Source organism: Nocardia sp. NPDC059236, from assembly GCF_042754085.1.
In the GTDB taxonomy this organism is placed as follows: domain Bacteria; phylum Actinomycetota; class Actinomycetes; order Mycobacteriales; family Mycobacteriaceae; genus Nocardia.
Genome location: NZ_JBHZAF010000009.1, coordinates 344,895 through 399,445, shown reverse-complemented (window position 1 = coordinate 399,445; position 54,551 = coordinate 344,895). Strand labels below are relative to the sequence as shown.

59 protein-coding genes and 1 riboswitch (1 of these 60 only partly in view) are annotated in these 54,551 nt (G+C 69.0%); of the genes, 23 read left to right on the top strand and 36 right to left on the bottom strand.

Annotated elements, in window-relative coordinates:
* Together cobJ and ACFXIV_RS25460 are read left to right on the top strand one after the other, a co-directional pair.
* Positions 1-1,518, top strand: partial view of a precorrin-3B C(17)-methyltransferase gene (gene cobJ / locus ACFXIV_RS25465; protein WP_379400065.1) — the 3' portion only. It extends 114 nt beyond the left edge of the window; 1,518 of the gene's 1,632 nt are visible here — the last part of the coding sequence; its start codon lies beyond the left edge, outside the window; the stop codon is at positions 1,516-1,518.
* A gap of 36 nt (positions 1,519-1,554) precedes the next feature.
* Positions 1,555-2,100, top strand: a complete 546-nt coding sequence (locus ACFXIV_RS25460) for a PadR family transcriptional regulator (RefSeq protein ID WP_379400066.1) — start codon at positions 1,555-1,557, stop codon at positions 2,098-2,100.
* Between the two features lie 12 nt (positions 2,101-2,112).
* Here the strand turns inward: ACFXIV_RS25460 and ACFXIV_RS25455 are convergent, their stop codons facing one another.
* The 5 genes from ACFXIV_RS25455 to cynR form a co-directional block, all read right to left on the bottom strand.
* A complete protein-coding gene (locus ACFXIV_RS25455) occupies positions 2,113-2,859 on the bottom strand; it encodes a cobalt-precorrin-6A reductase (protein WP_379400237.1) in 747 nt (248 codons plus the stop codon).
* On the bottom strand, positions 2,856-3,431 hold the full coding sequence (locus ACFXIV_RS25450; RefSeq protein WP_379400067.1) for a hypothetical protein: 576 nt from the start codon (positions 3,429-3,431) through the stop codon (positions 2,856-2,858). The genes ACFXIV_RS25455 and ACFXIV_RS25450 overlap by 4 nt, the downstream gene beginning before the upstream one ends.
* 198 nt (positions 3,432-3,629) lie before the next feature.
* On the bottom strand, positions 3,630-4,385 hold the full coding sequence (locus ACFXIV_RS25445) for an aspartate/glutamate racemase family protein (RefSeq protein ID WP_379400068.1): 756 nt from the start codon (positions 4,383-4,385) through the stop codon (positions 3,630-3,632).
* A 26-nt stretch (positions 4,386-4,411) separates the two neighbouring features.
* Positions 4,412-5,959, bottom strand: coding sequence for an NCS1 family nucleobase:cation symporter-1 (locus ACFXIV_RS25440; protein WP_379400069.1), 1,548 nt, complete (start codon positions 5,957-5,959; stop codon positions 4,412-4,414).
* Positions 5,960-6,148: 189 nt separating this feature from the next.
* Positions 6,149-7,036 (bottom strand): transcriptional regulator CynR, encoded by an 888-nt coding sequence (gene cynR / locus ACFXIV_RS25435; protein ID WP_379400070.1) that lies wholly within the window; start codon positions 7,034-7,036, stop codon positions 6,149-6,151.
* A gap of 209 nt (positions 7,037-7,245) precedes the next feature.
* On the opposite strand from cynR, the gene ACFXIV_RS25430 reads away from it, so the two are divergent.
* Positions 7,246-7,716 (top strand): nuclear transport factor 2 family protein, encoded by a 471-nt coding sequence (locus tag ACFXIV_RS25430; RefSeq protein ID WP_379400071.1) that lies wholly within the window; start codon positions 7,246-7,248, stop codon positions 7,714-7,716.
* Positions 7,717-7,785: 69 nt separating this feature from the next.
* On the opposite strand, the gene ACFXIV_RS25425 is transcribed toward ACFXIV_RS25430, so the two are convergent.
* Positions 7,786-8,574, bottom strand: coding sequence for an isocitrate lyase/phosphoenolpyruvate mutase family protein (locus ACFXIV_RS25425; RefSeq protein WP_379400072.1), 789 nt, complete (start codon positions 8,572-8,574; stop codon positions 7,786-7,788).
* Between the two features lie 41 nt (positions 8,575-8,615).
* Here ACFXIV_RS25425 and ACFXIV_RS25420 point away from each other — a divergent pair, with 41 nt between their 5' ends.
* Positions 8,616-9,041, top strand: a complete 426-nt coding sequence (locus ACFXIV_RS25420; RefSeq protein WP_379400073.1) for a zinc-binding dehydrogenase — start codon at positions 8,616-8,618, stop codon at positions 9,039-9,041.
* A 30-nt stretch (positions 9,042-9,071) separates the two neighbouring features.
* Here ACFXIV_RS25420 and ACFXIV_RS25415 read toward each other — a convergent pair whose 3' ends face one another.
* Positions 9,072-9,710 carry a maleylpyruvate isomerase family mycothiol-dependent enzyme gene (locus tag ACFXIV_RS25415; protein ID WP_379400074.1) on the bottom strand — a complete coding sequence of 213 codons (639 nt, stop codon included), beginning with the start codon at positions 9,708-9,710 and terminating at the stop codon, positions 9,072-9,074.
* Between the two features lie 425 nt (positions 9,711-10,135).
* On the opposite strand from ACFXIV_RS25415, the gene ACFXIV_RS25410 reads away from it, so the two are divergent.
* Entirely contained in the window at positions 10,136-10,285 is a 150-nt protein-coding gene (locus ACFXIV_RS25410; RefSeq protein WP_379400075.1) for a hypothetical protein, read from the top strand.
* A gap of 18 nt (positions 10,286-10,303) precedes the next feature.
* Here ACFXIV_RS25410 and ACFXIV_RS25405 read toward each other — a convergent pair whose 3' ends face one another.
* The 3 genes from ACFXIV_RS25405 to ACFXIV_RS25395 all read right to left on the bottom strand — a co-directional run bounded on the left by ACFXIV_RS25405 (position 10,304) and on the right by ACFXIV_RS25395 (position 13,976).
* Entirely contained in the window at positions 10,304-11,533 is a 1,230-nt protein-coding gene (locus tag ACFXIV_RS25405; protein WP_379400076.1) for a cytochrome P450, read from the bottom strand.
* 11 nt (positions 11,534-11,544) lie between these two features.
* Positions 11,545-12,774 (bottom strand): cytochrome P450, encoded by a 1,230-nt coding sequence (locus ACFXIV_RS25400; RefSeq protein WP_379400077.1) that lies wholly within the window; start codon positions 12,772-12,774, stop codon positions 11,545-11,547.
* Between the two features lie 143 nt (positions 12,775-12,917).
* Positions 12,918-13,976 (bottom strand): polyprenyl synthetase family protein, encoded by a 1,059-nt coding sequence (locus tag ACFXIV_RS25395; RefSeq protein WP_379400078.1) that lies wholly within the window; start codon positions 13,974-13,976, stop codon positions 12,918-12,920.
* A 315-nt stretch (positions 13,977-14,291) separates the two neighbouring features.
* Here ACFXIV_RS25395 and ACFXIV_RS25390 point away from each other — a divergent pair, with 315 nt between their 5' ends.
* Positions 14,292-14,915, top strand: a complete 624-nt coding sequence (locus ACFXIV_RS25390; protein ID WP_364609999.1) for a carbonic anhydrase — start codon at positions 14,292-14,294, stop codon at positions 14,913-14,915.
* A gap of 91 nt (positions 14,916-15,006) precedes the next feature.
* Here ACFXIV_RS25390 and ACFXIV_RS25385 read toward each other — a convergent pair whose 3' ends face one another.
* Complete coding sequence (locus ACFXIV_RS25385) at positions 15,007-15,792, bottom strand: hypothetical protein (RefSeq protein ID WP_379400079.1); 786 nt, start codon at positions 15,790-15,792, stop codon at positions 15,007-15,009.
* Positions 15,793-15,882: 90 nt separating this feature from the next.
* The gene (locus ACFXIV_RS25380; protein WP_354833141.1) at positions 15,883-16,068 is read right to left on the bottom strand and encodes a hypothetical protein; all 186 of its coding nucleotides are present in this window, start codon (positions 16,066-16,068) and stop codon (positions 15,883-15,885) included.
* Between the two features lie 231 nt (positions 16,069-16,299).
* Positions 16,300-16,469, bottom strand: a riboswitch (M-box (ykoK) riboswitch).
* Positions 16,470-16,881: 412 nt separating this feature from the next.
* Between ACFXIV_RS25380 and ACFXIV_RS25375 the strand changes: the two genes are divergently transcribed.
* Both ACFXIV_RS25375 and crcB read left to right on the top strand, forming a co-directional pair.
* Positions 16,882-17,400 carry a fluoride efflux transporter FluC gene (locus ACFXIV_RS25375; protein WP_379400081.1) on the top strand — a complete coding sequence of 173 codons (519 nt, stop codon included), beginning with the start codon at positions 16,882-16,884 and terminating at the stop codon, positions 17,398-17,400.
* Positions 17,397-17,756, top strand: coding sequence for a fluoride efflux transporter CrcB (gene crcB / locus ACFXIV_RS25370; protein ID WP_379400082.1), 360 nt, complete (start codon positions 17,397-17,399; stop codon positions 17,754-17,756). Before ACFXIV_RS25375 ends, crcB begins: the two co-directional genes overlap by 4 nt.
* A 105-nt stretch (positions 17,757-17,861) precedes the next feature.
* Here the strand turns inward: crcB and ACFXIV_RS25365 are convergent, their stop codons facing one another.
* Positions 17,862-18,671, bottom strand: coding sequence for an alpha/beta fold hydrolase (locus tag ACFXIV_RS25365; RefSeq protein ID WP_379400083.1), 810 nt, complete (start codon positions 18,669-18,671; stop codon positions 17,862-17,864).
* A gap of 639 nt (positions 18,672-19,310) precedes the next feature.
* On the opposite strand from ACFXIV_RS25365, the gene ACFXIV_RS25360 reads away from it, so the two are divergent.
* On the top strand, positions 19,311-19,835 hold the full coding sequence (locus ACFXIV_RS25360; protein WP_379400084.1) for a hypothetical protein: 525 nt from the start codon (positions 19,311-19,313) through the stop codon (positions 19,833-19,835).
* Here ACFXIV_RS25360 and cbiE read toward each other — a convergent pair.
* Both cbiE and ACFXIV_RS25350 read right to left on the bottom strand, forming a co-directional pair.
* On the bottom strand, positions 19,832-21,076 hold the full coding sequence (gene cbiE, locus ACFXIV_RS25355) for a precorrin-6y C5,15-methyltransferase (decarboxylating) subunit CbiE (RefSeq protein WP_379400085.1): 1,245 nt from the start codon (positions 21,074-21,076) through the stop codon (positions 19,832-19,834). The genes ACFXIV_RS25360 and cbiE overlap by 4 nt on opposite strands.
* Entirely contained in the window at positions 21,073-21,834 is a 762-nt protein-coding gene (locus tag ACFXIV_RS25350; protein WP_379400086.1) for an SDR family NAD(P)-dependent oxidoreductase, read from the bottom strand. The genes cbiE and ACFXIV_RS25350 overlap by 4 nt, the downstream gene beginning before the upstream one ends.
* Positions 21,835-21,901: 67 nt before the next feature.
* Here ACFXIV_RS25350 and ACFXIV_RS25345 point away from each other — a divergent pair, with 67 nt between their 5' ends.
* Together ACFXIV_RS25345 and ACFXIV_RS25340 are read left to right on the top strand one after the other, a co-directional pair.
* On the top strand, positions 21,902-22,324 hold the full coding sequence (locus ACFXIV_RS25345) for a PPOX class F420-dependent oxidoreductase (protein ID WP_379400087.1): 423 nt from the start codon (positions 21,902-21,904) through the stop codon (positions 22,322-22,324).
* A gap of 85 nt (positions 22,325-22,409) precedes the next feature.
* Positions 22,410-23,573: a serine hydrolase domain-containing protein gene (locus ACFXIV_RS25340; protein ID WP_379400088.1), complete on the top strand. Its 1,164-nt coding sequence runs from the start codon at positions 22,410-22,412 to the stop codon at positions 23,571-23,573.
* Positions 23,574-23,590: 17 nt separating this feature from the next.
* Here ACFXIV_RS25340 and ACFXIV_RS25335 read toward each other — a convergent pair whose 3' ends face one another.
* On the bottom strand, positions 23,591-24,718 hold the full coding sequence (locus ACFXIV_RS25335; protein WP_379400090.1) for a M24 family metallopeptidase: 1,128 nt from the start codon (positions 24,716-24,718) through the stop codon (positions 23,591-23,593).
* A 279-nt stretch (positions 24,719-24,997) separates the two neighbouring features.
* Here ACFXIV_RS25335 and ACFXIV_RS25330 point away from each other — a divergent pair, with 279 nt between their 5' ends.
* Entirely contained in the window at positions 24,998-25,966 is a 969-nt protein-coding gene (locus ACFXIV_RS25330) for a 5'-3' exonuclease H3TH domain-containing protein (RefSeq protein ID WP_379400092.1), read from the top strand.
* Here ACFXIV_RS25330 and ACFXIV_RS25325 read toward each other — a convergent pair whose 3' ends face one another.
* From ACFXIV_RS25325 to dop, 13 genes are all read right to left on the bottom strand, one after another.
* Positions 25,967-26,374, bottom strand: a complete 408-nt coding sequence (locus ACFXIV_RS25325) for a hypothetical protein (RefSeq protein ID WP_379400093.1) — start codon at positions 26,372-26,374, stop codon at positions 25,967-25,969. It abuts the gene before it with no gap.
* A 154-nt stretch (positions 26,375-26,528) separates the two neighbouring features.
* Entirely contained in the window at positions 26,529-27,257 is a 729-nt protein-coding gene (locus tag ACFXIV_RS25320; RefSeq protein WP_379400094.1) for a DUF4333 domain-containing protein, read from the bottom strand.
* Between the two features lie 112 nt (positions 27,258-27,369).
* Positions 27,370-30,066: a DEAD/DEAH box helicase gene (locus ACFXIV_RS25315; protein WP_379400095.1), complete on the bottom strand. Its 2,697-nt coding sequence runs from the start codon at positions 30,064-30,066 to the stop codon at positions 27,370-27,372.
* A 3-nt stretch (positions 30,067-30,069) separates the two neighbouring features.
* Positions 30,070-31,044 carry a twin-arginine translocase subunit TatC gene (gene tatC, locus ACFXIV_RS25310; RefSeq protein WP_379400096.1) on the bottom strand — a complete coding sequence of 325 codons (975 nt, stop codon included), beginning with the start codon at positions 31,042-31,044 and terminating at the stop codon, positions 30,070-30,072.
* Positions 31,045-31,178: 134 nt separating this feature from the next.
* Positions 31,179-31,448 (bottom strand): Sec-independent protein translocase subunit TatA, encoded by a 270-nt coding sequence (gene tatA / locus ACFXIV_RS25305; RefSeq protein ID WP_354832182.1) that lies wholly within the window; start codon positions 31,446-31,448, stop codon positions 31,179-31,181.
* A gap of 65 nt (positions 31,449-31,513) precedes the next feature.
* A complete protein-coding gene (locus tag ACFXIV_RS25300; RefSeq protein WP_379400097.1) occupies positions 31,514-32,545 on the bottom strand; it encodes a 2-dehydropantoate 2-reductase in 1,032 nt (343 codons plus the stop codon).
* Positions 32,542-33,645: a helix-turn-helix transcriptional regulator gene (locus tag ACFXIV_RS25295; RefSeq protein ID WP_379400098.1), complete on the bottom strand. Its 1,104-nt coding sequence runs from the start codon at positions 33,643-33,645 to the stop codon at positions 32,542-32,544. The genes ACFXIV_RS25300 and ACFXIV_RS25295 overlap by 4 nt, the downstream gene beginning before the upstream one ends.
* The gene (locus ACFXIV_RS25290) at positions 33,642-34,634 is read right to left on the bottom strand and encodes a helix-turn-helix transcriptional regulator (protein ID WP_379400099.1); all 993 of its coding nucleotides are present in this window, start codon (positions 34,632-34,634) and stop codon (positions 33,642-33,644) included. The genes ACFXIV_RS25295 and ACFXIV_RS25290 overlap by 4 nt, the downstream gene beginning before the upstream one ends.
* A 229-nt stretch (positions 34,635-34,863) precedes the next feature.
* Positions 34,864-36,222 (bottom strand): Pup--protein ligase, encoded by a 1,359-nt coding sequence (gene pafA / locus ACFXIV_RS25285; protein ID WP_354832174.1) that lies wholly within the window; start codon positions 36,220-36,222, stop codon positions 34,864-34,866.
* Between the two features lie 202 nt (positions 36,223-36,424).
* On the bottom strand, positions 36,425-37,195 hold the full coding sequence (prcA, locus tag ACFXIV_RS25280; RefSeq protein WP_379400100.1) for a proteasome subunit alpha: 771 nt from the start codon (positions 37,193-37,195) through the stop codon (positions 36,425-36,427).
* On the bottom strand, positions 37,192-37,968 hold the full coding sequence (gene prcB, locus ACFXIV_RS25275; RefSeq protein WP_379400101.1) for a proteasome subunit beta: 777 nt from the start codon (positions 37,966-37,968) through the stop codon (positions 37,192-37,194). The genes prcA and prcB overlap by 4 nt, the downstream gene beginning before the upstream one ends.
* An 80-nt stretch (positions 37,969-38,048) precedes the next feature.
* Complete coding sequence (locus ACFXIV_RS25270) at positions 38,049-38,243, bottom strand: ubiquitin-like protein Pup (RefSeq protein WP_033089305.1); 195 nt, start codon at positions 38,241-38,243, stop codon at positions 38,049-38,051.
* 192 nt (positions 38,244-38,435) lie between these two features.
* Positions 38,436-39,935 (bottom strand): depupylase/deamidase Dop, encoded by a 1,500-nt coding sequence (dop, locus tag ACFXIV_RS25265; protein ID WP_379400102.1) that lies wholly within the window; start codon positions 39,933-39,935, stop codon positions 38,436-38,438.
* A 132-nt stretch (positions 39,936-40,067) separates the two neighbouring features.
* Between dop and ACFXIV_RS25260 the strand changes: the two genes are divergently transcribed.
* Entirely contained in the window at positions 40,068-41,291 is a 1,224-nt protein-coding gene (locus ACFXIV_RS25260; RefSeq protein WP_379400103.1) for a DUF418 domain-containing protein, read from the top strand.
* An 11-nt stretch (positions 41,292-41,302) separates the two neighbouring features.
* Here ACFXIV_RS25260 and ACFXIV_RS25255 read toward each other — a convergent pair whose 3' ends face one another.
* Positions 41,303-42,034, bottom strand: a complete 732-nt coding sequence (locus ACFXIV_RS25255) for a TetR/AcrR family transcriptional regulator (protein ID WP_379400104.1) — start codon at positions 42,032-42,034, stop codon at positions 41,303-41,305.
* Between the two features lie 94 nt (positions 42,035-42,128).
* Between ACFXIV_RS25255 and ACFXIV_RS25250 the strand changes: the two genes are divergently transcribed.
* Positions 42,129-43,049, top strand: coding sequence for a diiron oxygenase (locus ACFXIV_RS25250; protein ID WP_379400105.1), 921 nt, complete (start codon positions 42,129-42,131; stop codon positions 43,047-43,049).
* Positions 43,046-43,396: a DUF4873 domain-containing protein gene (locus ACFXIV_RS25245; protein ID WP_379400106.1), complete on the top strand. Its 351-nt coding sequence runs from the start codon at positions 43,046-43,048 to the stop codon at positions 43,394-43,396. Before ACFXIV_RS25250 ends, ACFXIV_RS25245 begins: the two co-directional genes overlap by 4 nt.
* An 18-nt stretch (positions 43,397-43,414) precedes the next feature.
* Here ACFXIV_RS25245 and ACFXIV_RS25240 read toward each other — a convergent pair whose 3' ends face one another.
* The gene (locus ACFXIV_RS25240) at positions 43,415-44,104 is read right to left on the bottom strand and encodes a TetR/AcrR family transcriptional regulator (protein ID WP_379400107.1); all 690 of its coding nucleotides are present in this window, start codon (positions 44,102-44,104) and stop codon (positions 43,415-43,417) included.
* A 128-nt stretch (positions 44,105-44,232) separates the two neighbouring features.
* Between ACFXIV_RS25240 and ACFXIV_RS25235 the strand changes: the two genes are divergently transcribed.
* Positions 44,233-44,688, top strand: a complete 456-nt coding sequence (locus ACFXIV_RS25235; protein WP_379400108.1) for a nitroreductase family deazaflavin-dependent oxidoreductase — start codon at positions 44,233-44,235, stop codon at positions 44,686-44,688.
* A 3-nt stretch (positions 44,689-44,691) separates the two neighbouring features.
* On the opposite strand, the gene ACFXIV_RS25230 is transcribed toward ACFXIV_RS25235, so the two are convergent.
* The 5 genes from ACFXIV_RS25230 to ACFXIV_RS25210 all read right to left on the bottom strand — a co-directional run bounded on the left by ACFXIV_RS25230 (position 44,692) and on the right by ACFXIV_RS25210 (position 48,323).
* Positions 44,692-45,054 carry an ArsC/Spx/MgsR family protein gene (locus tag ACFXIV_RS25230; protein ID WP_379400109.1) on the bottom strand — a complete coding sequence of 121 codons (363 nt, stop codon included), beginning with the start codon at positions 45,052-45,054 and terminating at the stop codon, positions 44,692-44,694.
* 46 nt (positions 45,055-45,100) lie between these two features.
* Positions 45,101-46,474 carry a hypothetical protein gene (locus ACFXIV_RS25225; RefSeq protein ID WP_379400110.1) on the bottom strand — a complete coding sequence of 458 codons (1,374 nt, stop codon included), beginning with the start codon at positions 46,472-46,474 and terminating at the stop codon, positions 45,101-45,103.
* Positions 46,475-46,752: 278 nt separating this feature from the next.
* Positions 46,753-47,187, bottom strand: coding sequence for a DNA-binding protein (locus tag ACFXIV_RS25220; protein WP_379400111.1), 435 nt, complete (start codon positions 47,185-47,187; stop codon positions 46,753-46,755).
* Positions 47,169-47,453 (bottom strand): hypothetical protein, encoded by a 285-nt coding sequence (locus ACFXIV_RS25215; protein WP_379400112.1) that lies wholly within the window; start codon positions 47,451-47,453, stop codon positions 47,169-47,171. The genes ACFXIV_RS25220 and ACFXIV_RS25215 overlap by 19 nt, the downstream gene beginning before the upstream one ends.
* A 90-nt stretch (positions 47,454-47,543) precedes the next feature.
* Complete coding sequence (locus tag ACFXIV_RS25210) at positions 47,544-48,323, bottom strand: helix-turn-helix domain-containing protein (protein WP_379400113.1); 780 nt, start codon at positions 48,321-48,323, stop codon at positions 47,544-47,546.
* A 97-nt stretch (positions 48,324-48,420) separates the two neighbouring features.
* Here ACFXIV_RS25210 and ACFXIV_RS25205 point away from each other — a divergent pair, with 97 nt between their 5' ends.
* The 7 genes from ACFXIV_RS25205 to ACFXIV_RS25175 all read left to right on the top strand — a co-directional run bounded on the left by ACFXIV_RS25205 (position 48,421) and on the right by ACFXIV_RS25175 (position 54,076).
* Positions 48,421-48,831 carry a carboxymuconolactone decarboxylase family protein gene (locus ACFXIV_RS25205; RefSeq protein WP_379400114.1) on the top strand — a complete coding sequence of 137 codons (411 nt, stop codon included), beginning with the start codon at positions 48,421-48,423 and terminating at the stop codon, positions 48,829-48,831.
* Between the two features lie 10 nt (positions 48,832-48,841).
* Positions 48,842-49,237: a nuclear transport factor 2 family protein gene (locus tag ACFXIV_RS25200; protein WP_379400115.1), complete on the top strand. Its 396-nt coding sequence runs from the start codon at positions 48,842-48,844 to the stop codon at positions 49,235-49,237.
* A gap of 288 nt (positions 49,238-49,525) precedes the next feature.
* Entirely contained in the window at positions 49,526-51,697 is a 2,172-nt protein-coding gene (gene helR / locus ACFXIV_RS25195) for an RNA polymerase recycling motor ATPase HelR (protein WP_379400116.1), read from the top strand.
* Between the two features lie 128 nt (positions 51,698-51,825).
* Positions 51,826-52,065: a DUF6374 family protein gene (locus ACFXIV_RS25190; protein WP_379400117.1), complete on the top strand. Its 240-nt coding sequence runs from the start codon at positions 51,826-51,828 to the stop codon at positions 52,063-52,065.
* 107 nt (positions 52,066-52,172) lie between these two features.
* A complete protein-coding gene (locus ACFXIV_RS25185; RefSeq protein WP_379380462.1) occupies positions 52,173-52,658 on the top strand; it encodes an aminoacyl-tRNA deacylase in 486 nt (161 codons plus the stop codon).
* A 480-nt stretch (positions 52,659-53,138) separates the two neighbouring features.
* Positions 53,139-53,651 carry a hypothetical protein gene (locus ACFXIV_RS25180; protein WP_379400118.1) on the top strand — a complete coding sequence of 171 codons (513 nt, stop codon included), beginning with the start codon at positions 53,139-53,141 and terminating at the stop codon, positions 53,649-53,651.
* A gap of 98 nt (positions 53,652-53,749) precedes the next feature.
* Complete coding sequence (locus ACFXIV_RS25175; protein ID WP_379400119.1) at positions 53,750-54,076, top strand: DUF3467 domain-containing protein; 327 nt, start codon at positions 53,750-53,752, stop codon at positions 54,074-54,076.
* Positions 54,077-54,551: the final 475 nt, after the last annotated feature.

Sequence of the window (54,551 nt, the reverse complement as noted above, 5' to 3'; positions counted from 1 at the left end):
GGCCGCAGCATCTCCCGCGCCATCGCGGCCCCCTACATGCGTGCGGGTCAGCTCGAGGAGCACCTGGTCTACCCGGTGACCACCGAGACCACCGACCACCCGGGCGGCTATCAGGGCGCGATCGACGAGTTCTACGAGCGTGCGGCCGGGGTGCTGGCCGGCCATCTCGCCGCGGGCCGCACCGTCGCCCTGCTCGCGGCCGGTGACCCGCTGTTCTACAGCTCCTTCATGCATATGCACCGCCGGCTGGCCGACCGCTTCGACACCGAGATCATCCCCGGCGTCACCTCGGTCAGCGCCGCCTCCGCCGCCCTGGGTACCCCCCTGGTGGAAGGCGACCAGGTTCTCACCGTGCTGCCGGGCACCATGCCCACCGAGGAACTGACCCGCCGCCTGCGCGACACCGACGCGGCCGCCATCATGAAGCTGGGCCGGACCTACCCCGGTGTCCGCCAGGCTCTTTCCGACTCCGGCCGCCTCGACGGCGCCTTCTACGTCGAACGCGCCAGCTCGACCCGCCAGCGGGTGCTGCGCGCCGCGGAGGTCGACGAAGCGAGCGTCCCCTACTTCGCGATCACGATAGTGCCAGGCCCCGAACCCGCCACGCGGATCGCGCTCACGGCCGACGGCGTGCCCACGTCCTCCGAAACAACCGGTGCCACTACGGTTTCCGGTATCACCTCCGCGGCAAACGGCCGGCCGGGGACGACGGCCGCCTCCTCCCCCGTAGCGGCCGTCGCCGATGGCGAACCCCGCGCGGCGCAATCGGGACAGATCGGCGAGGTCGTCGTCGTGGGTCTCGGTCCGGGCGCGGAGGCGTGGACCACGCCGGAGGTTCGGCAGGCGCTGGCCGAGGCGACCGACATCGTCGGGTACACCACGTACGTGAACCGGGTGCCGGTGCGTCCGGGGCAGCGGCGGCACGCCAGTGACAATCGGGTCGAATCCGAGCGCGCCGGAATGGCTTTGGACATGGCCAAGCAGGGCGCGAAGGTCGTGGTCGTCTCCTCCGGCGATCCGGGCGTGTTCGCCATGGCGGCGGCGGTGATCGAGGAGTCGGCGGATCCGCAATGGCGGGAGGTGCCGGTGCGGGTGCTGCCCGGCGTGACCGCGGCCAGTGCGGTGGCCAGCCGGATGGGCGCGCCGCTGGGGCACGATTTCGCCATGATCTCGCTGTCGGATCGGCTCAAGCCGTGGGAGACGGTGGCGCAACGGATTTCGGCGGTGGCGTCGGCGGATATGGCGTTTGCCGTGTACAACCCGGCGTCGTCGCAGCGCACCTGGCAGGTGGCGGCCATGCGCGATCTCGTGCTCGAGCATCGCAAGCCGCAGACGCCGGTGGTGATCGGACGCGATGTGGGTGGCCCGGCCGAGTCGGTGCGGGTGGTGACGCTTGCGGAGCTGGATCCGGCCGAGGTGGACATGCGGACCCTGTTGATCATCGGCGCGTCGACCACCACGGTGTTCGACGCGGCCGGTGGACCCCGGGTGTTCACGTCACGCCGCTACGGAGACTAATATTCCACTGTAGAACGTAGGCTGGAAGGAGTGCCGGTGCCTGAAGACAATGCTCGACGCCCGCTCAACTCGACGGCCGCGTCCCTACTCGGATTCCTCCACCAGGGCGAACTGTCCGGGTGGGATCTGGTGGCGCTGGCCCAGGACCGCATCGGCGACTTCTGGACCATCACCCAGAGCCAGGTCTATCGCGAACTGGCCACCATGCACCAGAACGGACTGGTGGACAAGGGTGCGGCCGGCGCCCGCGACCGCACCCCCTACCGGATCACCGAGGACGGCCGGGAGGCCTTCGCCGAATGGATCGCTCGCGATCCCGGCGCGGAGACCATCCGGGTACCGCTGCTGCTGACCCTCTCCTTCGGCGAGTTCGTCGACCCCCAGCGGCTCGAACGCATCGTCGCCACCGGCCGCACCGTCCACGAGCAGCGCCTGTCCGGCTACCTGTCCGGCCACGACGAGCAACGCATGTCGCCCTACGAGCGGGCCACCCTGGATTTCGGCATCCGCTACGAGCGCGCGGTGCTGGAGTGGTTCGATCGGCTGCCGGAGCTGCTCGACCGCACCAGCCGCCTGTCCTGAGCCGCGGCCGGCCTAGCTTCCCGTTCCACGCCGGGCGTGCAGCCAATCCCAGGCTGCCGCAACGGTTTCCACCTGCTCCGCACCTGCGGGCAGCGGCGGCCGGTCGATCATCACGACCGGTATGCCGAGCTCGCGCGCGGCGGTGAGTTTGGCCTCGGTCAGCGCTCCCCCGCTGTCCTTGGTCACCATGACGTCGATGCGCTGTTCGGTCAGCAGCGCGATCTCGTCGGCGACACCGAAAGGCCCACGGGCGAGCAGCAATTCGTGATCGACCGGCATCGCCCCGTCGGGCGGGTCGATGGCCCGGATCAGGAACCACGCGTCCGAGTGCGCGAACGCGGCCACGCCCTGGCGGCCGATGGTGAGGAAGACTCGTTTCCCCAGGGCCGCGGCAGCCTCCGCGGCGAGCGCCAGGTCCGGAACGCGCATCCATCGATCCCCGGGCTGCTCGGTCCATCCCGGCCGCCGCACGTGCAGCACCGGTATCCCGAGACTCGCGGCCGCGGCCGCGGCATTGGCGGTGATGCCCCCGGCGAACGGGTGCGTGGCATCCACCACGACCTCGATTCCATTGCCGCGCAACCACTCCCGCAGCCCGGCGGCGCCCCCGAAGCCCCCTACGCGCACCTCGCCGACCGGCAGCACGGGGTCGCGCACGCGCCCGGCGAGCGAGGACACGATGTCGAATCCTCGCTCGCCCGACGCGATATCGGCGAGTTCCCGGGCTTCCCGGGTGCCGCCGAGAATCAGCGTTTTCAGGGCTGCCCGCTGAAATAGGCCGAGCCCGAGTCGATCAGCGGCTGGCCGCCGGCGATCAGCAGTCCGATGATCGCGCCGGGAATCGCGCCGATCCCGAACAGGAAGGCGCCCAGGACGCCGCCGATGATGCCGCCCAGCGCGGCGTGCTGCAGCTGACCGAAGAAGTCGGCCTGCGAGTCGATGTCCTTGGCGGTCGACACCGGCGCCGAGACCGGGGTCAGGGTCAGCTGGGTGCCCGCGGTGTCGATGGCGGCGGTGAGGCCGTACTGCTTGCCCGCCAGCGTGCCGTTCAGCGGCACCTGGGTCACCACATCGCCGGCCCGGTTCTTCAGGAACACGGTCTGACTGGCCGCATCCAGGCTGAACTGGCCGCCGGTCACCTGGGTGACGATGTCGTTCGCGTCGGTGAGCGCCACGCTGTAGTCGACGCCCTGCTGGGTGCCGTGCAGCGTCGACGGGGACTGCTCCACCGCCGGAGCGGGGTCGACGGGGACGGCGTAGCCGGTGCCCGCGGCGATACCGGTCGCGGCGGCGGCAATGAATGCGGTGGCCACGAACTTTGTGTACTTCATGGAAGTCATCGATCTCCAAATAGTCTGAATCGAACCCGATAACAATCGGGTCACGGGGATTCACACTACCGGTGAGTTACGCACGTTTCACTCTGAATGCCTCGCGCGCGGAGCCGCTTTCATGCCAATGACCCATTTGAGCAGCGCACGGACGCGTGCATTCCCCGCGATATCGCCGGGAACGATACCGCGCGAGCGTCAGGCGCGAAGGGTGGACAGCAGCTCGGCAGCGGACCCCGACAGCGGCCAGCCGGTGACCGTCTTCGGGCGCGGCGCCGCGAAGGTGCGCACCTTGGAGGTCGACAGGCCCAGCGCGACAAGCGATTCCGCGAGCTTGACTGCAGCGCTCACACCATCCACGACGGGCACGCCGCAGCGCTCGGCAATGCGGCGGTCCAGGCGCGCCATGCCGCCGCAGCCGAGGCAGATGACCTCCGCGCCATCCTCGCGGACCGCACGCTCGGCCTGGTCGACGACGGCGACCACGGCCGCCGCCGGATCCTCTTCGAGGGCCAGCACCGGCAGGCCGCTCGCGCGGACGGACGCGCAGCGTGCGTCCAGGCCGGCGAGTTTGAGCCGGTCGGCGATCATCGGCACGGCCCGGTCGAGGGTGGTCACGACCGAGTAGGCGTGGCCGAGCAGCATCGCCGTCATGGCGGCGGCCTCGGTGATGTCGACAACGGGGACGTCGAGCAGCTCCTGCAGGCCCTCGCGCCCGTGCTCGCCGTAACCGGCCTGCACGACCGCGTCGAACGGCTCCGGGTAGTTGACGACGGCGTCCATCACGCCGACCGCCGCGAGGTAGCTCTCGAAGTTGCCCTCGACCGACTCGGCGCCGAATCTCGGTGTGAGACCGACGATCTCGGTACCCTCGGCCGCGACCGCGCGGGCCTGGGCGGCGATGGCGTCGGTCATCGACGCGGTCGTGTTGACATTGACGACGAGAATCCGCATATCGGATTACCTCCCGGATAGTGGGTTCAGTGGGTGCACTCGACGGCGATCGGCTCGCCCGAGACGTCGTTGAACGCGGCCTTGCGGTCGGCGATCAGGAGATGGATCAGGGCCCCGGATCCGGCGCCGATGAACCACGCGAACGGTGACACCGCGTCGAGCGCGGGAATGAACGCGAAGAGCAGCGACACCGCGGCGGCCGGAACGAAGGCGCCCAGGGCGCGCGGGTTGACGCCGCCCCGATAGAAATACGCGCCCGCCGGATCCTCGCTGTAGAGCGCGGGGACGTCGATGCGGCCGCGGCGCAGCAGCCAGTAGTCGGCCATGATGATGCCGTACAGCGGGCCGAGCAGCGCGCCGAGCCCGCCGAGGAAGTACTCGATGACCGCCGGGCTGTTGTACAGATTCCACGGCAGGATGACCAGCCCGATGATGCCGCTGACCAGTCCGGCGCGGGCGAAGTTCAGCTTCCGGGGAAACAGGTTGGTCAGCGCGTAGATCGGTGCGACGAAGTTCGCCATCAGATTCACCGCCACGGTCAGGACCAGCAGCGCCAGCGACGCGAGCACCAGCAGAGCGGTATTCGGGATGGCGTGCACGATGTCGGCGGGGCTCGCGATCACCCGGCCATCGATCTTGAACTGGCCGCCGGCCATGACGACGACGATGGCACCGAAGAACAGCACATTGATCGGGATGCCCCAGAAGTTGCCCCGCACAATCGAACCGGGGCTTTTCGATGCCCGGGTGAAGTCACAGAAATTGAGCACGAAGGTCGCGTAGACCGCCACCCACAGCGCCGCCCCGGCGAAGATCTCGTGCCACATGGCGAATCCGGTCAGCGGGTGGTCGACCGACCAGGCGATCGAGCCGCCCGCCTTGGCGAAGACCCACACCGCGAGCGCGGCCATGGTGACGAGGATGACCGGTCCGGCGAACGCCTCGTACTTGCGGATCATTTCCAGTCCCCGCTGCGCGAGGAAAGTCTGTACGGCCCACAGGGATCCGAAGGCGATCCAGCCCAGTGTCGACAGCCCGAGGATCGAGTTGTGGTCCCAATCCGCTGCACCGGGCGCGAGCGCGATGATCAGCACGCGCAGCACCAGCGAGGCCAGGTAGGTCTGGATGCCGAACCACGCCACGGCGACACCACCGCGCAGCAGCGCCGGAATCTGCGCGCCCCGCACACCGAAGGCAATGCGGGTCATCACCGGGAACGGGACGCCGGTCCGGTAGCCCATGAACCCGGTGATGCTGAGCAGCACGAACAGCAATGCCGAACCCAGGCCCAGCGCCACCAGGATCTGCCAGCCGCCCAGGCCGAGCGCGAACAGCCCCAGCGCGAAGCCGTAATTGCCCAGGCTGTGCACGTCATTCGCCCACAGGGTGAAGATGCTGTAGCCCGACCAGCGCCGGCCGGCGCGTCGGGTGGGAGCCAGATCCCGGTTGTAGAGGCGGGTGCTCAGGCCGGGCGCGAAGGCGACGCCGGCCGCGTCCGCCGGGCGGGGATTCGCCGCGATCGCACTGTCACCCACCGGCGATACGAGCTTCGCGGTGTCGTCGGGAACCAGCATGGGTAGATCCTCGATTTCGCATGGCGGAAGGAGTTTTCCAGCACGGGCTGGCCTCCGAGTGTCTGTTGACACAACACCGATCGTCAATCGGCCCGCCCCGTCCCGTTCACCCTCGCCACTGCCGTGACCGGCGGGTATAGACCACGCCGATGCCGGCCATCGGCAGAACGTCTGACCGGCAGGCGGGATTCACACGGCCTGGCGGGCGCTCCAGTCCCGGGCGAGCCCGAAGAAGGCACGCGCGGCCGCGGTGCGATAGGCGTTCTCGCGGCAGAGCAGAACCGCGATCCGGGTCGGCAGCGGCGGATCCAGCGCCACGGCCGTCAGGCGCAGATGGTCGCGGGCGATGCCGTCGGGCAGGATGGTGGCGAGTTCGGTGAGCTGAACCGCCTCGATGACGGCGTGAATCGAGTTGGCCTCCACCAGGATTCGCGGGCTCACACCCTGCTCGCGAAAATAGGCGTCGATGTGCAGCCGGGTGACGAATTCCCGATTGAGCAGGGCGAGATCGTATTCGGCGAGCTTCGCCGCCTGCAGGCGCGAGCGCGCACTCCGCCGATCGGCGCCGACCAGGCTCAGCGTCTCGGTGAACAGGGTGGCGGCCTCGATGCCCGGCAGGTGCCCGCCCGCGAACCCGATCCCGACGTCGATATCGTCGGCCAGCAGCCCGGATTCGATCACGTCCTGATTGGTCTCGCGAATATCGAGAGTGATCCCGGGATGCCGGGCGCGCAATTCGGCGATGAGCGGCCCGATCAGATAGGCCGCGAAAGTCGGGGTGTACGCCAGCCGCAGATGCCCGCGCGACAGATCCTCGACATCGTGCACCGCCCGATCGGCGGCATCGAGTTCGGCCAGCGCGAGCCGAGCATGCCGGGCATACACCTCCCCCGCATCGGTGAGCCGGACAGCACGCCCGGTCCGATCCAGCAGCGGCGCACCCACCAGCCGCTCGAGCTGCCGAATCTGCTGCGAGAGCGTGGGCTGCGAAACATGCAAATCCTCCGCAGCGCGCGTGAAACTCCCATGCTCGGCCACGGCGAGCAGATACCGCAGATGGCGCAGCTCCGGGGTCATCCGCCGACTATAGACCAAGCCAATCGGCCCATCTCCAACTCCGCCACAGACGCTATAACCCCAGATCACCCTGTTGGTGTGCGCCCCTTCCGCTATTCCAAGGAAGGCAGCGTCGACCCGGCAGGCTCGAGGGTGTGACCGGTCCTACTCACCGGAACCGAACGGCGGAAGTGGTTGATTCGGTGAAAGGCGGGCTTAGTTTGAGCGGCATGAGGAATGCAGAGCTCGAGGCGATTCGGGCACTCAAATATCGGTATCTGCGCACGCTGGATCTCAAGCTGTGGGACGAATTCGGCGACACTCTGTGCGAAGACGTCACCGCCGCGTACGGGTCGCCGTCCGGTGAGATGCCTGCGGAGTTCAAGGGCCGTGAGCAGATTGTGGAGTACATGCGCGGTGCGCTGGGCGGCAATATCATCACGGTCCACGTCGCGCACCATCCGGAGATCACTGTCGACGGCGAATCCGCCACCGGCAGTTGGTGCCTGGAAGACACCGTGATCTTTCCCGAACACAGCAGCATCATTCGAGGCGCCGCCTACTACAACGACACCTATCGCTGCGAGGACGGCGTCTGGCGGATCGAACGAACCAGCTACGAACGCATCTACGAATCCACCATGTCCACGGAAGGACTGCCCGGATACGCCCTGACGGCGAATCGCTGGGCGCCTGCGTGACCCGGCCGGCACTCCGACCGGGTCATCACCGCGGCACAGTCGCCGATCGGGTTCCGGAATCCACGTTCGTCAGGTGAGGGGTGCGGTTCGATCCTCTTCCGGCGGAGTGGGTATCAGGGTGGCGATGTCTCCATAGGTTGTCGCCGGTTCGACTCGGCCGCCGTCGCGGACCGTGCGTGCGGCGGTCACGGCCGCGTCGAGAGCGGCGCGGTAGAGGAGGGAACCGGTGCTGACGCGTTTGACGCCGAGGCGTGCCAGGTCGGCGAGGGGGCGTTGGGCAAGGACGTTGAGCGGCACGGGAATTGATCGGACCAGAGCGGTGATGTCGTCGTCGCGGATGACGCCGGGGACGAAGATGCCATCGGCGCCGGCGTCGACGTAACGATGCGCGCGATCGAGGGTGGTGTCGTGGTCGCGGCCCAGCCAGTAGGTGTCGACGCGGGCATTGACGAACAGTCCGGGCGCGCCGTCCTTGAGTCCACGGACCAGGTCGGCGTGTGCGCGGGCATCGCCGGCCGCGTCCTCGACGTTCACCCCGGCGACGCCCAGGTCCCACAGTCGCGCCGCCATTTCGCGCGGGTCGGCGCCGAACCCGGATTCGATGTCGACGGTCACCGGGACCGGGAGCCGCACGAGTGCGCCTGCCAGCGCGAGGGTTTCGTGCAGCGTCGACCCGGCCTCGTCCGGCAGTCCGTGCGCCGCGGCCACGCCGAGGCTGGTGGTGCCGATCGCCGGGTACCCGTCCGCGACCAGCGCGGCCGCCGTGGCGAAATCCCAGACATTGGGCAGCAGCAGCGGCTCGTCCTGATAGTGCAGCTGGTGGAAGCGCGAAACCGGCGGTACCGGAAGATCCAACATGATCATCACGCTAGAGCCGGAAAGGTTCGGCAGGCACCGAAGTGTCGCGGGTCATCGGCCTGGCGAGCGAGAGCAACCACGAGTGGCTGCGCAGCCGCGGCGTGATCCCGATCCCATACGGCGACGACGTCGCGGACCGGATCAAGGCCGCCGCCCCCGGCGGTGTCGACGCCTTCATCGACACCTTCGGCAAAGGGTACGTCGAGGTGGCCCTCGCCCTCGGCGTCGCGACCGAGCGGATCGACACCATCGCCGATTACGCCGCAGCCGCGCAGTACGGGGTGAAGACCGACGGCGGAGCGGAGGCCGGGCCCGGCGGCGCGATACTCGCCGAGTTGGCCGGCCTGATCGCCGACGGACACCTCGAAGTCCCGATCGCGAACGTCTACCCGCTGGCACAGGTCCGCGAGGCCTACACCGAACTCGACCGCCGCCACACCCACGGCAAGATCGTCCTCAGGCCCTAGTCGTGGCGGAGGAGCCGGTCCGGGACAGTTTCAGAGACGACTGCGCAGCGTCGCCACGCCGGGTCCGGTGAGGTCGTCGCAGTAGGCGGCTCTCCCTGCCATCGCCATGGTCAAGGCGATCGTCGTTCCGCTGACCAGAGGGCCGGTTCCGATGGCGAAGGGTCCGTCGGTCGCTTCCAGCCGCAGATCTTCGATAGCGCTGCGGCTGCGGACGGTGAAGTCCCGGCTGGCGAAGAACCGGGCGACCTCGGTGACGGCCTCGATCGACGGCTCACGCGGCAGTCCCAGCGGACGGCGGATGTCCTGGCCGTGGACGACCACCTCACCGAGCCAGGCAGCCGTGTGGCCGAACGGCGCGGTGGTGCTGGTGATGATCGCCCGGAACCGGTCCAACGTCTCCGCGGGAGTCGCGCCGCGATGCTCGGCCAGCCGCCGGGCATTGTGTTTCTCGAAGTCGAAGCGGGCCCCGAAAGCGCTGACCAGCCACCGGATTCGGCCGGTACTCGCCGCCGCGGTGAGGTGGGCGACGACCTCTTCCACCGTCCACTCTCCGCACAGCGACCGCACCGCCCACTGCCGATCGGTCAGATCGGCGAGATCATCGGCCAGCGCCGCACGTTCGGCGTGAGCCATGGCCCACAACTCGTCACGAGAAATAGCGTTCGACACTCGAAATAACCTCCCGGCTCAGCGCAGCCTGCCGGTGAGAGCGCGGTGATGGCCCGGCCATCGATCCGTCACCTCACAGCGGCACGGCTGCGGTTCGTTGTTCCTCCCTACTGACCGCGCCACTCGCCCAAACTCATCGGCCCACGCTATCGCCGAACGCGCATCGCAAGATGTCGCCGGGCCCACGCACGAACCCGCGCCCGGGCAGGTGCCGTTGAAGGTCACCGCGGCGGGCGTGTATCACTCCGATGATTTCGTGATATCCGGCGACATGCAGGGGTTCGCGAAATCCGTTGGCGCGCACGAGGCGGTGCTGTCGGACGTCCGGGCGGCGGAGAACGTTCGCAAGATCGGCCGGCAGCGCCGGGGCGGGCCTGGCGCTGGATTTCGTCGGCTATCGGCCGACCGTCGACATCGCGAGGGCGGTGGCGGGGCTGGATTCCGAGGTGGCCCTCGTCGGCCTCGGCGACGGAACGTCCGCGGCGCGAGTCGGATTCGGCATCAGCCCGTACGAGGCAGCGTATCGGCGGCCGGCGGCGGGCACGATGCGCGGCCGCGCCGTCATCGTGCCCTGATACCGCCGCCTGCGCGGGCTACCGGTCGGCGGTGAGATGGACGGGCAGCGACGCGTGGCCGTTGGAGATGAAGCTGGGCAGCGCGGGGAGTTCGTCCACCGGGACGGCCAGGCGCAGGTCGGGGAAGCGGTGGAAGAGCTGTGGGAGTGCGATGTTCGCTTCCAGGCGGGCCAGGGGCGCGCCGAGGCAGTGGTGGACGCCGTGACCGAAAGCCATGTGGCTCTTGTTCTCCCGGGTGAGGTCGAATTCGGCGGCGGTGTCGCCGTGCACCTTCACGTCGCGGCCGGGGGCGGCGTAGCAGACGATGATGGGGTCGCCCTTGGCGATGTGGACGTCCTCGTAGTCGATGTCCTCGACGGCGAACCGCAGCGGGGCATGCACGGCCGCGGTCTCGAAACGCAGTGACTCCTCGACCAGTTCGGGCCAGGCGACCTCCCCCGCGCGCAGCGCCTTCAGCTGATCGGGGTGCCCGAGGGCTGCGGTGATGGCCTGGTCGAGCAGGTTGATGGTGGTCTCGTGGCCCGCGCTGATGACCAGCAGCAGGGTGTCGACCAGTTCCTGCTCGGTCAGCCGCGAACCGTCCTCGTCGTCGCGGGCGGCGATGAGCGCGCTGGTCAGGTCGTCGCCGGGCTCGGCCCGCTTGCGGGCGACGAGTTCGCCGAGCAGGCGGTAGAGCTCGAAGTAGTTGGCCGCCGCTTCCTCCGCGCCGAGGGTGGTGTCGAACAGCCCGTCGGCGCAGACCCGCAGGCCGGGCAGCATCTCGTCCGGGACGCCCATCAATTCGGAGATGACGCGGATGGGCAGCCGGTAGCAGAACGCCTCGCGCAGGTCGACCACCTCGCCGGCGGGCAGCGCGGCCAGAGTGTCGAGCAGTTCCGCGGTGATGGCCTCGATCTGCGGCTGCAGGGCGGCGCTGCGACGCGCGGTGAAGGAGGGCGCGACGAGCTTGCGCAGTCGCCGGTGGTCGGCGCCGTAGGCGGTGAACATATTGTTCACCGCCACCCACGCGAACAGCGGCCAGTCGGACTGCACCTCACCGTTGACGAACGCGGGCCAGTGCTGACGCGCGTCCTTGGACACGCGGGCGTCGGTGAGCAGCAGTTCGAGCAGGCGGGTATCGGTGACCGACCACGCGCGCACCCCACCGGGCAGCTCCACCAGGGTGGCGGGCCCGCGCTCGCGGAGCCGGGCGATCTCGCCGTGGGTGTCGACGCCGGTGGGGTCGAGGGTGATGGGTTCGGCGGTCATCGGTGTTCTCCTCAGTTCACGTGCATGGGCAGGGCCGGCGGGAAAACGACGGGGAGTGCGCTCAGCGCGCGATGGAAAGGCCCTGGCCGCCAGATCAATTCGGCATCGGGGACGGCGAGCCGCAGTTCCGGCAGCGCGTCGAGCAGCTGGTCGATGGCGTCCTGGGCGATGAGGTAGGCCGGTGACCGGGCCGGGCACGCGTGCGGTCCGACGCTCCACGCGAGATGCGCGCGGTTGTCGGTGAATTCGCGCGCGCCGACCGCGGGATCGTTGTTGCAGGCCGCCATGCTCACCACCACCGGCTGATGCGCGGGCAGCCACACGCCGTCGACGAGAATCGGATGCCGCGGATAGCTGACGCAGTAGTTGGCGCCGGGCGGGTCGGTGAACAGCACCTCGTCCAGGGCGCCGCGGGTGGACAGGCTGCCGCCCAGCAGGTTTCCCGCGAACCGGGTGTCGGTGAGCATGAGCCGCAGGGTGTTGACGATGAGGTTCTGCTCGGGTTCGATGCCCGCGCCGTAGAGGGTGACGATCTGGTGGATCATCTCCTCGTCGGTGAGCTCCGCCGGGTGCGCGACCAGCCTTGACACGACGTCGTCGCCGGGCTGGGCGCGTTTGAGCACGACCAGCTCCAGCACGGCCGAGGTGATCATCTGGTTCCCGGCCTCGGCGTCGACACCCTCCCAGATCGCCGCCTGACCGGCCGCGATGCGCTGCCCGATGGCCGGCGGGCAGCCCAGCAGTGCGTTGATCATGTGGAACGCGAGCGGAAACGCGTACTGCGACACCAGATCCGCGCTCCCGTCCGCGCAGAACGCGTTGATCAGCGGTACCGCGACCCGTTCCACGGTCGCGTGCAGGGCGTGCGGATCCACCGCATCGAGTGCGGCCACATTGACCGTCCGGTACCGCCGATGATCGGATCCGCTGCTGCGCAGCGCATTGGGCCGCCATTCGAGCATCGGCATGACCGGGCTGTCCGGCGGCGCGGTGCGCTGCCATACGCGCGGATCGGCGGGAAAATGCTCCGGGTCATTGAGGATTCGCAGTGCGGTCCGGTACCCGATCACCAGTGTGGCCGGCACGCCCGGCGCCAGCTCCACCGGCGCCAGCGATCCGAATCGCGCCCGCAGCTCACGATAGATACGATGTGGATCCGCCGCGAACTCGGCCGAGTACAGCGGCACGCGTGACTCTCCACCCACGGCCTGTGCCCCATCGGCAACGCCGCCATGCGTCATAACCAGTCAATTCTCTTGTGCTCCAGCCGATCCCGGGACCGGCCTTGGCCACCGTAACAGAGGAACCGGCCTACGCGACGGCAACGAGCCAGAACGCCGAACTCGCGCTCGGCGCGGGCCGCGAGGTGGCCGCCGGCGGCGCCTCAGCCGATGATCATGTCGGCGGCAGTGCGCAGTCCCGCCGCCGCGAATTCGGGGATCCGGGTGTCGTCGAGTGCGGTCCCGATCAGCATCCGGCGCTGCCCGATCATCCGCTCCACTTCGAAACGTGCTGTGACGGAAAGGATGTCGCGGCAGAGCGCGGCGCCGGACTCGTCCAGGCGCGCATTGCCCACGAGCCCGGTCAGGTGGTCGCGGCGCTCGGGGGTGGCATGGCGCAGGGCCAGGGCGAGCAGGACGGTGTGCCTGCCCTCGCGCAGATCCTGCAGGCCGGCGTGGCCGACCGGCTCGACGTCGTGGAAGACGTTGCGCAGCTCGTCCTGCAGCCGCGCGGCCTCGCCCAGCGGGCAGGCGTAGGCGGTCAGCGCCCCCATCATGTCCGCGTCCGCGTCGGCGAGCGCCGCGCCGACGTGCAGGGGCCGCTCCACCATGCATGCCACGGTGCGATAGCGCAGGATCTCCAGCGCCTGATCCAGATCCGAGGTCGGGCGGCCGCTGGTGACCAGTTCCAGATAGCGGCCGTAGTTCACCTCGGTGCGCAGAGTGTCGAGCACCGCCGCGGCCGCCGCGCTCTGCGCCGGGGAGAGTCCGGCGCCGTGCAGCAGCTCCTGGGCCCAGCCCAGGCCGCAGTCGCCGAGGACGATGGCGCTGCGCGCGCCGAACCGTTCGGCCGCGTGCCCGTCCCGGACCCGCCGGCTGCGGTCGGCGGCGATGCGATGCACGGTGGGCCGCCCGTCGCGGGTGTCGCGATCGTCGAGGAGGTCGTCGTGGATCAGCGTGGCGGTGTGCAGGAGTTCGACCGCGGCCGCGGTCCGCACCACCGCGTCCGGCAGTTCGATCCCGCCGCCCGCGTACCAGCCGAGGACACAGAACAGGGACCGGATCCGGTTCCCGCGGGCGAACAGGAAGGAGCGGACCGCGCCCACCACGTCCGCGGGCAGCCGGCAGGCCGCCGCCGATTCGGCCTTACGGTCGAGGAATTCGTGCAGGGCGGCATCGATCCGCACGCGAATCGCGCCATGGTCGAGGGGTGAATCGGTCACGGCCGACACCGTCATCACAGTCTCCAATCCCGCGCGCCGAAAACGTCGAACAACTCCACCGCGTCCGGCCGGGCCGAACGGGACCGAAACCAAAGAGATTGTAATGGATATCGCGGAGGTGGGTAAACCTGCACCGCGCCACGCCAGGCGACACACCGATCTCGGCACGTCACGAATCCCTTTGTTGCACAAACCAATAGACGCAATGATGGTCGTCCGACCGTCGAATCCCGCGCGTCATCGGACCAAGCGTCCGGAACACGAACGGACGGGGTGGGTCGGCACACCCGATCGCCGATGTGCAGAATCGGACATATGCCTCACTCAAATCCGATCAGCGCCTGGAAATCTCTTCGCGAAGGCAACGAGCGTTTCATGCGGGGCACCCAGGTCCACCCCAGCCAGGGCGCCGGTCACCGCGCCGAGCTGGTCGGCGGCCAGCACCCCACCGCCATCCTGTTCGGCTGCGGCGATTCCCGGGTCGCCGCCGAGATCATCTTCGACCAGGGCCTCGGCGACATGTTCGTGGTCCGCACGGCCGGGCACGTCATCGACAGCTCGGTGCTGGGTTCCATCGAATACGGCGTGCAGGTGCTCAATGTCCCGCTGATCGTGGTGCTCGGCCACGACAGCTGCGGCGCCGTGAAGGCCACCCTCGACGCGCTCGACGGCGGGGCGGTCCCCGGCGGGTTCATCCGCAGTCTCGTCGAACGCGTCACGCCGTCCATCCTGCTCGGCCGCCGCGAGGGCCTGAGCACCGTCGACGAGCTCGAGGCCCGGCACGTGGCCGAGACCAGCCGCGTGCTGATGGAGCGCTCGCAGATCATCTCGCACGCGGTCGACTCCGGCCGCTGCGCCATCGCGGGCGTCACCTACCAGCTCGAGGACGGCCGCGCCCACCTCAACCAGGTCATCGGCAATATCGGCGAACAGCCCTGAAACCTGCCGCGCGTCGACCTGAAACCTGCCGAGCGTCGATTCGACACCGTGGCAGGTTCCCGAACCCCCAGCGCTGCAGCCCTTCTCGACGTCACGGGTGCACGCCGACCGCCTGCACCCGGTCCTGACGGCGCGCGAGCACCGCGATGAGCACGACCATGGGAACCGCTGCGGCGAGGGTGACCCAGCCGGTGCCCAGGTTCAGGCCGTCGCTGCGGTCGGAGGCGAGCCAGTCGGTCACCGAGGCGCCCAGCGGGCGGGTGACCACGTAGGCGGCCCAGAAGGCGAGCACCGGATCGATCCCGCCCCAGCGCCAGGCCACCGCCGGCACCGCGATCGCGACGGCGAACAGCAGTGACGACACCAGGTAGCCCAAATGCAGTGTCGCGGCGGTGAAGTCGCCGGCGACGGTGCCGAGCGCGAAGGTCACCACGACCGTGGTCCAGTAGAAGCCTTCGCGCCGGCGGGTATCGATACTGTGCACGTCCAGGGTGCCCTCGACGCGGTACCAGAGCAGCAGCACGCCCGCGAGCAGGGCCAGGAACAGCACGGTCGAGATCCCCAGCGGAATGCCGACCACGAAATCCACGATGTCGGCGACCATGGTGCCGAAGATGGCCACCATGACCACGGCGATCCAATAGGTCCAGACGCGGTAGCGGGGTGCGCGGATCTGGGCGGCCAGGCTCACGGTGAAGAGCACCAGGGCACCACCGACCGCCAGCAGCGGCGGCAGGTGCTTGACGAGGAAGTCGGAGAAGGTCTCTCCCATTCCGGTGGAGAGCACCTTGATCAACCAGAACAGCGCGGTGATCTGCGGAACCTTGACGGGCAGCCCGGACCGGGCCGAATCAGGAAGTGTCACATGGTTTGTCACGCGAACACTGTGCCGTCCGGCCGCTGAGAAACCGCTGTGAAGACCACCCTCCCGCCGCGGCCGCGGGCGTCGGCCCGCGGCCCCGAGGGCCTACGCGTGGTAGGGGTGACCGCCCAGCGAGGCGGTGTAGACCGCGACCCGGGACCGGGCGATGCGCAGGTTGGCGCGCTCGGATTCGGTCAGGTGGTGGCGCGCGCGAACCCGCCGCGCCGAGTCGCCGAGCACCGACAGGACGGTCAGCGGGGTACGGGTACGCGGAAATGCGATGACGGCCATGAGAGAACTCCTTCGGAGGATCGGCCCGCCACGGAATTCCGAATGCTTCAGAAAGCGCTCAGTGCGCGGCAAGCCGGGAACGACAATGGTTTTCGAACCGGACTGGGATACGGACTAAAGCCGGAACTCATTCGCCCCTCACCTCCTTGCCGCCGGGACGCACGCGCGTCGACCACATCTACGGGTGTCGCACCGGGCGGAGGGGAAACAATGCCACGACCAGTGACATTGCGGGCACCCCTCTCGTCAGAGCTTCGGCACTGCACGACGTATCCCTTCGCGGGAAGCCACTTCGGATCACCCCTTAATCCGGGGAGATCTGTCCTAACCCTGGGCGTCTCTCGACGTCGTCGGATCAGTGGCCTGTGTTCGTACAGGAGCCTCGCCTAGCGAGGTGCTGACCGACCCATACTGAACCCGGCTACGCGACCGAGTCAAATCACTCGGCGCTCGAAGTCGTCGATTTCACCACCCGAAGCTGGGCCAGCCTCCCCGCGAAGCCATCGGATCCGTTCCATCTCAACGAAACTCGGCCAGGACCCCCGTTCCTTCCGCCGCGTCTTCCAGCGCTGGCACGGCTACCCACCGGCGACCCCGCGACCCCGGATGCAGCGTCCGCACCCGGAAGCGGCGACGGATGGGGGGTGATCTGACCCACATCGTCAGCGGAGACCCGCGTAGGCTCGTTATCCTGTTCGAGATGCGGCGGTGGGGCTCGCCGCTCCGAACTCACGGAACAACCGCGGCCACCAGCCGCCAACAGTCCCTACCCCACAATGACACCCTCGGGGTGCGCTGGAGTAGGAGACGTGTGTGAGCAGTGAGCTGGATTCGACCCGTAAGGTCGAGATCTTCGAACCGATCGACCCCGATGTCGATCTGCATCAACCCGGGCAACCACAGGAACTGTCGCGATCGCACGGTGCGATCCTGACCGTGATCTCGATCGGCGGGGCGCTCGGTGCGCTGGCCCGATACGGGCTCGCGCTGGAGTGGCCCACCCCGGTCGCCGGCTTCCCGTGGGCCACCTTCCTCACCAATGTGGCCGGCTGCTTCCTCATCGGCGTGCTGATGGTGATCGTCACCGAGACCATCACCGCCCATCCGCTGGTGCGCCCGTTCCTCGGCGTCGGCATCCTCGGCGGATTCACCACCTTCTCCACCTACGCCAACGAAACCCGCGGACTGCTGCAACCGGGCACGGTCGCAACGGCATTCACCTACATGGCCGCCACCCTGGTGTGCGCGCTGCTGGCGACCCTGGTCGCGGTCCGTCTCACCCGCGCGGCCGGCACCCACCAGATCGCCCGACGCCGGGAGGCCACCGCATGACCGCGCTGCTCGTCATTCTCGGCGCGATGGTCGGCGCCCCGGCGCGGTATCTCACCGACCGCGCCATCCAGACCCGCCACGACAGCGTCTTCCCCTGGGGCACACTGACGGTCAACCTCACCGGCTGCCTGATCCTGGGCTCGCTCACCGGCGCCGCGGTCTCGTCTCCCACCTACGCGCTCGTCGGCACCGGATTCTGTGGCGCACTGACCACGTACAGCACGTTCGGCTACGAGACCATCCGTCTCGCCGAGCAGCGCTCGTATCTGTACGCCACGCTCAATGTCGCCGTCAGCATCATCGCGGGGCTCGGCGCGGCGCTGCTCGGATACACCACCGCCCACGCACTGGGGTAGCGCGGCAACGCATCTCGATCGACACAGGGCGTAGCAGGACATGTCCACCCCTGCCGAACTCGTCGGCCTCTGACCTCGGCTGCACCGTTGCCCGACGCCCGCCGGTCACGGCGTGTTGCCGATTTCGAGGGAGGCGAGGATGTCGGCCGCACGGTCGACGAACAGCAGGTGGCCCGCGCCGGGCACGAGGTGCAGCCGGGCGTCCGGGAGCGCCGCGGCGAGCCGGCGGGCATCGTCGGCGGGGACATTGCCGTCGGCCTCCCCGTGCCAGACCTGCACCGGCACGGTCACGTCGGACAGCCGGAATCCCCATTCGCGGGTGAAGACCAGGCGAATGTCGGAAGCGAAACCACGGCTGCCCTGCTCGAAACTGCGCCGCAGATTGGCCTCCAGCTTGTCGGCCAGCTCGGGATCGCCCTCGACCCGCTTGCGATCCACGTCCGCCATCTGCGCGACCAATCCCGCGACCCCCTTCCGCCGGCGGATCACCAGCGACATCTCCATCGCCATCGGATACACCAGAAAAGGGGCCCGCCGCAGGACATTCAGCCCCCGCCGACGCCGGCGCGCCACCGGATCGAGGTCCGCGGCGTCGGCCTGTTCACCGAGCGGCGCGGGCGCGGAAATGAGCGCCACACCCGTTACCCGGCCGGGCAGCCCAGCCGCGACCGCCAGCGCAAAGGGCCCGCCGCCGCTCACCCCGATGACCCCGAATCGCCCCAGCCCCAGCCGATCCGCCAGCGCGGCCACCGTGCCGACCCAGTCCGCCACCCGCGCCCCCGCCGGCAGCGACGATTCCGCCATTCCGGGCCGATCGACCGCGATGACGCGAATTCCCGCCGCCACCCCGGCCGCATCGAAAGCCTCACCCTCCAAATGTGTTCCAGGTACGCCGTGGCAGTACAGAACCGGCATTCCCTCTCCCGCACCGTACTCGGCACAGCTCACCCGGCACTGCGGCAAAGCAATCGTTCGCGACCCAGCGGCACTCACGCCGAGCAGCCTAGGCCAAACCCGGCCCCCGCAGGTCGAGCAACCATGTTCCACACCTGCCGGGTCGCGACGACCTCACCTGGTTCGAGAAGGACAACCGGTATCACCCGCTGTCCCACGGTCGGGTGGACGGTGCGCCGCTGGGAGGCGCGCACTCCCCTGGGGCTCACCTTCGCCGAACTCGTGGCCCGGCGGCTTTGCAGGGATCCTTCGGGCCCTGCTGCGGCGGATCTTCCGCCCCGAGCGATCTCCCCGCTACAGATTCACGACGTCTGACCTGTGTTGTTGCCAGATCTGCGGAACGCCTGGACTATCGAAGGGACGGGCTCGACGTGGTCGAGAAGTGTTGGGGCAGGGTGGCCCACGAGTGCCATGTGGTGAAACTCAATGGGCTGGCCCGTGTGTCGCTCTTGTGCCACTGTGCCGGACCGGCCCACAGCGAGATGGTCGCCGCCGAATGAGCGAATACATGGCAATCGCTGTGTGGTGCCGTTGCACCGCCTCGCTCTGTGCCCGGCACCGAGCCCGGCAATGGAATTCGGCACGGAAGGATCGAAGGCGATGACCGACATGACGATCGACCCGGCGGCCGCGCGTACCCAGTTCGCCCGCCCCGGGGCGGCGGCGCCCGCACCGATACCGGCGCGCGGCGAAATCTCCGGCCCGGCCGCCGTCTGGCAGCAGGCGAAAACGGTGCTGGTGACCCGGACCACCGGCCCGCGCCGGCTGGTCACCGTGCCGCGGCTGGTGGTCCCCATCGGTGACAACGGTCTCGCCTTCCGGACCTCGTCGTTCTCCACCGAGGCCGAGCAACTCGCCGAGGACGGCCGGGTGCTGGTGCAGCCCGGCGACTGGCGCGGCAATCCCAAACTCGGTTCCCGCCAGCTCCAGGGCACGGCCCGCCTGCTGAGCACGGGCACCTTCGTGCCCCGGGTGCAGGCCGAGATCGAGGCCAAGTACGGGTGGCGCACCGCCCTCGCCCGGGCCGCGCACCGTCTCGCCAACGGGAACGCGCCCTACGGCAACCTCATCGTGCTGGTGACCGTGTTCGAACCCGGCCCGATCGCCCTGCCCCCGGTCGACTAGCCCGCTGCCGCACGGGGTTTCACGACCGACCACTGGGTCACCGGCAGCTGTGGCCGCCAGGCGGTGAAGCCGCCCAGCGGCTCGGCCCGATACACCTGGAAACGACGCAACGCACCGCCGTGCCGCTCGGCCAGGCTCAGTAGCAGCACATCGGATTCGGCGGTCACCGCGCTCGCGACCAGGCGGCCCCCCGGGCGCAGCCGCTCCCAGCAGGCGTCGAACATGTCGTCCTGGGTGAGCCCGCCGCCGATGAACAGCGCGTCCGGCGCGGGCAGGTCCGCGAACGACTCCGGGGCCGCGCCACGCACCTCGACACCTGGAACACCCAGGGCCGTGGCATTGGCCGCAATCTGCTTGCGGCGGCTCTCCATTCGCTCGAAGGCGACGGCGCGGCAGGCCGGGTTCGTGCGGCACCACTCGATGGCGATGGTGCCCGAACCACCCCCGACATCCCACAGCAGCTCGCCCGGCGCAGGCGCCAGCGCCGCGAGCGTGAGCACCCGCACCTCGGCCTTGGTGAGCTGGCCGTCCCCGCCGTACACCTCGTCGGGCAGGCCCGGCATCCGCGTCAGGCGCAACGAAACCCGGTCGGCGACACCGTCGATGGCCACGATGTTCAGCGCATCTCCGGCCGGGTGGTCCCACCGCGCTGCGGTGCCGCGCACGATCCGCTCGTCCGGCCCGCCGAGCTGTTCCAGCACCGTGAGCGCCGACCCGCCGAAGCCATTGCGCGCCAGCAGCTCCGCGACCTGCGCCGGAGTGTGCTGGTCGGAGCTCAGCACCAGCACCCGGCGCCCGCCGGACAACTCCGGGAGCACCGTCTCCACAGGCCGCCCGACCGCGCTCACCACCGGCGTCTCGTTGAGTGCCCAGCCCAGCCGTGCACATGCCAGCGACGCCGACGACGGCGACGGCAGCACCCGCAGGGCCTGCGCCCCAAGCAGTTTCGTCAAGGTCACGCCGATACCGAAGAACATGGGGTCGCCGCTGGCCAGCACACCGAGCCGCCGCCCCGCGTACCGGTCCAGCAGCCCCGGCAGCGCGGGCACCAGCGGCGAAGGCCACGGCACCCGCTCCGCCCGCGCCGCATCCGCGGAGATCAGCACCAATTGCCGAGCGGAGCCCAGCAATACCTCACATGCGGCGATCTCGCGCCGCGCCGCGCCGCCCAGACCGTCCCAGCCGTCAGCACCGATCCCGATCACCGGAATCGGCATCAACGGGCGTGAGGTTCCGGTCATCGCGGCATCCGCCGCCACACCGAGTGCGGCACATAGCGCATGGCCACGAACAACAGCCGAATCCGCCGCGGCACCGCCACATCCCGCACCCGCCGATACAGCCCCGCCACCACCGCGTCGGCCACCTGATCGGGTGTGCTCGACAGCGGCGCGGGCTCCATCCCGGCCGTCATCCGCCCGATGACGAATCCGGATCGCACCATGAGCAGGTGAACTCCGCTGCCGTGCAACGCCATCTGCAACCCGGACGCGAAGCCGTCCAGGCCGGTCTTCGCCGAGCCGTACACGTAGTTCCCGCGCCGCACCCGCACACCCGCGATGGAACTGAACACCACGATCTGACCGTCGCCCTGCTCCCGCAGCAGATTCGCCAGACTGGTGAGCACGCTCACCTGGGCGACGAAATCGGTCAGCACGATCTCGACCGCGTGCGCCGGATCCTCCTCGGCCCGAGCCTGATCCCCGAGAATCCCGAATGCCACCACCGCCACGCCGATGCGCCCGTGCTCGGCGATGATCTTCTCCAGCAGCGGCTGGTGCGACGCCATGTCGTCGGCGTCGAACTCGACGCAGTGCACCGCCGCCGCCTCGGCGATCAGCAATTCCTTCGTCTGTTCCTGTAGCTGGTCACTGCGGCGCGCCGCCAGAATGACCACCCGGCCGGGCGACAGCCGTCGCGCCACCTCCAGCCCGATCTCACTGCGCCCGCCGAGCACCAGCACGACGCCCTTGTCGACGTCCCGCGATCCGAAACCCATGGCCCACAGTTTGCCACCCGGGGACCACTGTCCGGTGCTCCCGAGGCCGGATTGCTAGCGTCGGATCATGACCAGCACCGCCGCACGCCCCGAACTGTCGCCCGCCGCCGCCGACTTCGTCGCCGAACGCCACCTCGCCACCCTCTCCACGCTGCGCGCCAACGGCACCCCGCATGTGGTCGCGGTCGGGTTCACCTGGGATCCGGAGGCCGGCATCGCGCGCATCATCACCAATGACGGGTCGGTCAAGGTCAACAATGTGCGGCGCTCGGGCTACGCGGTGGTGAGCCAGGTCGACGGCCCGCGCTGGATCACCCTCGAGGGTCCCGCCACCGTGCTCGACGACGCGGATTCGGTGGCCGACGCGGTCGAGCGCTACGCCGGGCGCTACCGGCAGCCACGGGTGAACCCGACCCGCGTCGTGATCGCCATCGATGTGCAGCGCGTGATGGCCAGCAGCGTCTTCAAGGGCGACGCCGCCGGGCACTGACACCGATCCCGGCTGGTGCGCGACCGATTACTTTGCGGCGCACGGCACGTCCAATCTCTCGAGTGCGCACCAGAGAGGGAGAGCCATGTCCACGCTCCGCGAAGTGTTGCAGGCACACGTCGACGACGGCGGTGTGCCCGGCGCGGTCGGCCTGATCGCGCGGGGCGACCGGGTGGAGACCGCCGCCGTCGGCCTGGCCCACGCGGGCGGCACCGTCCCGATGACCGCGGATTCGCTGTTCCGCTGGGCGTCGATCACCAAACCGCTGACCGCAGCGGCCGTGCTGATGCTCGTCGAGGACGGGGTGATCGGGCTGCACGACCCCATCGCCCCGTGGCTGCCCGAACTCACCCACCCGCGCGTGGTCCGCACCCCCGGCAGTCCCCTCGACGAGGTGGTGCCCGCCCATCGCCCGATCACCGTCTTCGACCTGCTCACCTCCCGAGCCGGCTACGGCTGGGCCTCCGATTTCGAGCTGCCCGCGGTCCAGGCGCTGTTCCCTGTACAGCGAGACGGCCGGGAACCGCAGAGCTACCCGTCCATGGACGAGTGGCTGGCCGAGCTGGCCGCACTGCCCATGCTGGCCCAACCGGGCACCGCATGGCTCTACGACACCTGCTCGGTCCTGCAGGGCGCACTCGTCGCCCGCGCCTCCGGCCGAACCTTCCCCGACTTCCTCGCCGAGCGGCTGTTCGAACCACTCGGCATGCGGGACACCGGTTTCACCGTCCCCGCCGCCCACCGCGACCGCTTCACCAGCTACTACCGCCGCGGCGACACCGGCCTCGAACTGGCCGACGCCCCCGATGGCCAGTGGAGCACGCCACAGTCCTTCCCGCTCGGTCACGGCGGCCTCGCGGGCACCGCCGGCGACTGGCTCCGCTTCGCGCGCCTGCTGCTCGCCGACGGCGTCACCCCGGAGGGCCGGAAACTGCTGTCCGCCAATGCGGTTCGCCTCATGACCACCGACCACACCACCCCGGCCCAGCGCGCCCACGGCGATCTGTTCCTGGAGGGCCAGGGCTGGGGCTGCGGCGGCACGGTCGACATCGCCCGGCTGGAACCGTGGAACGTGCCGGGCCGCTACGGCTGGGTCGGCGGCACCGGCACCTGCGCCCACATCATCCCGGCCAGCGGCACCGTCACCATCCTCCTGACCCAGGTCGGCGTCGACAGCCCGACCCCAGATACGACCATGCGCGACTTCTGGCGCTACGCCGCCACTTTCGACGCCGACGCTGCCCACTGACCCGGAATCGGGTGGGGTTATAGGCGGGTCAGTCCGTGGGGGCGGTTGTTCATCGACTCGCAGCCGTCCTCGGTGACGATCACGATGTCCTCGATGCGCGCGCCCCAGGCCCCCGGGAAGTAGATACCCGGCTCGATGCTGAAGGCCATGCCCGGTGCCATGACCAGATCGTTGCCGGCCACGATGTAGGGCTCCTCGTGCACCGACAGTCCGATGCCGTGGCCGGTGCGGTGCACGAAGTAGTCGGCCAGCCCGGCAGCGGCGAGCACATCGCGGGCGGCGGCGTCGATGGATTCGGCGGTGACGCCCGGGCGCACGGCGGCGACCGCGGCGGCCTGGGCGCGTTCCAGTTCGGCGAACTGCGCGGCCACCTCCTCGCTCGGCTCGCCCAGCACGTAGGTGCGGGTGGAATCCGAGAAGTAGCCGGGCTCGACCGGACCGCCGATATCGATCACCACCACGTCACCCGGGTCGATCACCCGGTCCGACACCAGGTGGTGCGGGTCCGCGCCGTGCGGGCCGCTGCCCACGATGACGAAATCGGCCTCGGTGTGGCCCTCCTCGACAATGGCGGCCGCGATATCCGCGCCCACCTCGGCCTCGGTGCGGCCGGGACGCAGGAACTCGGCCATGCGGGCGTGCACCCGGTCGATGGCCGCGCCGGCCCGGCGCAGGGCCTCGATCTCACTGGGGTCCTTCACCATTCGCAGCTCCCGCAGCAGCGGGGTGGCCGAAACCGGTAGCGAGCCAAGCCGATCGGCAATGGGCAGCAGGTGCAGGGCGGGCATGACATCGGTGACCGCCACCCGCGCACCGGCATTGAGCACGTTCCGCACAATGCGATACGGGTCCACCCCGTCCACCCAGTCCACGATCTGCAACCCCAGCTCACCGGCCGCCGATCCCTTCAGCGAGGCCAGCTCCAGCTTCGGGATCACCACCGAGGGCGTCTCCCCGCTGGCCGGGATCACCAGGCACGTCAGCCGCTCGAAGGACTGCGCCCGCGAACCCATCAGGAACCGCAGGTCCGGACCCGGTGTGACGAGCAGCGCGTCCAGATGCGCATTGCGCGCCAACCGCGCCGCCCGCTCCAACCGCGTCCCGTAGACCTCCGCCGCGAACCGTGACTCGTCATGAGAGCTCATGCCCATCGACGCTACTCCCCAACCCCCGCCACCCTCCAGCCACCGACGAACTTCGCACCCCACCACTCTGTCCCACCACCGGAACGCACCCCGACACCGCTGCGGCCCAGTACGTTTCGATCCTCCCGCGAATGCCATGGTGTTCCGGCCGCACCAGCACGCCACCACGCCGATTCCGATGAGCAATCCACCGGCTGGGGCGGGGCATGAATTCCACTGCCCCGACTCCTTCGCCGCGCTGCGCGGACCTGTCGGCCGGTCCCGGTAGGGTCGACCGCTATGAGCACCCCTGCCGCCGGTCCGCTGCTGCTGCTCGATGGGGCCAGTCTGTGGTTCCGGGCGTTCTATGCGATCCCGGAGAAGATCACCGCACCCGACGGGCGGCCGGTCAATGCGCTGCGCGGGTTCACCGACATGGTCGCCGCGCTGGTCAAGCAGCATGCGCCGAGCCGGTTGGTGGTGTGCCTGGACCTGGACTGGCGGCCGCGTTTCCGGGTGGACCTGCTGCCGTCGTACAAGGCCCATCGGGTGGCCGAGGATGCCGGCGAGCCGGTCGCCGGAGTCGTGGCCGAGGAAGTGCCGGACACCCTCACCCCGCAGGTCGACATGATCATGGAGGTGCTCGAGGCCGCCGGCATCGCGACCGCCGGGGCCGAGGGCCTGGAGGCCGATGACGTGATCGGCACCCTGGCCACCCGGGAGGGCACCGACGAGGTGATCGTCGTCAGCGGCGATCGAGACCTGCTGCAGCTGGTCCGCGACACCCCGGCACCCCCGGTGCGCGTCTTCTACGTCGGCCGCGGCCTGGCCAAGGCGGAGCTCTGGGGTCCGGCCGAGGTCTCCGCCAAATACGGTGTGCCGGAAGAGAATGCGGGCCCCGCCTACGCCGATATGGCCACCCTGCGCGGCGACGCCTCCGACGGCCTGCCCGGCGTCGCGGGCATCGGCGACAAGTCCGCCGCCCAGCTCATCTCCCGTTTCGGCTCGGTGGAGGCCCTGCGCGCCGCGGCCGCCGACCCGGACTCCGATCTCGCCAAGGGTGTGCGCGCGAAACTCGTTGCCGCCGACGACTATCTGAAGGCCGCGGCCCCCGTCGTCCGGGTCGTCCGGGATGCCGACGTCGCACACTCGGGCCCGGACCTGCTGCCCGTCACTCCGGCGGACCCGGATCGGCTCGCGGAACTGGCCACCGCCTACAACGCCGAGAACCCGGTCAAGCGGCTCATCACCGCCATGGCCAAGCGCTGATCAGTGTCGTAGCGGGCCCACGGGCCAGGTCTCGGGCTTGCCGTCGAGATCGGTGATGGCGGCCTCGGTGAAATAGCCGTCCTGCAGATTGCGCAGGGTGATGTGGGTGGTACCGGTGGCGGTGTTCCCAGCGGCGCAGCTCGGCTGACACACGCGCCGGTACTCGGTGCCGTCGCCCTCGGCGGTGCCGGGACCCCAACTGCTCCAGGTGATGTCGCGGACGCTGAGCCCGCCGTCGCCACACGCCAGCACCATGGCGGCCGGCTGCACATCGGCCTTGTTGGTAATGCAGTCGTTGACCACGGGACCGGTTGCCTTGGCGCCCGCGAACGGCGCGGACGCCAGCCCGGCGCTCGCCACGGCCACCACGGTCGCGGTCCAGCCCACGATACGAACAGTCGAATTCATCTTGCCCCCCGATCACGATCAACGAGAAGATTTCGGCCCACTGTACTCGTCAGCGACGATTAGCCAACCCCTGGCAAACGCGAGAGCCCGGCCGCGATCGTCCGATCACGCCCGGGCCCAACACAATTGCCCAGTTTCCCCCGCCCGGAAAAAATCAGCTGGGGCGGCCGACCTCGTAGGTGCCGTCATCCTTGGTGATCTTGATGGTCACCTTCTTGCTCTCGCCACCCACCTTGAGGGTGCAGTCGAAGGTCTTGTCGACCTCGACCTTCTGACCCGACGGGCAGCTCACGTCCTGGACGTCGTCGATGCCGTAGGAGTCCTTGAGCACCTTCTGCACCCCGGACTGCACGGCCTTGTTGTCCAGCTGGTCCTTGCTCAGCAACCAGGCCAGACCACCACCGGCCGCGGCCAGCACCACCACGACGGCGGCCACGATCCCGATGATCAGACCGGTCTTCTTCTTGCCCGCGGGCGGCTGCTGCGGCTGCGGCCACTGCTGGCCCGCCTGCTGGTTCCAGTCCTGCTGACCAGGCTGTCCGGGCTGACCCTGCTGCGGCCACTGCGGCTGCGACTGCCCCCACTGCTGCTCGCCCTGCGGCTGCTGCCACTGCGGCTGGCTCTGCCCCCACGGCTGCTGCACCGGCTGCTGCGGCTGCGACTGCCCCCACGGCTGCTGCGGCTGGCCCTGCCCCCACTGCTGGGCCGGCTGCTGCTGTTGCGACGGGTCGCCCCACTGCGTGGTCGGCTGCGCGGGCTGCTGGCCACCCCACTGCTGAGTCGGTCCGGCGCCGGGCGCGGGCTGCTGGCCGCCCCACTGCTGCGTCGGATCGTTGCCTCCCCCTTGACCAGGGGCGTCATTCGGTCCGTACGGGCCGCTCATCTGCTTGCCTCCAATAGCAATCCGTTGTACTCACGCTAGCCCCCCGAGCGGGAACACGCTCGTGTTCCCACTGCGGTCGGTACATCCAAGAATCAAAGCACAGTCGTATCTACTACGCCGCGTCCACGGCTACGACACCCCGGCGGATGGCCCGCACCGCCTTGCTCGCGGTGGCCGCCACCTCAAGGTCGTCGGCGGTGCTGTGAATCTGGTCCAGCAGATCGATGACCTGGCGGCACCAGCGTACGAAATCGCCCGCGGAGAGCGGGTTTCCGCGATCACCGCTGGCGAGCAGCGCATCGGCGAGATCGTCGCCGCGAGCCCAGGTGTAGACACCCGTGACGAAACCGAGGTCGGGTTCCCGGGTGGGCTGCACCCGGTGCCGGGACTCGTCGGCGCGCAACTCCGACCACACCCCGATGGTGGCGTCCACGGCCCGGCGAATCGGCGCGGTCGGGCCCGAAGCGCCCAGGTAACCGCCCTCCTGCCGGGATTCGTACACCAGGATGGACACCACCGCGGCCAGCTCGGCCGGGCCGAGCCCGCGCCACAGCCCCTGCCGAAGGCTTTCCGCCACAACCAGATCCGCCTCGGCATAGATGCGGGCCAGGCGGCGGCCGTCCTGGGTGACCTCGCCGTGCTCGACGTAGCCGCGCTCCTCGAGCAGCCCGAGGATGCGGTCGAAGGTGCGTGCCAGGGAGTTGGTGGTGGCCGCCACCTGCTGGCGCAGGTGCTCGGTCTCGCGCTCGACCCGGTTGTAGCGTTCGCCGATACGCGCCAGCTGTTCCCGGTCCGGCCGCGAGTGCGCCGGATGATTGCGCAATGCCCGCCGCAGCGTCTGCAGCTCGCGGTCGTCGGCGGCCTTGGACTTGCCGCCGCCCTGCCCCCCGCGCCGGGGCGCGGTGATGCCGGTGCTGCGCAGCGCGGACGCCAGGTCACGGCGCACCCGCGCGGTGCGGTGGTCGACATGCTTGGGCAGCCGCAGCCGGCCCAGCGATTCGGCCGGGGTCGGGAAGTCGGCGGCCGAGACCCGGCCCGCCCACTTGTCCTCGGTGAGTACCAGCGGACGCGGATCACCCGGTGTCGCATCGGGTTCCAGGATCACGGCCAGACCCTGGCGGCGTCCGGACGGAATCACCACCACGTCCCCGCGCCGCAGCGCGGTGAGCGCCGACACCGCGGCCTGCCGCCGGTCGGTGCGGCCCTGCCGTTCCAGGTGCCGCTCCCGGTCCCGGATGCGGTCGCGCAGCTGGACGTATTCGAAGAAGCTCTCGTCACCGAGCTGCGAGCGCAGCTTGCGGAGCTGGGCCTCGTTGCGTTCGATGCCCCGCACCAGGCCCACGACCGACCGGTCGGCCTGGAACTGGGCGAAGGACCGCTCCAGCAGCGCCCGCGACTCCACCGCGCCCATGCGATCGACCAGATTGATCGACATGTTGTAGCCCGGCCGGAACGACGACCGCAGCGGATAGGTCCGCGTCGAGGCCAGACCCGCCACCGCACTGGTGTCCACCTCCGGCTGCCACAGCACCACCGCATGGCCCTCGACATCGATCCCGCGCCGCCCGGCACGCCCGGTGAGCTGCGTGTACTCCCCCGGCGTCAGCTCGGCGTGGCTCTCGCCGTTGAACTTCACCAGCCGCTCGAGCACCACGGTCCGCGCCGGCATATTGATGCCGAGAGCCAGTGTCTCCGTGGCGAACACGGCCCGCACCAGCCCGTGCACGAACAGTTCCTCGACCGTGTGCCGGAAGGCAGGCAGCATGCCCGCGTGGTGCGCGGCGAAACCGCGGTGCAGCGCCTCGCGCCACTCCCAGTACCCGAGCACCTCGAGGTCACTGCGCGGCAGGTCACCGGTGTGCTTCTCGATGATGGCGTCGATCTCCTCGCGATCGTCCTCACGCGAGAGATCCAGCCGCGAGCGCACGCACTGTGCCAGTGCCCCATCGCATCCGGCGCGGCTGAAGATGAACGTGATCGCCGGCAGCAGCCCCTCGTCGTCGAGCCGGGCGATCACCTCCGGCCGCGGCATGGGCCGGAACGAGCGCCGCGGCCCGCCGCGACCCCGCCCCGGCACCGCCCAATTGTCCATCCGGTCAACGGCTTCGCGGTGCTTGATGTAGCGCTGCAGGTCCCCGTCCACGATCACCTTGGCGTCGCTGGACTTCGGGTCGAACAGGTCGAACATGCGCCTGCCGACCATGACGTGCTGCCACAGCGGCACCGGCCGGGTCTCGTCCACGATCACCGCGGTGTCACCGCGCACGGTCTCCATCCACGCGCCGAACTCCTCGGCATTGGAGACCGTCGCGGACAGGCTGACCAGGCGCACCTCCGGCGGCAGGTGCAGGATGACCTCCTCCCACACCGCGCCGCGGAAGCGATCGGCCAGGTAGTGCACCTCGTCCATGACGACGTACGAAAGCCCGCGCAGCGCATCGGAACTCGCGTACAGCATGTTGCGCAGCACCTCGGTGGTCATCACCACCACCGAAGCATTGGGGTTGATGGACTGGTCACCGGTCAGCAAGCCGACCTCGTCACGACCATAACGTTCGGTGAGATCGGCGAACTTCTGGTTCGAGAGCGCCTTGATGGGCGTGGTGTAGAAACACTTCCCGCCCGCGGCCAGTGCCAGATGCACCGCGAACTCGCCGACCACGGTTTTGCCGGCGCCGGTGGGCGCGCAGACGAGCACACTGTGCCCGCCCTCGAGCGCCTCACACGACTGCCGCTGGAACGGATCGAGCTCGAATTTCAGTTCGGCGGCGAATGCCGCCAGTTCGCCAGTAAGCGACCTTGATGTCACTTTTCAGAGAGTATCGGAGTAATCCGACACGCCTCGCGTTGTTTTCTCGAGCGGTGCGGCAACCACCGGTTCCGCGGTCGGCACCGGAGTCGGTGCGTCGACACCGCCGGGCGCGGTGTCCAGCGGGGACGCCTCGTCGTCGGCCAGCTTGTCCCAGGCCTCCGCATTGCGGGCCCGGCGCTTGTCGTTGAGGCGCGCGAACTGCACCGCGATCTCGAACAGCAGCGTCAGCGCGAGCGCCAGCGACAGCATGGAGATCGGGTCCTGCGGGGTCACGATGGCCGCGAACACGAACAGGCCGAAGATCAGTCCGCGCCGCCACTTGGTGAGCCGCTGATAGGTCAGCACCCCGAGGAAGTTCAAACCCACGATGAGCAAAGGGGTTTCGAAGCTGACGCCGAAGATGACCAGCAGCTTGATGATGAAGCTGAAGTACTGCGCACCGCTGAGCGCGGTGATCTGCACGTTGTTGCCGATGGTCATCAGGAAGCTGAGCGCGTGGGCGACCACCCAGTACGCCAGCACCGCACCGGTGACGAACAGCGCCGCGCCCGCCGCCACGAACGAGATCGCGTACTTGCGTTCCTTGGCGTACAGACCGGGCGTGATGAACGCCCACAGCTGATACAGCCAGAACGGGCTGGCCACCACCACACCCGCGGTGGTGCCGACCTTCAGGCGCAGCGTGAACTGCTCGAAGGGCGCGGTCGCCAGCAATCGGCAGGCGCCGTCGGTGCTCAGATTGGCCCGCGAGGAGGCGGGCAGATCACAGTAGGGACCGCGCAGGATCTCACCGAGACTCTCGATCCCGAAGATCGAATGCGAGTACCAGAAGAACCCGAACAGGGTGCCGATCGCGACCCACGCCAGCGCGATGAGCAAGCGCCTGCGGAGCTCCGAGAGGTGCTCCACCAAGGACATGGTGCCGTCGGGGTTCGTGCGGCGCTTGCTGCGCCGGGGATCGAACGGGATGCGCATGTGTGTGTGACTGCCTCCGCCTTGCGGCCAAAGAAGACGCGGGCGCGACTGCACGCCCCTGAAGATCCGGAGAAACCGGACCCGGACAACGCCTCATCCGGGATGAGCGGCGCTCATCCCGGCTGGTCGTGGCCTCAGGCCTTCTGCTGGTCGTTCGGCTGCGGCGTGGGCTGCACCGGCTGGGCGGGCGGCAGCTGGGCCGGCGGCTGCACCGGCTGGGCCTGGGCCTCGGGAGCGGCCTCGCCCGTCTTGCCCTCGTTCTGCATCTGGCTGACCTCGGTCTTGAAGATGCGCATCGAGCGACCCAGGCTACGGGCCGCGTCGGGCATGCGCTTCGAACCGAAGAACAGCAAGAAGATCAGCACGACGATCAGCAAGTGCCACGGGCTGATGGCGCCTGTCATTCCATTACCTCCAAAGACTCTGGTGAGTCCGATGCTACCGGACCCGCATATCGCGAAGCTTGTTGTCAACCCTTGTTCGCCGCGCCGTCACGCGCGGCGTCGGTGAGCTGTTCCAGCAATTCCGGGCCCGACCAGGTGCGCCGGTCGCCGTTCTCCGCAGCTGACACGAGTTCGATCAGCTTCTGGTTCACCGGCGTGGGTATTCCTACCATGGCCCCGAGACTCACGATTTCACCGCACAGCCAAGGGATTTCGGTTCTGCGCCCGGCGGCCAGGTCGTCGGCCATGGACGAGCGGGCCACCGGATCGACTGCCAGCACCTTTCCGGCAACCCGGCGGAAGACGCCATCGGGCACGGTCAGCAGCCGGGCCATGATCTCCGGCGGCAGCGGCGTGAGCCGGGCCGGGCGGATGCGGGCCGCCGCCATCACGTCCAGGGCCTCGCGCTGGGCCAGCGCCAGGCAGCGGCGGTAGTCGCGGGCACCGAGCTCCTCGCGCAGCGGGCGGCCCGACAGCGCGTTGATGGGGTTGTTCAGATTCAGCAGCAGCTTCGCCCACTGGATGGGCAGCAGATCGGCATACCGTTCGAAGCCCAGACCGGACTTGGCGAAGACCGGGGCGAACCGGTTGAGCACCGGGTCGTCGGCGACGTCGACCGTGCCCGCGGTGCCGCGGTGGAAGCGGCCCTGACCGTGATGAACGACATTGAACATGACCATCCCGGCCAGCACCACACAGGTGGGCAGGAGCTCGCGGATGACCGCGTCGTTGCCGATGCCGTTCTGCAGGCTGATCACCACCGTGCCGGGCCGCAGCAGGCCGGCCAGTTCGGCGGCGGCGGTGGCGGTGGCCGCGGATTTCACGGTGATCAGCACCAGATCGGCGTCACCGGCGGGCTCGGTGACCGCGCGGAAGGCGTCCGGTTCGACGCGCGCGTCATTGCCGTCCAGATCGGTGAGCCGCAGCCCGAAGGTGCGCAGTTCCTCCACCACGCGCGGCCGTCCGACGAAGGTGACCTCGGCCCCGGCCGCGGCGAGCCGGCCGCCGACGTAGCAGCCGATGCTGCCCGCCCCCAGCACCGTCACACGGAAACTCAAGCGGGACCGACCCCCTCGAGCCCGGCGTAGGCGGCCAGCGCCGAGCTGGACCGCTCGCGCACCGCGGTCACCAGTTCGGCCGGGCCGAGCACGGTGACGCCGGCGCCGAAGCCGAGCAGCAGCCGCGCCATCCAGTCCAGGGTGGCGAAGCGCATGGTGGCCTCGACGCTGCCGTCGGCGTGGACGGTGACCCGGTGCATCGGGTACTGCTCGAGCACCCAGGCGTAGTCGGGGCGAATCAGCAAGCGCGCCAGTGGGACCGCGGGATCGTCGACGAACAGGTCCAGGGCGGCGGTCTCGTCCGCGGCGGCCTCGGCGGGCGGGCGGGCCGGCTCGTCGAGCTCGGTGGCCTCCTCGATGCGGTCGAGGCGGAACAGGCGCACGCCCTCGGCCTGCCGGCACCACGCCTGCAGGTAGCTGTTGTTGTCCACCAGCACGATTCGGATCGGGTCCACGATGCGCTCGGAGACCACGTCGCGGCTCGCCGAGTAATAGACCAGGCATAGCGCGTGATCGTGCTCCAGCGCGGACCGGACGGTCGCCACGGCGGGGGCCTCGACCGGCACGGGGAGCGGCGGTCCGGCGAATTCCCGCCCGGTGATGGCGGATTCGATCTTCGCGATGGCGGCGTGCGCCGCGCTCGGATCCACCATGCCCGGCAGGTCCGCGATGGAGCGCAGTGCCACCAGCAGCGCGGTCGCCTCCAGGGAGGTGAGCCGCAGCGGTCGGTCGATGCCCGCGGAGAAGGTGACCTCGATGCTCTCCTCGGAGAACGACAGGTCGATGAGATCGCCGGGACCGTATCCGGGCAGGCCGCACATCCACAGCTGGTTGAGGTCGGTCATCAGCTGCTTGGAGGACACGCCGAGCTCGGCCGCCGCCTCCGCCGCACTGATGCCCGGATTGGCCTGGAAGTACGGAATCATGTTGAGCAGCCGAGCCAGCCGGGTCGAGAGCCGGCTGGTGCTGGCCGCCGCGCTCCCCCGCCGGTCCTTCGCACCATCGGAAGCCCGTGCGCCGTCACCGGTTCCACCCCGGCGCGCGCCGCCGGCGTCGATCACATTGTCTCCCCGGCGTTTCCGCGACGCAGCCTCGCTCATGCCGACACCTCCGTCCGCTCCAGCACCGACTTCAGGCGCGCGATCACATTCTCGCGCAGGTGTTCCGGGGCGAGCACCAGGGCGTCCGCGCCGAGTCCGGTGATGAGCCGGGCCAGCCAGTCCCGGGATCGGATGGGCACCTCCACGATCGAGCCGGAACGTCCGCCGAGCGCACGCTCCTCCATGACCGGTCCGAGCCGGCGGATCTCCTGCCCGCGGCCCTCGGCCACCCACACCGTGGCCGATCCACTGATCGGCGTCTGCGCGGTGACCTCGGCGACCACGGCCCGCAGGTCCAGGTCCTCGGGCTTGTGCACCGCATTGGCCGGGCCGTACTCGGTGACGTCCTCGTCGATGCGGGAGATGCGGAACACGCGCTGCGCGTCACGGACATTGTCGTGCCCGACCAGATACCAGCGGCCGTGGTGGGTGACCACACCCCAGGGCTGCACGTCCCGTTCCACCGGATCCCCGTGGGACTGCCGGTGTTTGAACGTCACCGCCCGTCCGGCGTCGATGGCCGCGAGCAGTTTGCCGAGCACCGGTTCCGAGCCGCGGGTGCGGGCCGGGACCGCGGGCACCGCCGACACCCCGGCGTCGGGCTCCACGTGAATACCGGCCGCGCGCAGCTTGAGCAGACCACCCTCGGCGGCCGCGGCCAGCTCCGGGGACTCCCACAGCTGCACCGCCACCGCGACCGCGGCGGACTCCTCGCTGGTCAGATCGATATCGGGCAGTTCGTACGCGTCCCGGTTGATGCGGTAGCCCTCGACACCCGAATACCGGCTCACCGGACCGATCTCCAGGGGTATGCCCAGATCGCGCAGCTCGTTCTTGTCGCGCTCGAACATCCGGCTGAACGCCTCGTCGCTCGCGGACTCCTCGTACCCGGCGACCGACTCCCGGATGCGCTCCGCGGTCAGAAACTGCCGAGTGGACAGCAGCGCGATAACAAGATTCATCAACCGCTCGACCTTGGATATCGCCACCCCGTAGAGAGTAATGGACTGTGTTCGATTTGCCTCCGCTGCGCTCCGGCAGGGTTCGCGGGCAGGCGCGGGGAGGCGGAGCCGTGGGGGTCTCGTTCTTCCCTCCCTCCGCTTTTCCGCTTCGCTCCCCCGCTCCACTCGGTCCAGCACGAGACGGGCCGCGAACCTTCGGGCGTCCTCCGAAATCGGAGAATCCGAGTGTTCGCGGCCCGTGATCAGGCAAAACAGCTCACATCGAGGCGATGAGGCGATCCACGCGCTCGTCGACCGAGCGGAACGGGTCCTTGCAGAGCACCGTGCGCTGGGCCTGATCGTTGAGCTTGAGGTGGACCCAGTCGACGGTGAAGTCGCGGCCCGCCTCCTGAGCGGCGGTGATGAAATCGCCGCGCAGCTTGGCGCGGGTGGTCTGCGGCGGCGTGGTCACCGCCGCGTCGACCGCCTCGTCCTCGGTGATCCGCTTGGCCAGACCCTTGCGGGCGAGCAGGTCGAAGACGCCGCGGCCCCGCTTGATGTCGTGGTAGGCCAGATCCAGCTGGGCGATCTTGGGATCGGACAGCTCCATGTTGTAGCGGTCCTGGTAGCGCTGGAACAGCTTGCGCTTGATGATCCAGTCGATCTCGGTGTCCACCTTGGCGAAGTCCTGCGCCTCGACGGCATCCAGGGTGCGGCCCCACAGATCCACCACGGCGTCGACCTGCGGGTCGCGGTCGCGGTTGCGCAGATGCTCGACGGCGCGGGCGTAGTACTCACGCTGGATGTCGAGCGCCGAGGCCTGCCGGCCACCGGCCAGCCGCACCGGACGACGGCCGGTCAGATCGTGCGACACCTCGCGGATGGCGCGAATCGGGTTGTCCAGAGCGAAGTCTCGGAACGCGACACCCGCCTCGATCATCTCGAGCACCAGCGAGGCCGTGCCCACCTTGAGCATGGTGGTGGTCTCGGCCATGTTCGAGTCGCCCACGATCACGTGCAGGCGCCGGTACTTCTCGGCATCGGCGTGCGGCTCGTCGCGGGTGTTGATGATCGGCCGGGAACGGGTGGTCGCCGAGGAGACGCCCTCCCAGATGTGCTCGGCCCGCTGCGACAGGCAGAAGGTGGCCGCCTTCGGCGTCTGGAGCACCTTGCCCGCACCGCAGATCAGCTGGCGGGTTACCAGGAACGGCAGCAGCACATCGGAGATCCGGGAGAACTCGCCGGCGCGGACCACGAGGAAGTTCTCGTGGCAGCCGTAGGAGTTGCCCGCCGAGTCGGTGTTGTTCTTGAACAGGTAGATATCGCCGCCGATACCCTCCTCCGCGAGCCGCTGCTCGGCGTCTATGAGCAGATCCTCCAGGACCCGCTCGCCGGCGCGGTCGTGGGTGACCAACTGCACCAGGCTGTCACATTCGGCCGTGGCGTACTCCGGATGGGAACCGACATCGAGGTAGAGCCGGGCACCATTACGAAGGAACACGTTCGAGCTACGGCCCCAGGAAACTACCCGGCGGAAGAGATACCGGGCCACCTCGTCAGGACTCAACCGACGGTGACCGTGGAACGTGCACGTCACCCCGAATTCGGTCTCGATCCCCATGATTCGTCGCTGCACCCTATCGACATTACAGCGGAGTTGTCGCCGGTAACGGGCTTGTCGGACAGCTGATGCAAACGTATTCACAACGATTTAGCACGGGATGCAACGTGGCACGCGCTCTACCCTGCGAAAAAGCAAGGCTCCTTTGCACTCTGCTATTGAGAGTGCAAAGGAGCCTTATCCCGAATAGCGGGATTTGCCTACGCCGGCGCGGGCCCTATGACGGGTCCCCGCTCGACGGCTTCTCGGCCTCGGCCGCCGCGTTCGCGGTCGGCGCCTTGCCGGTCACCAACTCCTGCAGCGCCGCGCCCTGGATGCGGCGGAACGCCCGCCGCGGCCGGGACTGCTCCAGGGTTGCCACCTCGAGCGAGCCGGAACCCATGGAGCGCTGCTTGTCCTTGTCGCCCTCGGGGATAGCCTTCTGCAGCGCGGCCACCGCCGTCGCGATGGCCGAATGCAGGTCCATGCCCGGCTGGTAGGAATTCTTGAGGGCGGTGGTGATCGGCTCGGTGTTGCCGCCCATCACCACGAATTCCCGCTCATCGACGATGGATCCGTCGAAGTTGATGCGGTAGAGCACCGAGTTCGAGGACTGCTCCGGGTAGCCCACCTCCGCGACGCAGATCTCCACCTCGTAGGGCTTGAGCTGGTCGGTGAAGATGGTGCCGAGGCTCTGCGCGTAGAGGTTGGCCAGGAAGCGGCCGGTGACATCGCGCCGGTCGAACTGGTAGCCGCGCAGATCCGCCTGCAGGATGCCCCCGCGGCGCAGCGCCTCGAACTCGTTGTACTTGCCGACCGCGGCGAACCCGACCCGGTCGTAGAGCTCACTGATCTTGTGGAGGGTGGCCGAGGGGTTCTCGGCCACGAACACCACACCCTTGTCGTACACCAGCACCACGACACTGCGGCCCCGTGCGATGCCCTTGCGCGCAAGTTCGGTCTTGTCGCGCATGATCTGTTCGGCCGACGCGTAATACGGCAGTGTCATGCTTCGCCGATCCCCTCTGCCGCCAGCGCGGCCCGCTCCTCCACCATCGCCCGCGTGATCTCCTTCAGGCGCTCCTCGGTCACTTCCTCGGAGCCCTGGGCGTCGATCACGATCGCGGTCGGGTAGATGTTCCGCATCGTGTCGGGCCCGCCGGTGGCGGTGTCGTCGTCAGCGGCGTCGAAGAGCGATTCGATCGCGATCCGCAGCGCCCGGTCCTGATCGATCCCGCGCGCGTAGGTCTTCTTCAGCGACGACTTGGCGAACAGTGAACCCGACCCCACCGCGGTGTACCCGAAGCGCTCTTCGCTGCGGCCGCCGACCACGTCGTAGGACACGATGCGCCCGGACTTGTCCGGGTCCGGCGCGTCCGGGTCGAAGCCGACCAGCAGCGGCACCACCGCGAGACCCTGCAGGGCCGCGGGGAGGTTGTCGCGCACCATCTTCGACAGCTTGTTGGACTTGCCGTCGAAGGTGAGGGGCACGCCCTCGATCTTCTCGTAGTACTCGAGTTCCACCGCGAACAGGCGGATCATCTCGATCGCCATGCCCGCGGTGCCGGCGATGCCGGCCGCGGAGTAGGTGTCGGTGATGTACACCTTCTCGATGTCACGGCTGGCCAGCAGGTTGCCCTGGGTGGCGCGGCGATCGCCCGCGATCAGCACACCGCCGCGGTAGCTGACCGCGACGATGGTGGTGCCGTGTGGCGCTATGTCCGACGGCACGCCCGGATTGGGGTGCGTGCCGTCGGGTCGGATTCCGTTGCCGGGCAACATTTCCGGAACGTGCAAACGCAGGTACTCGGAGAAAGAGGATTGGGCGAACCCCAACTGGAGCCGCAGGGGGTCACCTTGGGTCACTGGCCGCCCTTCTGCACGTATGCGCGGACGAAGTCCTCCGCGTTCTCCTCGAGCACGTCGTCGATCTCGTCGAGCAGGTCGTCGGTTTCCTCCGCCAGCTTCTCGCGGCGCTCCTGTCCCGCCCCGCCGTCGCCGACCGGGCCCTCGTCCTCGTCGCCGCCACCGGCGCGCTTGGTCTGCTCTTGTGCCATAGCAGCCGACCTCCTCTGTGATCATCGGCGAGCACCGGAGAAGATCCGATGCTCGTCCCCCAACACTACCCACCAGCGGGGACAACATGCCGGATTAAGCGTCATTGTGCTGTTGCCGCGATCTCCCCGCCGCCATGTCGCGGACACGAAAAAGGGGTACGGGATTCAGTTCCCGTACCCCTTCCGCAGGGCCTAGTGGGTCAGCTGCTGGACCAGTTCCGAGGCGGTGTGCACGCCGTCCAGGAGTTTGCCCACGTGGGACTTGGTGCCGCGACGGGGCTCCAGGGTGGGGATGCGGACCAGGGAGTCGCCGCCCAGGTCGAAGATGACCGAATCCCAGCTCGCGGCCGCGATATCCGCGCCGAAGCGACGCAGGCACTCGCCGCGGAAGTAGGCGCGGGTGTCGGTGGGCGGGTTGGTCATGGCGTCGGTGACATCCTGCTCGCTCACCAGGCGCTGCATGGAGCCGCGCGCCACGAGGCGGTTGTAGAGGCCCTTGTCCAGGCGCACATCCGAGTACTGCAGGTCGACCAGGTGCAGCTTGGGGGCGGCCCAGGACAGGCCCTCACGGTTGCGCATGCCCTCGAGCAGGCGCAGTTTGGCGGTCCAGTCGAGCAGGTCTGCGGTTTCGAGGGGGTCACGCTCGAGCAGGTCCAGCACGTGGGCCCACTTCTCGATGACGTCCTTGGTGCGCTCGTCGTCGTTTCCGGTGCGGTCCATGAACTTCTCGACCCGGTCGAGGTAGATGCGTTGCAGCGCAAGGCCGGTCAGTTCGCGGCCGTCCGAAAGCGCAACGGTGGCACGCAGAGTCGGGTCGTGGCTGATGGTGTGCACGGCGGTGACCGGGCGGGCCAGCTGCAGATCCGAGAGGTCCTCGCCGGCCTCGATCAGGTCCAGCACCAGGGCGGTGGTGCCGACCTTGAGGTAGGTGGACCATTCGGCGAGGTTGGCGTCGCCGATGATGACGTGCAGGCGGCGGTACTTGTCGGCGTCGGCGTGCGGCTCGTCGCGGGTGTTGATGATGCCGCGCTTGAGGGTGGTCTCCAGGCCGACCTCGACCTCGATGTAGTCCGCGCGCTGCGACAGCTGGAAACCGGGCTGGTCACCGGACTGGCCGATACCAACCCGGCCGGAGCCGCAGATCACCTGGCGGGACGCGAAGAACGGGGTCAGGCCCAGGATGATCTGGTTGAACGGGGTCTCGCGGCTCATGAGGTAGTTCTCGTGGGTGCCGTAGGAGGCACCCTTGCCGTCGACGTTGTTCTTGTACAGCTGCATGCGCGGGGCGCCGGGGACGCTGGAGGCGAAGCGGGCGGCGGCCTCCATGACGCGCTCACCGGCCTTGTCCCAGATGACCGCGTCCAGCGGGTCGGTGACCTCGGGGGCGGAGTACTCCGGATGGGCGTGGTCGACGTAGAGGCGGGCTCCGTTGGTGAGGATCATATTGGCCGCGCCGACCTCGTCGGCGTCGATCACCGGCGCGGGCCCGTTGAGCCGGCCGAGATCGAAACCGCGCGCGTCGCGCAACGGCGATTCCACCTCATAGTCCCAGCGTGTGCGCTTGGCGCGCGGCACGCCCTCGGCCGCGGCGTAGGCGAGCACCGCCTGGGTGGATGTGAGAATCGGGTTGGCCGACGGCTCGGTAGGCGTCGAAATGCCGTACTCGACCTCGATTCCGATGATGCGCTGCATGCGATCGAGCCTAGGCGAAAGGCACGCCCGGACGCGGGTGGACTGTCCGGGTTGGGGTCATTCCCTGGTCGTAGCCGGGGTCGTTCTCCCGGGCGATCCGCGCCGAACTGCGGCGACGGCACAATGACCGCCATGGTCGAATCGGCTTCCGCCCCGCGCCCGGCGCTCGCGCCCACCCCGGCCGAGGACCCGAATCCCGTTTCCGCGCAGCCGCGTTCGGGGCGGCTGGCGGCACTGGACGTGCTGCGCGGCATCGCCATCCTGGGGACGCTGGGCACCAATATCTGGATCTTCACCAATGCCGAAGGGCTGCTCGGCTATATCTCGCGCAGTGACGAACCGCACGGGGCCTGGTTGTGGACCGAGCGGCTGCTGCAGCAGCTGACCCAGGGGAAGTTCCTGGGCTTGCTGACCATCATGTTCGGCATCGGGCTGGCTATCCAGCAGCGATCGGCGGTGCGCGGCGGCCGGGCCTGGCCGGGTGGATATCCGGTGCGGGCCGGGCTGCTGCTGCTCGACGGGCTGGTCAACTTCTTCTTCGTCGCCGAGTTCGACGTGCTGATGGGGTACGCGCTCACCGGGCTGGTGGTGGCGTTCATCCTGGCGACGAGCCCGAAGGCGCAGCGGCGCTGGCTGATGGTGGCGGCGGGCATCCACCTGACGATGCTGTCGCTGATCGCCGTGGCGATCGTGCTGGGCCCCGGGGGCGGGGGCGGCGGGCACCGGCCGCTGGACCCGAATCCGTATGCGGACGGGTCGTTCTGGGATCTGGTGGCCTTCCGCTGGGATCATGTGCTGCTGTTCCGCCTGGAGCCGATCTTCATCTTCCCGATGTCGATCGCGCTGTTCCTGGTGGGCGCGCGGCTGTTCCGGGCCGGGGTGTTCCGGCCCGAGGGCGCGCGAATCCGCAAGCGCCTCATGGTGATCGGGTTCGCGGTCGCCGCACCGATCGATCTGATCCTGGGTCTGACCGGCGGCGACCTGATCCTGGTGACCCGCTACGGCACCGCGCCGCTGGTCTCGCTCGGCATCCTGGCCCTGGTCGCCGAGTGCTACGCGCACCGCCCGGACCCCGGGTTCGTCGCGCGCCGCTTCGCCGAGGTGGGCCGAATGGCATTGAGCTGCTATATCGTTCAGAACCTGGTATCGGGATTCCTGTGCTACGGCTGGGGTCTGGGGCTGGCGAGCCTGGTATCGGCGAATGCGCGGGTGCCGTTCACCGCCGGGATCTATGTGCTGGTCTGCGCGCTCATGCTGGTGCTCGCCCACGTCTGGCTGCGCCGCTTCGACCGCGGGCCGGTCGAGTGGCTGTGGAACCGCAGCTACCGCGCGCTCACCGGGCACGGGAGCCGCTGATCACTCAGCGGTTACACCACCCGCGCGGCCTCCGCGCGGGACTGCAGTTCACTCACCACGGTGTCGCGGGTGAGCGGGACGTCCAGGCTGCGAGCGTTGCCCTCGAGCAGCGCCAGGAGCGATTCGGTGAGGATGCCCTCGACTTGCTCGGAGGACAGGGTGGGGGCGGCGCGCCAGCTGTTGACCACGCCGTCGACGAAGCCGACGGTGCCGAAGGCCATGGGGCGGGCGCGATTCCGGTCGATGCCGAAGCGCTCGAGGGCGTCGGCGAACAGGTCGGCGAGCCGGCCGCCGATGCGGTCGCGAGCGCCGGCCAGGGCGGTCGAGGCCTCGCCGTGCGGGTCGCCGGCGGCCAGGAAGCGGTGCAGTTCCGGGTGGCGTTCGATCCAGCCGACGTAGCTGCCGACCGCGCCGCGCACCAGGTCGCGGACGGTGCCGTCGGGGTGCAGGCGCGGCAGCAGTTCGGCGGTCAGGGATTCCAGGATGTGGCGGCGGATGGCGTCGTCGAGGTCGGCGCGGCCGTCGAAGTGCCGGTAGACGACCGGGCGCGGGACCTGCAGGCGGTCGGCGATCTGCTGGACCGAGATCTCGGTGCCGTTCTCCTCGATGACGGCGAGCGCGGCGTCGAGCATGTCGGCACGACGCTGGGCCTTGTGGCCGTTCCAGCGGGTGCTGCGACCGTCGGCCGCCCGCTCTCGGTCCCGGAGGGAGGGTTGCGCGGGTCTGCGTCGGGTGCCGGTCACGGGCCTCACGATACTCACCTCACCGTTGACCGAGACAGTATGTAGCACTAATCTGAGTGTAACTGCCTGTATCAGTAACGAATCAGGAGCTGTCATGGGCGACAACGCTGTCTCCGCCCCCACGGCCGCCGCACTGTCCGGGCGTGAGTCCTTCGCTCAGCGCTTGCTGACCGGATCGGTCAAGAAGTCCTACGACCCGGTCGTCGACCTGGACTGGGACGCCCCGCTGGACACGGACAAACTCTTCCTGCCGCCCGAGGTCGTCTCGCTCTACGGCACCCCGCTGTGGGAGAGCATGACGCCCGCGCAGCGCCGCGACCTCTCCCGCGAGGAGCTCGCCAATGTGCTGTCGGTCGGCATCTGGTTCGAGAACCTGCTCAACCGGCTGCTGCTGCGCGAGCTCATGGCAGGCGATCCGACCTCCCGGCATGCGCACTACACGCTCACCGAGATGGGCGACGAATGCCGGCACATGATGATGTTCGGCAAGCTCATCGAGCGGATCGGCACGCGGCCCTACTGGCCGAACCGGCTCGAGCGCTGGACGATCAGCGCCCTACAGCTCTTCCTGCGGGGCTCGATGGTATGGGTGGGCGCGCTGGTGGGCGAGGAGATCTTCGACGCGCTGCAGCGCCGCACCCTCGACGATCCACAGCTGCAGCCGCTGGTGGCGCGGACCATGCGGATTCACGTCACCGAGGAGGCGCGGCACATCGGGTTCGCGCGCGCGGCCCTGGCAGACCGGGCGCCGACCATGTCGAAGGCCGAAGTGCAGTACACGCGACTGTGTGTCGCGGTCGCCGCTCCCCTGTTCGTCTACCTGATGACGAACTGGCACATGTACGTCCGCGCGGGCATCGAGAACGGGCGGGCGGCCCGGAAGGTGGCCCGCGCCAACCCGCATTCCCGGCGGGCGCTCGGGCTGGGCGCCGCGAATCTCGGTGCGTTCCTGGACGCACAGGGGCTGATGGGGCCGATCGGCAAGCGTCTCTGGCGGCGGCGAGGGCTGCTGTGAGGTTCCGGCGGGCCCGGCGCGACTCCCCCGCACCGGCCGACCCGCACGCCGGATTCACCGAACCCGAAGCGGCGCCGGACTATTCGGGGCCCGCACTGCTGGACGCCCCCGGTACCGAGGTGGCGGTGCGCGTGGCATTGACCGGGCATCTCGATCCGATCGACGGCCAATTCCACTGGCACGGGCGGATTTCCGCGGCCGATGGGAGCCAACTGCCCGATCCCGGCCGCGGGCAGGTGTTCCTGACCGTGCCGGGTAGTGCGCCCGCCCCCGGTGTGCTCCAGGAGCGGGACCCGTGGGGGAATCTGCGGATCGCCGGGATCGGCGCGCCACCGTTCCCGCTGTAGCGCACCGAGGTACGAGTGCTACTCGGTGAGCCCGACGAGGTCGGCCATGGTCTCGACCGAGTAGGCGAAGAACGGCCCGGCCGGGTCCATCGTGTTGTCCAGCTGCCCGAACAGCTCGAAGGTGACCACGCCGAACAGCTGGGTCAGGCCCACCATGGCGCGCGCCACCGCCGGTTCGGGCATACCGGAGTTCAGGAATGCCGCGATCAAGGCGGATTGGGTCTCGAGTTCGGGGGTGAGGGTTTCCGCCGGCGTGGCCAGGGTGCCGGACTGCCAGGCCCGGTGCACGATGCCGAGGGCGGCGAGGGGTCCGCGCGACGCGGGTGCGACGGTGGTCTCCGGGGCGCGATAGCCCGGCACCGGTGATCCGTACACCAGCGCGTACTCGTGGGGGTGCGCGATCGCCCAGTCCCGCACGGCATTCGACAGGGCCCGCCACTGGGCGCGGGGGGCGGTCTCGGTCGCGACCGCGCGCTCGACGGCATCGCCGAGGGCGTTGTAGGCCTCGATGATCAGCGTGGTCAGCAGCTCGTCGCGACTGGGGAAATACCGGTACAGCGCCGAGGACACCATGCCCAGTTCACGGGCGATGGCCCGCAGTGAGAGCGCGGGTGCGCCGGATTCGGCGAGCTGCCGGCGCGCGGCGTCGGTGATCTCGCGGGTGATCTCGGCGCGGGCGCGGGCACGGGCGGTACGGGGCACGCTCATTCCGACAGTGTGCCACGAATCGGATCACCGACAAGTTTCGAGAGCACTGCTCTTGACAGCCCGAGCGCCATGCGCGCACACTGATCACATCAGAGAGCACCGCTCTCACAAGTCGAAGGAAGTGCCTCATGGACGCCCACACCGCCGCCACCCGCTACCTCGGCCCGAAGGGCCTGGACACCTACATGAACCGCTTCTTCAACCTGCTGCCCAAGCTCGGCATCAGCATCGCCGGCTCCCGGCTGCTGGCCGTGCGCGGCCGCAAGTCCGGCGAGTGGCGCACCACCCTGGTCAATGTCCTCACCACCGACGACGGCGCCCGCTACCTGGTCGCCCCGCGCGGGCACACCCAGTGGGTCCGTAACCTGCGCGTCGCGGGATCCGGCGAACTGCGCCTGGGCCGCAAGGTCCAGACCTTCACCGCCACCGAACTCCCCGACGCCGACAAGATCCCGGTGCTGCGCGCCTACCTCGACCGCTGGGGCTGGGAGGTCGGCCGCTTCTTCGAGGGCGTCACCAAGCACGCCACCGACGCCGAATTGGCCGACATCGCCCCGGGTTTCCCTGTTTTCGCGCTGGCCTGAGGGTCAGCGGAGTTCGTCGAGGGTTTCCTCGTCGCGGGCCAGATAGGCGCGGCCGTCGGCGGTGAAGACGATGGGGCGCTGGATCAGTCGCGGATGCGTGGCCAGGGCCTCGATCCAGCGGTCGCGGTCGGCGGGGGTCCGGCCCCACGCGGAGACGCCCAGTTCCTTGGCCTCGGGTTCAGCGGTGCGGGTGATGTCCCACGGTTCGAGGCCGAGTTTGGTCAGGGCGGCACCGATCTCGGTGGCCGAGGGCGGGTTGTCGAGGTAGCGGCGCTCGACATAGTCGGTGCCGGTGTCGTCGAGCACCGCCTTGGCGGTACGGCTCTTGGAGCACTTCGGGTTGTGCCAGATTTCGGTCGCTGCCATGGGTTCAGCCTAGGCGGCGGCGACCGGGCCACCGCTCACCGGCACATCAGACCCAGTCGACGACCCAGCGGTAGGGGCGCATCCAGTACAGGCCGCCCTCGGGAACGGGCGCGCCCCAGCGCTGTTCGGCCTGGGTGAGCTGCCAGCGGTATTCGGGAGCGGGCTCGCCGCCGTGGATCTCGTAGAGGTGACGCCGCCAGGTGTTGATCATGGCGGGGACGGCCTGCTGGTCGTTCTCGTAGGCCCACTCCACGTTTCGCATCATGAGACTGTCCACGGCATGGTTGGCGGCATTGGGGTCGCCGCTGCTCAGCGAGTGCAGGAAGGCCGCGACCAGGTTGTAGGCGATGGCGTCGTGGACCGAGGTCTGACCGTTCTCGAGCGACCAGATGCCCAGGTAGGTCGGCCCCTGCTCGTCGATCCACACCGAGTGCGCCTCGCCGACCCGGTTGTCGAAGATGAGCGCGGTGAGCAGGCCCAGCGTGGACTTGCCCATGATGAGCGGATCGGGACTGCCGCTGGAGAGAGCGTCGTCGATGAGCGCCCGGTAGGCGGCCGCGGCGATGCCGGGCCGGTTGGCGTCCATGAGGGCGTCGGCGGTCTCGCCGCCGGCGAGCTGCGCGGCCGGCGGCTGGGACGGGCCGGAGACCTCCTGCGGCACGCCGTCGCCGACACGCAGGAACTGGGTCTGCATGGCGTCGAGGGCAATCGGATCCGACAGCGGCACGCCGTTGCCCAGCGGGTCGTCCAGATCCAGGTTGACGGCGAGGGGTTCCTGCAGGCTGGGCGCGGTTTGCAGGTATTCCAGTGCCACCCGGGCGAATTCGTTGTCCTGACTCTCCAGCCATTCGCGCCCGGCGCGCAGCGTGTCGACGAGATGGCCGCCGACGCCCTGTTCGATGGCGGCGCACAGCGCGTAGTAGCCGTAGCCGCGGTAGTCGTCGTGGCCGACGCCCTCGGTGATCAGCAGCTGCGCATATCTGCTTGCCAGATCGTGTCTTTCGATATCGCCGAGCAGCGTGCACGCGGTCATGGCGGCCATCAGCACCTCGGCGTGTTCGCCGTGGGCGCGCCGCAGGTCGATGCAACGGTCGGCCATGATGACGGCGCTGTCGGGCAGGCCCTGCTGGGTGGCGGCCTCGACGGCCATCGAGTACATGGTGGCCAGCGTGGCGGGCGGGATGTCGGCCGGGTAGCGGGCCGGTCCGTGTTCGGCCAGGTGCAGGGCCTGCGTGTAATCGCCCGCGGCGAAGGCCGATCGGAAGCGGTAGGAGACGATCCAGCCGTACTCCTTGGGATCGGGCGCCGCGTCGAGCCCGTCGTCGAACGCCGACAAACGGGCCAGCGCCTCGTCGGCCCGGCCGCTGTCCAGCATGCCGCTCGCCTCGTTCATCACCTCGACGAACGCATTTCGATCCATGGCCTACTCGCCTTCCCGCATATGTCAGCCCCGGATCGTATGACCGTGCCACCACAGTCCGTGGCCAGTGAGGTCAAGGTCATAGTTCGACTCCACCCCACATGACCACGCGTTGTCATTCGCGTGGCACGTTGTGTCACAACGATATTCCCGCACCCCGTCGCGAACCCGCCTCCCTGCGGGCCATTCTCGCGTCGCGGCCGATCCGTCCTGACCCACAATCTAACGACAACACGCCAACCCGCCCCGCAACCACGCTCGGCGCGTCGGAGCTCACCTCACAGGGAGATGATTCGCGCCGCATCACCGCACAGAGTGTGCATATCCTGCGGATCCGAGGTCATTACGATCACGGGCGGCGGCTGCCGCATTGCCATTTCGGCCACGGCGGCGTCGATGGCGTATTTGTGACCATGCAGCCCCGCCGCGAGCAACAACTCGGATGCCGCGCGAGCGCAGGCGTCGTCGACCGCCTCTACGCGAATGATGGACAGCAACCAGGACAAACGCGACCGGTCAGTCTTTCGATGCGTAGCTTCGATGATCGTCAGGGCGCTGATCACTATCTCCATCCGACGCCCACGCGCCTCTGCGATCAGGGCGACAATCGCCGGATCGTCGGACAGCAGGCCCGACAACCCCTCGCAGTCGAGCACAACCGTGCCCTGCAGCGAACGCTGCGACCGCGCTGCCTTCACCCTTCGTCCGGCCATGGATCCTCACTCGCGAGCGCCCGCTCGAACTGATCGAAGGCGTGCCGCCGGGCGGCCTCCGGCAACTCGCCGTGGCGACGCTCGTAGTCGGCCAGGTACTCGTCCAGCAACAACCCTCGCAGTTCGCGCTCGACGGCGGAGGTGACGAACGCCGAGAACTCACGTTTCCCGACCCGTCGGCGAATCGCCTCGGCCGTCCCCTCGGGTAGTGACAGACTCACCCGCGTCGCGGGTCCTTCGCCGATTTCATAGACAGGCTGAGCCATGACCTCAGTTTATCAATCAAAGTAGGAAATGTCGGCCCGGTTACGGCGTCCGAGGCGTGGCGGCGGTGATGCCCAAGACCTTTCCTCGGCCTACAGGACGGGGAGGGTGGTGCCCGGGTCGGGGGTGAAGGTGATGATGCGCTGGCGGGGGTCGCCGGGGAGTTCGAGGTTCTCGTAGGAGAAGCCGAGGTCGCCGGAGTGGGGGTGACGGACGAGTTTGCCGCCGTGGCTGCGCCGCTCGACATCGCCGTCGCGCCAGAGGGTGGCGAATTCCGTACTGCCGGTGGAGAGTTCGTCGACAAGGGCGATGGTGGCGGGGTCGGCGGGGTAGAGGCCCGCGACGCGGCGCAGCTGGGCGACGGTCGCGGCGGCGACATCGTCCCAGTCGCGGTAGAAGTCCCGGGCTGCGGGGTCGGAGAACAGCGCGCGGGCCATGTTCTCGTCGGCCTTGCGGCCGAACACGTAGTGCGCCAGCGGGTTCGCGGCGAGCACATCGAACAGGTCGGTGATGACCAGGGCGGGCGCCTTGTCGATCAGGTCGAGCATGCGCAGCAGTTCGGGACGCGGTGCGGGAGCGGCGATTTCGGCCGTGCGGGGCGGGCGGGCCAGGGTGTGCAGGTGCTCGGTCTCGACGGGATTGAGCCGCAGCGCGGAAGCGAGGGAGTCGAGCACCTCGGGCGACGGGTTGGCGGCGCGGCGCTGTTCGAGGCGCTGGTAGTACTCGGCGCTGATGCCCGCGAGGTGCGCGAGTTCGGAGCGGCGCAGGCCGGGCACCCGGCGCAGACCGGACGGCGGCAGGCCCGACTCGTGCGGATCAACCCGCGCCCGCCGGGACTTCAGGAACTCCGCCAGGTCCGCGCGCACTGCCATGCCGGCAGTCTGGCACAGGACGGCCGTGCGTGGCCCCGGGAGTACGAGGCACGGCGTGCACTGGTTACGTCCTGCCGCGGCGAGCAGGCTCGGTCTCGTGAACGAGAGATTCCGGCGGGGAGCGGCCCGCCACACCGAGCTCGGCGGGAGCGGAGGGGTGCGCGGCCGGGTCTATGACGAGCTGGCCGATATCGCACCGGATCTGCACCGGTTCGCCGTCGAATTCGCCTATGGCGACATCCATTCCAGGCCGGGCCTGGATGCCGGGCGGCGCGAGCTGGTGATCCTGGGTGCGCTCATCGCGCTCGGGGACACCCGCCCGCAGCTGGAGGCGCACCTCGGTTCCGCGCTGAATGCCGGTGTGGCGCCGGGCGAGATTGTCGAGGCGATCCTGCAGGCCCTCCCCTACGCGGGTTTTCCGCGTGTGCTCTCCGCCATGAGCGTTGCCCGCGGCGTGCTCGCCGGCCGCGATCTGCTCCCCGTCACCACCGATTCGATTGCCCAGTAGGAGATCTGCCATGACCGTCACCGCTCAGCAGCGCGCCGACATCATCGACGCCGCCACCCGCCTGTTCTGGTTCATCGACATTCGTGACTGGGACGCCTTCCCCGGTGTCTTCGCCGACCAGGTCACCCTCGATTACTCGAGCATCTGGGGCGGCGAGCCCGCGACCGTCACCCCGGTGCAGATCCGCGCCGACTGGGAGAAACTGATCGGCGGCTTCGATGCCACCCAGCATCTGCTCGGCAATCACCTGGTCGCCGTGGACGGCGACCGCGCGGAACTGACCGCGGTCTTCCAGGCGGTCATATCCTGGCCAATCGATTCGGTTCGCCGCGGTGGACGCTGGGCGGCACCTACCGCATCGGCCTGCACCTGGTCGGGGGCCAGTGGAAGGTGGATTCGATGGTGATGACAGCCCAGTGGGCCGACGGCAACAAGGACATCCTGACCCTGGCTTCGGGCGGACAACGCCCTGCCGCGGCCTAGGAAAGCCGGATGCGGCGTAGGGAATTCGGAAGGAGAAAGAGGAAGGAATGAAAAGGATCGTCGTCCTTTCCCCTTCAACCATATAACACAGTGGGGGACTTGCGGCAAGGCCCCGGTATTGGCGCACAATCGCTGGCCGAGGGCTGCAACCTGCGCGAATGGGCGCGCAGGCGGGCAGCGGGGAACTGCTAGGCGGGAAGGTGTGGTGCTGGTGTCGGACCAGGGGTACGAGAAGGAACTGCTCGCGGAGCAGGAGTATGTGACCGGGCTGTACGCGCGGCTGGACGCCGAGCGGGCCCGGGTGAAGGGCCGCTACGGCGAGACGCTGCGCTCGCGCGGCACCACCCTGGTGGAGCGGGATGCGGAGGTGCGGGCGCTGGGCAAGGAGGTCAAGCGCCTCGAGGTGGCCGACAACGGGCTGTGTTTCGGGCGGCTGGACAGTGTGACCGGTGAGCACTCGTATATCGGGCGCCTCGGGATCTTCGACGAGGCCAACGAATTCGAACCGCTGCTGCTGGATTGGCGGGCGCCGGCGTCGCAGGCGTTCTATATCGCGACCGCCGCGAGCCCGGAGAACATGCGGCGGCGTCGCCAATTCCGCACGCGCGGACGGCTGGTGGCCGATTTCACCGACGAGGTGTTCGGCCATCCCGGTGACGGCGAGCGCGGTGACGCGGCCCTGCTGGCGGCGGTGAACGCGCCGCGCGGCGAGGGCATGCGCGACATTGTCGCCACCATTCAGGCCGAGCAGGACCGGATCATCCGGCTCGATCACCCGGGCGTGCTGGTGATCGAGGGCGGGCCGGGCACCGGCAAGACCGTGGTGGCGCTGCACCGGGTCGCGTATCTGCTGTACACCCAGCGGGCGCAGATGGAACGCAACGGTGTGCTGGTGGTGGGCCCGAACACGGCCTTCCTCAGGCACATCGGGCGGGTGCTGCCGTCGCTGGGCGAGACGAACGTGGTGTTCACCACCACCGGCGATCTCGTGCCCGGGTTGAGCATCACGGCCGAGGACGGACCGGAAGCGGTGCGGCTCAAGGGTTCCCTGCGGATCCTCGACGTGCTGAAGGCCGCGATCGCCGACCGTCAGCGGGTGCCGCAGGAGCCGGTGTCGATCGAACTGTCGGATGTGACGGTGCGCATCGGCGCGGATATCGCCGGCTGGGCGCGGGAGGAGGCGCGCGGTAGCGGGTTGCCGCACAACCAGGCTCGCGCGACCTTCCTCGAGGTGCTCACCTGGGCGCTCACCGAGCGGGCCATCAAGCGGATCGGCGAGGGCTGGCTGACCCGCGACGACCGTGAGGCCTGGGAGAACATGCGCACCGATCTGCGCACCGAACTCGCCGAGCACGAGGGCTTCACGGCGCTGATGGACGAGCTGTGGCCCACGCTGACACCGGAAACGCTACTGGCGGAGCTACTTTCGTCCACCGAGCGGCTGCACGCGGCGGGCGCCGACGGGACGCTGTGGCGCGCGGACGGTGCGGCATGGACGGTGTCCGATGTCCCGCTGCTCGATGAACTGGTCGATCTGCTGGGCCGTGACACCACCGCCGAGGAGGCGGCGGCCGAGCGGGAACGGAAGGCCCAGGCCGCGTACGCCGAAGGCGTGCTCGACCTGCTGGTCGGCCGCGCCGACCACATGGACGACGAGGATCACCTGTTCGCCACCGACCTGCTCTACGGCGACGACCTGGCCGAGCGCTTCCTGGAACGCGACGCCCGGGAACTCGCCGAACGTGCTGCCGCGGACCGGGATTGGACCTACCGGCACATCGTGGTCGACGAGGCGCAGGAGCTGTCGGCGATGGACTGGCGGGTGCTGATGCGCCGGTGCCCGAGCCATTCCTTCACCGTGGTGGGCGATCTCGCGCAGCGCCGGTCCGGGGCGGGCGCGACCTCCTGGGACGCCATGCTGGAACCGTACGTCCCCGGCCGCTGGGCCTACCGCTCGCTCACGGTGAACTACCGCACCCCGGCGGAGATCATGGCCGTGGCCGCCGCCGTCCTGACCGGCTTCGCACCCGAGGTGACGCCGCCCGAGTCGGTGCGCTCCTGCGGCGTGCAGCCGTGGGCGCGACAGCTCACCCTCGGCGAGATGCCCTCCGCCATCGAGGAATTCACCCGCGACGAGGCGGGCCGCGAGGGCACCAGCATCGTGATCGGCCCGCCCGGCATGCCGGGCACGGTCCCCGCCTCCGAAACCAAGGGCCTCGAATTCGACGCGGTCCTGGTGGTCGAGCCCGAGCACATCCTCGCCGACGGCCCGCGCGGCGCGGCCGAACTCTACGTCGCCCTCACCCGCGCCACCCAGCGCCTGGGCGTCCTGCACGAGGGCCCGCTCCCACCGGCCCTCGCCGGCCTCTACACGTCGAAGTAGAGCTCGGACTACATGCTGGGCGTTTGCGGCAGTTGGTAGATGGCGGTATCCGTTGTGCTGGGTCCGGAACCTGTCGGGCCACTCGCCTACTATCGAAAGTTTGTTCGACTCGAGGTAGCCTTGTGATCATGCCGGAACTGCCTCGCCTGGAATGGGCACGCATGAATCTCGATCAGGTGCGTGCCCAGCTGCTCGCTGCGGCCTCCCGCGGTCGGTTCCTCACGCCCGAGCAGCTGGAGAATGCGGCGGGCAAGATCGAAGAGGGTTTGCGGGTCTACGAGGAGGAGACCGGCCACGCGGCACCCGAGCCTCGGCCGGACAGCCCGCGGCCGATCTGTTCGAACCCTCGCCGCTACCGGAACCGTTGAGGAGGACGAGGCCCTCGTCCCGGCGCTGGAAATCCACGATGACCTATGCTGAAAGCCCAGGTCCGCTGGGGTTAATGGTGGTACCAACCAGTCATTGGAGGTCCGTCATGTCCATATCGCTAACCGTGCAGCAGTGCCTGACGGATGCGGGCGCCGAGTATGAACTCGTACCGCATCCGCACAGCCACAACAGCTCAGAAACCGCCGAAACCGCCCATATCCCTGGCGACCGCCTCGCAAAGACAGTCCTCCTGGAAGACGCGCAAGGCTACGTCGCCGCCGTGCTGCCATCCACCCACCACCTACGACTCGCGAAGCTCTGGTCGCAAACGGGTCGGCGGCTGGTGCTCGCCAAGGAATCGGACTTCCGCGAAACCTTCACAGACTGCGAGGTCGGCGCAATCCCACCCATGTGCACCGCCTACGGCATGACGACGCTGATGGACGAGAGTCTCACCACGCAGCCGGATATCTACTTCGAGGCCGGTGATCACGAGACGCTCGTCCACCTGCAGACCGACCAGTTCATGCGTCTGATGGAACAGGCCGAGAAAGCACACTTTTCCCACCGCACGCAAACCACCCGCCACTGAGTTCCCGAAACTGCTTGATGCAGAAGCGTCAACCGTACGTTTGACGACGGTCGCTGCAGCGATGCCGCCACGCCGACTTGCATGAGGGCCTGCTTGCGCGAAATCCGTACTCGCGCAAGACATCTGGATTCATTGTCAGCTACTGCCAGCAGCCGTTCGCCCAATAGCGGCCCACCGATTGGCCGAACCGGTTGCCGAGGATGTCAACCCGGCTGCCGAGGACGGCGACCGGGCCGGCCGGTTCGGCTGTTCGGGGTACTGTCACGCCCCCCGCGGGTGGCTGCCATCGCGTATTGCTGTTCCCGCTGATCCGCATCTCCCCGAGCCAGGTTTGGGTGTGTTTCGTCGGCTTTGCGTACTGGTTGCCGAAAAGTTACTGCCGGGCGGCGATGTATTGGGCAGAATGGCACCGGTCACACGAGTTCTTCCCGCAACAACCTCAGTGTCTCAATCCACACATCGTTGAAAGGGAGCTCGAACATGGCACAGGAAACCAGCGGTACTGCGACGGCGGAAGCTCGACGCGGGGACATCGACGTGCAGGCGGAAGTGGAATTGCTGCGGCTGCGAATGGACGAAGCCCGGCAAGAGGCACAGAACGCCCGCCAGTACGCGATGCAGGCCTCGGGTCTCGCGCGCCAGGCGCAGGCGCAGGCCCGGCAGGTGCAGCATCAGGCCCAGCATGCGCAGCAGGACGCCAACCAGGCCAACCAGCAGGCGCAGCAGGCCCGCCAGCAGGCGATGCTGGCCACCAACCAGGCCCAGCAGGCCCAGAGCGAGGCCGACCGGGCACAAAGCCAGGCCCAGCAGGCCCAGGGCGAGGCCAATCAATCCCAGCAACGGGCCAGCACCGCCCAAGACCAGGCCGACCAGGCCACCCAGATGGCGCAGCAGGCCGAGGACCAGGCCAACCGGGCACAGGACCGCGCCGGTCAGTGGGAGATACAGCTGCAGCAAATCCGCCAGCAAGCCCGCCTCCAGCAGGGCCGCTGACCCGGCGAGGATGACGCAGTGACCAAAGTTCTGGCGGCCGGCCACACCGGGCATCCGGTGTGGCCGGTTCGCCGGCCCTGCTACCGAGGAGGTGCGCGGTGAGCGGACCAGTTCCGCCGCCCGCGGACGAATCCGATGTCGACGTCGAGGTCATCGTGCCGGAGACCATCAGTGCCGGGGTGTACGCCAACGGGTTCACCTGCTGGTACAACCGCACCGACTTCACCCTCGATTGCCTTGTCTACCTGCCCACCGAACCGGGCGCTGTCAACCCGGCGGGACAACCCATGATGCGACAACCGGTGCAGGTCACCTCCCGGGTGAAGTTCCCACCCGCGCTGATCTTCCGGCTCATGCAAACCCTCAACGACAGCATGAGCAACTACGAACGCCAATTCGGCCCCATCACCCACCTCGGCGAATAACCTGCCCACGGAGAAATGCATGCAGACCCCGAAATCAAGCCCTATCACCATCATCGCCGGCCCAGCTGACCGTCCCGTCGTCTGCGACCCGGCCGTACGGTATCGGCCCCAGATAATCCCGGGCCGCCACTACCTCGTCGCCCCGGCCGCCCCGCACCCACAGCCCGAACCCTCCTGAACATGACGGACAGGGGGTGTTTGCGGGCTTGCATCCTTACCGGCGTCTCCCGCCCATCATGCGCAGTTACGGCTGTCTCCCTACTGCCAGGCAAGGCGACAAGCGCGGTAGCCGAACGCGAGATATGCAGGACACATACAGCGGCGGGGGGCCCCCAGAACAGGTGGGCCCCCCCCCCGGGGTTTTAGGCCCCCCGGGGGCCCCCCCCCGCCCCACCCCCGCGGAACCCCGCCAACAAGTAAACCCCCAGGCCAAAGCCCCAAACCCCCCCCGCCACATGGCGGCGCACCGCCCCCC

Excerpts from the sequence above, each read along its gene's own strand:
- ACFXIV_RS25450 (WP_379400067.1), bottom strand. The coding sequence starts at position 3,431 with ATGAAGTACACAAAGTTCGTGGCCACCGCATTCATTGCCGCCGCCGCG.
- ACFXIV_RS25445 (WP_379400068.1), bottom strand. The coding sequence starts at position 4,385 with ATGCGGATTCTCGTCGTCAATGTCAACACGACCGCGTCGATGACCGAC.
- ACFXIV_RS25440 (WP_379400069.1), bottom strand. The coding sequence starts at position 5,959 with ATGCTGGTTCCCGACGACACCGCGAAGCTCGTATCGCCGGTGGGTGAC.
- cynR (WP_379400070.1), bottom strand. The coding sequence starts at position 7,036 with ATGACCCCGGAGCTGCGCCATCTGCGGTATCTGCTCGCCGTGGCCGAG.
- ACFXIV_RS25430 (WP_379400071.1), top strand. The coding sequence starts at position 7,246 with ATGAGGAATGCAGAGCTCGAGGCGATTCGGGCACTCAAATATCGGTAT.
- ACFXIV_RS25425 (WP_379400072.1), bottom strand. The coding sequence starts at position 8,574 with ATGTTGGATCTTCCGGTACCGCCGGTTTCGCGCTTCCACCAGCTGCAC.
- ACFXIV_RS25405 (WP_379400076.1), bottom strand. The coding sequence starts at position 11,533 with ATGACCGCCGAACCCATCACCCTCGACCCCACCGGCGTCGACACCCAC.
- ACFXIV_RS25400 (WP_379400077.1), bottom strand. The coding sequence starts at position 12,774 with ATGACGCATGGCGGCGTTGCCGATGGGGCACAGGCCGTGGGTGGAGAG.
- ACFXIV_RS25390 (WP_364609999.1), top strand. The coding sequence starts at position 14,292 with ATGCCTCACTCAAATCCGATCAGCGCCTGGAAATCTCTTCGCGAAGGC.
- ACFXIV_RS25380 (WP_354833141.1), bottom strand. The coding sequence starts at position 16,068 with ATGGCCGTCATCGCATTTCCGCGTACCCGTACCCCGCTGACCGTCCTG.
- crcB (WP_379400082.1), top strand. The coding sequence starts at position 17,397 with ATGACCGCGCTGCTCGTCATTCTCGGCGCGATGGTCGGCGCCCCGGCG.
- ACFXIV_RS25365 (WP_379400083.1), bottom strand. The coding sequence starts at position 18,671 with ATGCCGGTTCTGTACTGCCACGGCGTACCTGGAACACATTTGGAGGGT.
- ACFXIV_RS25360 (WP_379400084.1), top strand. The coding sequence starts at position 19,311 with ATGACCGACATGACGATCGACCCGGCGGCCGCGCGTACCCAGTTCGCC.
- cbiE (WP_379400085.1), bottom strand. The coding sequence starts at position 21,076 with ATGACCGGAACCTCACGCCCGTTGATGCCGATTCCGGTGATCGGGATC.
- ACFXIV_RS25350 (WP_379400086.1), bottom strand. The coding sequence starts at position 21,834 with ATGGGTTTCGGATCGCGGGACGTCGACAAGGGCGTCGTGCTGGTGCTC.
- ACFXIV_RS25345 (WP_379400087.1), top strand. The coding sequence starts at position 21,902 with ATGACCAGCACCGCCGCACGCCCCGAACTGTCGCCCGCCGCCGCCGAC.
- ACFXIV_RS25340 (WP_379400088.1), top strand. The coding sequence starts at position 22,410 with ATGTCCACGCTCCGCGAAGTGTTGCAGGCACACGTCGACGACGGCGGT.
- ACFXIV_RS25335 (WP_379400090.1), bottom strand. The coding sequence starts at position 24,718 with ATGAGCTCTCATGACGAGTCACGGTTCGCGGCGGAGGTCTACGGGACG.
- ACFXIV_RS25330 (WP_379400092.1), top strand. The coding sequence starts at position 24,998 with ATGAGCACCCCTGCCGCCGGTCCGCTGCTGCTGCTCGATGGGGCCAGT.
- ACFXIV_RS25325 (WP_379400093.1), bottom strand. The coding sequence starts at position 26,374 with ATGAATTCGACTGTTCGTATCGTGGGCTGGACCGCGACCGTGGTGGCC.
- ACFXIV_RS25320 (WP_379400094.1), bottom strand. The coding sequence starts at position 27,257 with ATGAGCGGCCCGTACGGACCGAATGACGCCCCTGGTCAAGGGGGAGGC.
- tatC (WP_379400096.1), bottom strand. The coding sequence starts at position 31,044 with ATGCGCATCCCGTTCGATCCCCGGCGCAGCAAGCGCCGCACGAACCCC.
- tatA (WP_354832182.1), bottom strand. The coding sequence starts at position 31,448 with ATGACAGGCGCCATCAGCCCGTGGCACTTGCTGATCGTCGTGCTGATC.
- ACFXIV_RS25295 (WP_379400098.1), bottom strand. The coding sequence starts at position 33,645 with ATGAGCGAGGCTGCGTCGCGGAAACGCCGGGGAGACAATGTGATCGAC.
- prcA (WP_379400100.1), bottom strand. The coding sequence starts at position 37,195 with ATGACACTGCCGTATTACGCGTCGGCCGAACAGATCATGCGCGACAAG.
- prcB (WP_379400101.1), bottom strand. The coding sequence starts at position 37,968 with ATGTTGCCCGGCAACGGAATCCGACCCGACGGCACGCACCCCAATCCG.
- ACFXIV_RS25270 (WP_033089305.1), bottom strand. The coding sequence starts at position 38,243 with ATGGCACAAGAGCAGACCAAGCGCGCCGGTGGCGGCGACGAGGACGAG.
- dop (WP_379400102.1), bottom strand. The coding sequence starts at position 39,935 with ATGCAGCGCATCATCGGAATCGAGGTCGAGTACGGCATTTCGACGCCT.
- ACFXIV_RS25260 (WP_379400103.1), top strand. The coding sequence starts at position 40,068 with ATGGTCGAATCGGCTTCCGCCCCGCGCCCGGCGCTCGCGCCCACCCCG.
- ACFXIV_RS25250 (WP_379400105.1), top strand. The coding sequence starts at position 42,129 with ATGGGCGACAACGCTGTCTCCGCCCCCACGGCCGCCGCACTGTCCGGG.
- ACFXIV_RS25240 (WP_379400107.1), bottom strand. The coding sequence starts at position 44,104 with ATGAGCGTGCCCCGTACCGCCCGTGCCCGCGCCCGCGCCGAGATCACC.
- ACFXIV_RS25235 (WP_379400108.1), top strand. The coding sequence starts at position 44,233 with ATGGACGCCCACACCGCCGCCACCCGCTACCTCGGCCCGAAGGGCCTG.
- ACFXIV_RS25230 (WP_379400109.1), bottom strand. The coding sequence starts at position 45,054 with ATGGCAGCGACCGAAATCTGGCACAACCCGAAGTGCTCCAAGAGCCGT.
- ACFXIV_RS25225 (WP_379400110.1), bottom strand. The coding sequence starts at position 46,474 with ATGGATCGAAATGCGTTCGTCGAGGTGATGAACGAGGCGAGCGGCATG.
- ACFXIV_RS25220 (WP_379400111.1), bottom strand. The coding sequence starts at position 47,187 with ATGGCCGGACGAAGGGTGAAGGCAGCGCGGTCGCAGCGTTCGCTGCAG.
- ACFXIV_RS25215 (WP_379400112.1), bottom strand. The coding sequence starts at position 47,453 with ATGGCTCAGCCTGTCTATGAAATCGGCGAAGGACCCGCGACGCGGGTG.
- ACFXIV_RS25210 (WP_379400113.1), bottom strand. The coding sequence starts at position 48,323 with ATGGCAGTGCGCGCGGACCTGGCGGAGTTCCTGAAGTCCCGGCGGGCG.
- ACFXIV_RS25200 (WP_379400115.1), top strand. The coding sequence starts at position 48,842 with ATGACCGTCACCGCTCAGCAGCGCGCCGACATCATCGACGCCGCCACC.
- ACFXIV_RS25190 (WP_379400117.1), top strand. The coding sequence starts at position 51,826 with ATGCCGGAACTGCCTCGCCTGGAATGGGCACGCATGAATCTCGATCAG.
- ACFXIV_RS25185 (WP_379380462.1), top strand. The coding sequence starts at position 52,173 with ATGTCCATATCGCTAACCGTGCAGCAGTGCCTGACGGATGCGGGCGCC.
- ACFXIV_RS25180 (WP_379400118.1), top strand. The coding sequence starts at position 53,139 with ATGGCACAGGAAACCAGCGGTACTGCGACGGCGGAAGCTCGACGCGGG.